The sequence below is a fragment of the Billgrantia tianxiuensis genome (assembly GCF_009834345.1).
Lineage (GTDB): Bacteria > Pseudomonadota > Gammaproteobacteria > Pseudomonadales > Halomonadaceae > Halomonas > Halomonas tianxiuensis.
In genome coordinates this window covers 4,725,963-4,782,407 of record NZ_CP035042.1, presented here as the reverse complement: position 1 = coordinate 4,782,407, position 56,445 = coordinate 4,725,963, and the positions used below count along the sequence as shown (strand labels likewise).

General features: G+C 64.7%; 45 protein-coding genes, 1 other RNA gene and 7 pseudogenes (2 of these 53 running past the window's edge). 30 read left to right on the top strand and 23 right to left on the bottom strand.

The window, feature by feature from the left end; all coding sequences use genetic code 11:
* The 5 genes and pseudogenes from EKK97_RS22410 to argH form a co-directional block, all read right to left on the bottom strand.
* A pseudogene (locus EKK97_RS22410) lies at positions 1 to 133 on the bottom strand (DUF484 family protein); its annotated part reaches 563 nt to the left of the window's first position; the annotation flags it as partial.
* 51 nt (positions 134 to 184) lie between these two features.
* A pseudogene (gene dapF / locus EKK97_RS22405) lies at positions 185 to 1,000 on the bottom strand (diaminopimelate epimerase); the annotation flags it as partial.
* A complete protein-coding gene (lysA, locus tag EKK97_RS22400) occupies positions 1,000 to 2,292 on the bottom strand; it encodes a diaminopimelate decarboxylase (protein WP_159555348.1) in 1,293 nt (430 codons plus the stop codon). The pseudogene dapF and the gene lysA, both read right to left, overlap by 1 nt.
* Positions 2,293 to 2,361: 69 nt before the next feature.
* Positions 2,362 to 2,490, bottom strand: a pseudogene (lptM, locus tag EKK97_RS22395) (LPS translocon maturation chaperone LptM); the annotation flags it as partial.
* An 8-nt stretch (positions 2,491 to 2,498) separates the two neighbouring features.
* Positions 2,499 to 3,911, bottom strand: coding sequence for an argininosuccinate lyase (gene argH / locus EKK97_RS22390; RefSeq protein WP_159555346.1), 1,413 nt, complete (start codon positions 3,909 to 3,911; stop codon positions 2,499 to 2,501).
* A gap of 254 nt (positions 3,912 to 4,165) precedes the next feature.
* Here argH and hemC point away from each other — a divergent pair, with 254 nt between their 5' ends.
* The 4 genes and pseudogenes from hemC to EKK97_RS22370 all read left to right on the top strand — a co-directional run bounded on the left by hemC (position 4,166) and on the right by EKK97_RS22370 (position 8,693).
* Positions 4,166 to 5,104 (top strand): hydroxymethylbilane synthase, encoded by a 939-nt coding sequence (gene hemC, locus EKK97_RS22385; RefSeq protein WP_159555345.1) that lies wholly within the window; start codon positions 4,166 to 4,168, stop codon positions 5,102 to 5,104.
* On the top strand, positions 5,105 to 5,902 hold the full coding sequence (locus EKK97_RS22380; protein ID WP_159555343.1) for a uroporphyrinogen-III synthase: 798 nt from the start codon (positions 5,105 to 5,107) through the stop codon (positions 5,900 to 5,902).
* 6 nt (positions 5,903 to 5,908) lie between these two features.
* Positions 5,909 to 7,438, top strand: coding sequence for a uroporphyrinogen-III C-methyltransferase (locus EKK97_RS22375; RefSeq protein WP_159555341.1), 1,530 nt, complete (start codon positions 5,909 to 5,911; stop codon positions 7,436 to 7,438).
* A pseudogene (locus EKK97_RS22370) lies at positions 7,435 to 8,693 on the top strand (heme biosynthesis HemY N-terminal domain-containing protein). Before EKK97_RS22375 ends, EKK97_RS22370 begins: the two are co-directional and overlap by 4 nt.
* 81 nt (positions 8,694 to 8,774) lie before the next feature.
* Here the strand turns inward: EKK97_RS22370 and EKK97_RS22365 are convergent.
* From EKK97_RS22365 to ybiO, 3 genes are all read right to left on the bottom strand, one after another.
* Positions 8,775 to 10,910: a pyrroloquinoline quinone-dependent dehydrogenase gene (locus EKK97_RS22365; protein ID WP_159555339.1), complete on the bottom strand. Its 2,136-nt coding sequence runs from the start codon at positions 10,908 to 10,910 to the stop codon at positions 8,775 to 8,777.
* Positions 10,907 to 11,308, bottom strand: coding sequence for a hypothetical protein (locus EKK97_RS22360; RefSeq protein ID WP_159555337.1), 402 nt, complete (start codon positions 11,306 to 11,308; stop codon positions 10,907 to 10,909). The genes EKK97_RS22365 and EKK97_RS22360 overlap by 4 nt, the downstream gene beginning before the upstream one ends.
* A gap of 210 nt (positions 11,309 to 11,518) precedes the next feature.
* A complete protein-coding gene (gene ybiO, locus EKK97_RS22355; protein WP_159555335.1) occupies positions 11,519 to 13,783 on the bottom strand; it encodes a mechanosensitive channel protein in 2,265 nt (754 codons plus the stop codon).
* A 342-nt stretch (positions 13,784 to 14,125) separates the two neighbouring features.
* Here ybiO and EKK97_RS22350 point away from each other — a divergent pair, with 342 nt between their 5' ends.
* Positions 14,126 to 14,506, top strand: coding sequence for a fluoride efflux transporter FluC (locus tag EKK97_RS22350; RefSeq protein ID WP_159555910.1), 381 nt, complete (start codon positions 14,126 to 14,128; stop codon positions 14,504 to 14,506).
* Positions 14,503 to 14,895: a fluoride efflux transporter CrcB gene (crcB, locus tag EKK97_RS22345; RefSeq protein ID WP_159555333.1), complete on the top strand. Its 393-nt coding sequence runs from the start codon at positions 14,503 to 14,505 to the stop codon at positions 14,893 to 14,895. The genes EKK97_RS22350 and crcB overlap by 4 nt, the downstream gene beginning before the upstream one ends.
* A 69-nt stretch (positions 14,896 to 14,964) precedes the next feature.
* On the opposite strand, the pseudogene pgi reads toward crcB, so the two are convergent.
* From pgi to pyk, 3 genes and pseudogenes are all read right to left on the bottom strand, one after another.
* A pseudogene (gene pgi, locus EKK97_RS22340) lies at positions 14,965 to 16,611 on the bottom strand (glucose-6-phosphate isomerase); the annotation flags it as partial.
* A gap of 74 nt (positions 16,612 to 16,685) precedes the next feature.
* Positions 16,686 to 17,165 (bottom strand): methylglyoxal synthase, encoded by a 480-nt coding sequence (locus tag EKK97_RS22335; RefSeq protein ID WP_159555331.1) that lies wholly within the window; start codon positions 17,163 to 17,165, stop codon positions 16,686 to 16,688.
* Positions 17,162 to 18,628, bottom strand: a complete 1,467-nt coding sequence (gene pyk / locus EKK97_RS22330; protein ID WP_159555329.1) for a pyruvate kinase — start codon at positions 18,626 to 18,628, stop codon at positions 17,162 to 17,164. The genes EKK97_RS22335 and pyk overlap by 4 nt, the downstream gene beginning before the upstream one ends.
* A 352-nt stretch (positions 18,629 to 18,980) precedes the next feature.
* Here pyk and gap point away from each other — a divergent pair, with 352 nt between their 5' ends.
* Positions 18,981 to 20,003: a type I glyceraldehyde-3-phosphate dehydrogenase gene (gap, locus tag EKK97_RS22325; RefSeq protein WP_159555327.1), complete on the top strand. Its 1,023-nt coding sequence runs from the start codon at positions 18,981 to 18,983 to the stop codon at positions 20,001 to 20,003.
* A 153-nt stretch (positions 20,004 to 20,156) separates the two neighbouring features.
* On the opposite strand, the pseudogene iolB reads toward gap, so the two are convergent.
* The 3 genes and pseudogenes from iolB to EKK97_RS22310 form a co-directional block, all read right to left on the bottom strand.
* Positions 20,157 to 20,959: pseudogene (iolB, locus tag EKK97_RS22320) on the bottom strand (5-deoxy-glucuronate isomerase).
* A 17-nt stretch (positions 20,960 to 20,976) separates the two neighbouring features.
* Entirely contained in the window at positions 20,977 to 21,972 is a 996-nt protein-coding gene (iolG, locus tag EKK97_RS22315) for an inositol 2-dehydrogenase (RefSeq protein WP_159555325.1), read from the bottom strand.
* Between the two features lie 42 nt (positions 21,973 to 22,014).
* Entirely contained in the window at positions 22,015 to 22,878 is an 864-nt protein-coding gene (locus EKK97_RS22310; RefSeq protein WP_159555323.1) for a MurR/RpiR family transcriptional regulator, read from the bottom strand.
* Between the two features lie 193 nt (positions 22,879 to 23,071).
* Here EKK97_RS22310 and EKK97_RS22305 point away from each other — a divergent pair, with 193 nt between their 5' ends.
* The 8 genes and pseudogenes from EKK97_RS22305 to EKK97_RS22270 all read left to right on the top strand — a co-directional run bounded on the left by EKK97_RS22305 (position 23,072) and on the right by EKK97_RS22270 (position 32,484).
* Positions 23,072 to 24,010: a sugar ABC transporter substrate-binding protein gene (locus tag EKK97_RS22305; protein WP_159555321.1), complete on the top strand. Its 939-nt coding sequence runs from the start codon at positions 23,072 to 23,074 to the stop codon at positions 24,008 to 24,010.
* Positions 24,011 to 24,061: 51 nt separating this feature from the next.
* Entirely contained in the window at positions 24,062 to 25,192 is a 1,131-nt protein-coding gene (locus tag EKK97_RS22300) for an ABC transporter permease (RefSeq protein WP_159555319.1), read from the top strand.
* A 1-nt stretch (position 25,193) separates the two neighbouring features.
* A pseudogene (locus EKK97_RS26220) lies at positions 25,194 to 26,067 on the top strand (ATP-binding cassette domain-containing protein).
* A gap of 133 nt (positions 26,068 to 26,200) precedes the next feature.
* A complete protein-coding gene (locus EKK97_RS22290; protein ID WP_159555317.1) occupies positions 26,201 to 28,153 on the top strand; it encodes a bifunctional 5-dehydro-2-deoxygluconokinase/5-dehydro-2-deoxyphosphogluconate aldolase in 1,953 nt (650 codons plus the stop codon).
* Positions 28,150 to 29,997, top strand: a complete 1,848-nt coding sequence (gene iolD, locus EKK97_RS22285; protein ID WP_159555315.1) for a 3D-(3,5/4)-trihydroxycyclohexane-1,2-dione acylhydrolase (decyclizing) — start codon at positions 28,150 to 28,152, stop codon at positions 29,995 to 29,997. Before EKK97_RS22290 ends, iolD begins: the two co-directional genes overlap by 4 nt.
* Positions 29,998 to 30,055: 58 nt before the next feature.
* Positions 30,056 to 30,958, top strand: a complete 903-nt coding sequence (gene iolE / locus EKK97_RS22280) for a myo-inosose-2 dehydratase (RefSeq protein WP_159555313.1) — start codon at positions 30,056 to 30,058, stop codon at positions 30,956 to 30,958.
* 72 nt (positions 30,959 to 31,030) lie between these two features.
* Positions 31,031 to 32,155, top strand: coding sequence for a Gfo/Idh/MocA family protein (locus EKK97_RS22275; RefSeq protein WP_159555311.1), 1,125 nt, complete (start codon positions 31,031 to 31,033; stop codon positions 32,153 to 32,155).
* A gap of 77 nt (positions 32,156 to 32,232) precedes the next feature.
* Positions 32,233 to 32,484, top strand: coding sequence for a hypothetical protein (locus tag EKK97_RS22270; protein ID WP_159555309.1), 252 nt, complete (start codon positions 32,233 to 32,235; stop codon positions 32,482 to 32,484).
* Positions 32,485 to 32,581: 97 nt separating this feature from the next.
* On the opposite strand, the gene EKK97_RS22265 is transcribed toward EKK97_RS22270, so the two are convergent.
* From EKK97_RS22265 to EKK97_RS22255, 3 genes are all read right to left on the bottom strand, one after another.
* A complete protein-coding gene (locus EKK97_RS22265; protein WP_159555307.1) occupies positions 32,582 to 33,886 on the bottom strand; it encodes an aspartate kinase in 1,305 nt (434 codons plus the stop codon).
* A gap of 143 nt (positions 33,887 to 34,029) precedes the next feature.
* Complete coding sequence (gene nspC, locus EKK97_RS22260) at positions 34,030 to 35,202, bottom strand: carboxynorspermidine decarboxylase (protein WP_234287201.1); 1,173 nt, start codon at positions 35,200 to 35,202, stop codon at positions 34,030 to 34,032.
* Between the two features lie 6 nt (positions 35,203 to 35,208).
* The gene (locus EKK97_RS22255; protein WP_159555305.1) at positions 35,209 to 36,408 is read right to left on the bottom strand and encodes a saccharopine dehydrogenase family protein; all 1,200 of its coding nucleotides are present in this window, start codon (positions 36,406 to 36,408) and stop codon (positions 35,209 to 35,211) included.
* 357 nt (positions 36,409 to 36,765) lie between these two features.
* On the opposite strand from EKK97_RS22255, the gene EKK97_RS22250 reads away from it, so the two are divergent.
* The 4 genes from EKK97_RS22250 to EKK97_RS22235 all read left to right on the top strand — a co-directional run bounded on the left by EKK97_RS22250 (position 36,766) and on the right by EKK97_RS22235 (position 39,774).
* Complete coding sequence (locus EKK97_RS22250) at positions 36,766 to 37,509, top strand: Crp/Fnr family transcriptional regulator (RefSeq protein WP_234287200.1); 744 nt, start codon at positions 36,766 to 36,768, stop codon at positions 37,507 to 37,509.
* A 340-nt stretch (positions 37,510 to 37,849) separates the two neighbouring features.
* Entirely contained in the window at positions 37,850 to 38,656 is an 807-nt protein-coding gene (locus tag EKK97_RS22245) for a TIGR04255 family protein (RefSeq protein WP_159555303.1), read from the top strand.
* On the top strand, positions 38,653 to 39,327 hold the full coding sequence (locus EKK97_RS22240; protein WP_159555301.1) for a hypothetical protein: 675 nt from the start codon (positions 38,653 to 38,655) through the stop codon (positions 39,325 to 39,327). Before EKK97_RS22245 ends, EKK97_RS22240 begins: the two co-directional genes overlap by 4 nt.
* 15 nt (positions 39,328 to 39,342) lie before the next feature.
* Entirely contained in the window at positions 39,343 to 39,774 is a 432-nt protein-coding gene (locus tag EKK97_RS22235) for a hypothetical protein (RefSeq protein ID WP_159555299.1), read from the top strand.
* A 166-nt stretch (positions 39,775 to 39,940) separates the two neighbouring features.
* On the opposite strand, the gene EKK97_RS25180 is transcribed toward EKK97_RS22235, so the two are convergent.
* From EKK97_RS25180 to smpB, 3 genes are all read right to left on the bottom strand, one after another.
* Entirely contained in the window at positions 39,941 to 40,252 is a 312-nt protein-coding gene (locus EKK97_RS25180) for a hypothetical protein (protein ID WP_234287199.1), read from the bottom strand.
* A 452-nt stretch (positions 40,253 to 40,704) separates the two neighbouring features.
* Positions 40,705 to 41,084, bottom strand: a transfer-messenger RNA (tmRNA) gene (ssrA, locus tag EKK97_RS22225).
* A gap of 123 nt (positions 41,085 to 41,207) precedes the next feature.
* Positions 41,208 to 41,699 (bottom strand): SsrA-binding protein SmpB, encoded by a 492-nt coding sequence (smpB, locus tag EKK97_RS22220; protein WP_159555297.1) that lies wholly within the window; start codon positions 41,697 to 41,699, stop codon positions 41,208 to 41,210.
* Between the two features lie 129 nt (positions 41,700 to 41,828).
* Between smpB and EKK97_RS22215 the strand changes: the two genes are divergently transcribed.
* Both EKK97_RS22215 and EKK97_RS22210 read left to right on the top strand, forming a co-directional pair.
* Positions 41,829 to 42,263 (top strand): type II toxin-antitoxin system RatA family toxin, encoded by a 435-nt coding sequence (locus EKK97_RS22215; protein ID WP_159555295.1) that lies wholly within the window; start codon positions 41,829 to 41,831, stop codon positions 42,261 to 42,263.
* Entirely contained in the window at positions 42,253 to 42,561 is a 309-nt protein-coding gene (locus EKK97_RS22210) for an RnfH family protein (protein WP_159555906.1), read from the top strand. The genes EKK97_RS22215 and EKK97_RS22210 overlap by 11 nt, the downstream gene beginning before the upstream one ends.
* Before the next feature lie 13 nt (positions 42,562 to 42,574).
* Here EKK97_RS22210 and EKK97_RS22205 read toward each other — a convergent pair whose 3' ends face one another.
* Positions 42,575 to 43,060, bottom strand: a complete 486-nt coding sequence (locus EKK97_RS22205) for an outer membrane protein assembly factor BamE (protein ID WP_159555293.1) — start codon at positions 43,058 to 43,060, stop codon at positions 42,575 to 42,577.
* A gap of 72 nt (positions 43,061 to 43,132) precedes the next feature.
* Between EKK97_RS22205 and fur the strand changes: the two genes are divergently transcribed.
* Positions 43,133 to 43,579, top strand: coding sequence for a ferric iron uptake transcriptional regulator (gene fur, locus EKK97_RS22200; RefSeq protein WP_159555291.1), 447 nt, complete (start codon positions 43,133 to 43,135; stop codon positions 43,577 to 43,579).
* Positions 43,580 to 43,658: 79 nt separating this feature from the next.
* On the opposite strand, the gene recN is transcribed toward fur, so the two are convergent.
* Positions 43,659 to 45,335: a DNA repair protein RecN gene (gene recN / locus EKK97_RS22195; protein ID WP_159555289.1), complete on the bottom strand. Its 1,677-nt coding sequence runs from the start codon at positions 45,333 to 45,335 to the stop codon at positions 43,659 to 43,661.
* Positions 45,336 to 45,548: 213 nt separating this feature from the next.
* Between recN and grpE the strand changes: the two genes are divergently transcribed.
* The 5 genes from grpE to EKK97_RS22170 all read left to right on the top strand — a co-directional run bounded on the left by grpE (position 45,549) and on the right by EKK97_RS22170 (position 50,860).
* Positions 45,549 to 46,178 carry a nucleotide exchange factor GrpE gene (gene grpE, locus EKK97_RS22190; protein WP_159555287.1) on the top strand — a complete coding sequence of 210 codons (630 nt, stop codon included), beginning with the start codon at positions 45,549 to 45,551 and terminating at the stop codon, positions 46,176 to 46,178.
* A 120-nt stretch (positions 46,179 to 46,298) separates the two neighbouring features.
* Positions 46,299 to 48,230: a molecular chaperone DnaK gene (gene dnaK, locus EKK97_RS22185; protein ID WP_159555285.1), complete on the top strand. Its 1,932-nt coding sequence runs from the start codon at positions 46,299 to 46,301 to the stop codon at positions 48,228 to 48,230.
* A gap of 104 nt (positions 48,231 to 48,334) precedes the next feature.
* Positions 48,335 to 49,486, top strand: a complete 1,152-nt coding sequence (gene dnaJ / locus EKK97_RS22180; RefSeq protein WP_159555283.1) for a molecular chaperone DnaJ — start codon at positions 48,335 to 48,337, stop codon at positions 49,484 to 49,486.
* A 181-nt stretch (positions 49,487 to 49,667) separates the two neighbouring features.
* Positions 49,668 to 49,949, top strand: a complete 282-nt coding sequence (locus EKK97_RS22175; RefSeq protein WP_159555281.1) for a DUF2218 domain-containing protein — start codon at positions 49,668 to 49,670, stop codon at positions 49,947 to 49,949.
* 35 nt (positions 49,950 to 49,984) lie between these two features.
* Entirely contained in the window at positions 49,985 to 50,860 is an 876-nt protein-coding gene (locus EKK97_RS22170; protein ID WP_159555279.1) for a DMT family transporter, read from the top strand.
* Here EKK97_RS22170 and EKK97_RS22165 read toward each other — a convergent pair.
* Entirely contained in the window at positions 50,857 to 52,830 is a 1,974-nt protein-coding gene (locus tag EKK97_RS22165; protein ID WP_159555277.1) for an MBL fold metallo-hydrolase, read from the bottom strand. The two genes, EKK97_RS22170 and EKK97_RS22165, sit on opposite strands and share 4 nt — an antisense overlap.
* Before the next feature lie 133 nt (positions 52,831 to 52,963).
* On the opposite strand from EKK97_RS22165, the gene dapB reads away from it, so the two are divergent.
* The 3 genes from dapB to carB all read left to right on the top strand — a co-directional run.
* On the top strand, positions 52,964 to 53,770 hold the full coding sequence (gene dapB / locus EKK97_RS22160) for a 4-hydroxy-tetrahydrodipicolinate reductase (protein WP_159555275.1): 807 nt from the start codon (positions 52,964 to 52,966) through the stop codon (positions 53,768 to 53,770).
* A 256-nt stretch (positions 53,771 to 54,026) separates the two neighbouring features.
* A complete protein-coding gene (carA, locus tag EKK97_RS22155; RefSeq protein ID WP_201297155.1) occupies positions 54,027 to 55,172 on the top strand; it encodes a glutamine-hydrolyzing carbamoyl-phosphate synthase small subunit in 1,146 nt (381 codons plus the stop codon).
* 55 nt (positions 55,173 to 55,227) lie between these two features.
* Positions 55,228 to 56,445: the start of a carbamoyl-phosphate synthase large subunit gene (gene carB / locus EKK97_RS22150; protein WP_159555271.1), read on the top strand. The gene runs 2,013 nt beyond the window's last position; only the first 1,218 of its 3,231 coding nucleotides appear in the window; its start codon is at positions 55,228 to 55,230; the stop codon falls past the right edge of the window.

Below are 56,445 nucleotides of genomic sequence, written 5' to 3'. Positions count from 1 at the left end.
CCTCGGGATGAGGCACCTTGAGCTGCTGCAGCAGCCCTTCACGACCGACGAAGAAGTCCGGATGGCGGGCCAGCCACTCGGCGACCCGATCCGGATCGAGGGTCTTGCGCGGTTCGGGGACGGCTCGGGTCATGCATGACTCCTTCGGTTCGGGTGGGCCCGACAGCTCAGGCCAGGGCAATACGCCTTCAAAAACGCGTTCGGCGGGTCCGGTCATCAGCAGCGGGTCATCGCCGCCGGACCATTCGATGCGCAGGTCGCCGCCGCGCAGATGAACGGTGACAGGGCTCTCCAGCAAGCCCTGGCGCATGCCGCTGGCCACCGCGGCACAGGCGCCGGTGCCGCAGGCAAGGGTTTCACCGCTGCCGCGTTCGAACACCCGCAGGCGGATCTCGTGGGGCGAGACAATCTGCATGAAGCCGACGTTGACCCGCCGCGGAAAGCGCGGATGGCGCTCGATCACCGGGCCGAGTCGCTCGACCGGCGCCGTATCGACATCGTCGACGCGCAACACGGCGTGAGGATTGCCCATCGAGACAGCGCCGATCTCGTAGGTTTCGCCGTCGACCTCGAGAGCATGCAGCGGACGATCCTCCGCGGCATCGAAGGGCAGCGCCGCCGGTGCGAAGCGCGGGATGCCCATGTCCACCGTGACCTGATCGTCGTCATTCACCTTGAGCGTCAGCGGGCCGCCCGCCGTCTCCACGCGGATCTCGCGCTTGTGGGTCAGGCGCTGGTCGCGTACGAAGCGGGCGAAGCAGCGCGCGCCGTTGCCGCAGTTTTCTACCTCGCTGCCGTCGGCGTTGAATATCCGGTAGCGGAAATCCATGTCGGGGTCGCGCGGCGGTTCGACCACCAGCAGCTGGTCGAAACCCACGCCGAAGCGGCGGTCGGCAAGCTGGCGGACCTGTTCGTCGCGCAGGCGTGCCCGCTGGGTGATCAGGTCGATCACCATGAAGTCGTTGCCGAGGCCATGCATCTTGGTGAAGTGCAGCAGCATCAGCGCCTCTCTCCGTTCGTTCCCGCGCTCGTGTCGGGCAGCAGCGATTCGCCGGCCCACAGCGCCTCGATGGTCTCGCGGCGGCGCACCACATGGAAGGTCTCGCCATCCACCATGACCTCGGCGGGGCGCGGCCGGCTGTTGTAGTTGGAGGCCATGACAAAACCGTAGGCGCCGGCGGAGCGTACCGCCAGCAGGTCGCCGGGGCCGATCGCCAGCTCGCGCTCCTTGCCCAGGAAGTCGCCGGTCTCGCAGACCGGGCCGACCACGTCGTAGGTGGCGCGCTCGCGTACGTGGCGGGTATCCACCGGGATGATCGCCTGCCAGGCCTGATACAGAGAAGGCCGGATCAGGTCGTTCATGCCGGCGTCGACGATAGCGAAATTCTTGGTCTCGCCGGGCTTGAGGAATTCGACCCGGGTCAGCAGCACGCCGGCATTGGCGGCGATCGAGCGTCCCGGCTCGAACAGCAGGGTCAGGCCGGCACCGTGCTCCCAGCGGGCGAGCCGCTCGAGCAGCGAGGCGGCATAGTCGAAGGGCTGTGGCGGACGCTCGCCGCGGTAGGGCACGCCAAGCCCGCCACCCAGGTCGAGATGCTCCACGCTGATGCCGCGCTCGCGCAGGCGCTCGAGCAGCACCAGCAGACGATCCAGCGCATCGAGGAAGGGGGCGAGTTCGGTGAGCTGTGAGCCGATATGGCAGTCGATTCCGACGACCTTTACGCCCGGCAGGCGGGCCGCCAGCTCATACACCTCGAATGCCTCGTCCACCGGGATGCCGAACTTGTTGTCCTTGAGCCCGGTAGAAATGTAGGGATGGGTGCCGGCATCGACGTCGGGATTGACTCGCAGCGACACCGGCGCCACCTGGCCCAGCCGCTCGGCCACGGCATTGAGTCGCTCTAGTTCGGGGCGCGACTCGACGTTGAAGCATTTGATGCCGACCTGAAGCGCCCGGGCCATTTCGCTCTCCTGCTTGGCCACGCCGGAGAACACTACCTTGGCCGGGTCGCCGCCGGCGGCCAGCACGCGCTCGAGTTCTCCCACCGAGACGATGTCGAAGCCGGCGCCCAGGCGTGCCAGCAGGCCCAGCACGGCCAGGTTGGAGTTGGCCTTCACCGCGTAGCAGATCAGGTGCGGGTGGCTGCCCAGCGCCTCGGTATAGGCGCGAAAATGGCGCGTCAGGGTGGCCTTGGAGTAGACGTAGCAGGGCGTACCGACCGCATCGGCCACCTGGGTCAACGGGACTTCCTCGCCGTAGAGAACGCCGTCGCGATATTCGAAGTGATCCATGGTTCAGTCTGTATCCTCGTCGGCGTCGTTGTCGGCCTGTTCCTGTTGCGCTGTCGTGCCGCTGCCGTAGCGCTCCTCGGCGGCCTGGTCACCGGGTAGGTAGAGCGGCCCCTTCTGGCCGCAGCCGGCCAGCAGCATGAGCAGCAGCGCTGCCAGCGCCAGCGGGCGTATCGTACGTGTCGCTTGCGTGCTCGCCATGCGCATGGTCAGCGGCCCAGGTGCGCCAGGGCCTCGCGGGCGCGGCTTGCCGCGGCACGCACCTGGTCGGGGGCGGTGCCGCCGATATGGTTGCGCGCCGCCACCGAGCCTTCCAGCGTCAGCACCTCGAAGACGTCGGCCTCGATCACCTCGGAGAACTGGCGCAGCTCGTCGAGACTCATCTCGGAGAGGTCCTTCTGCTCGCGAATGCCGAAAGCCACCGATTGACCGACGATCTCGTGGGCATCGCGGAATGCCACGCCGCGACGCACCAGGTAGTCGGCGAGGTCGGTGGCGGTGGAGAAACCGCGGCGGGCGGCTTCATACATGTTTGGCTTGCGCGCCTCGATGGCCGGCACCATGTCGGCGAACGCCTTGAGACAGTCGCGCACCGTGTCGAGGGTGTCGAACAGCGGCTCCTTGTCCTCCTGGTTATCCTTGTTGTAGGCCAGCGGCTGCGACTTCATCAGCGTCAGCAGGCCCATCAGGTGGCCGTAGACGCGCCCGGTCTTGCCGCGCACCAGCTCGGGCACGTCGGGGTTCTTCTTCTGCGGCATGATCGAGCTGCCGGTACAGAAGCGGTCGGGCAGGTCGATGAAATCGAACTGGGCGCTGGTCCACAGCACCAGCTCCTCGCTCATGCGCGACAGGTGCATCAGCAGGATGCTGGCGAAGCTGGCGAACTCGATGGCGAAGTCGCGATCGCTCACCGCGTCCAGTGAATTCTCGGCCGGGCGCTCGAAGCCCAGCAACTCGGCGGTGACGTGGCGGTCGATGGGATAGGTGGTGCCGGCCAGCGCGGCGGCGCCCAGCGGCATCACGTTGACCCGCTTGCGACAGTCGAGCAGCCGCTCGTGATCGCGGGCGAGCATCTCCTGCCACGCCAGCAGGTGGTGGCCGAAAGTGACCGGCTGGGCGGTCTGTAGGTGGGTGAAGCCGGGCATGATGGTGTCGGCCTCGCGCTCGGCGAGCGCGATCAGCCCCTCGCGCAGGCGCTTGAGCTCCGCCTCGACCACGTCGATCTCGTCGCGCAGGAACAAGCGGATGTCGGTGGCTACCTGGTCGTTGCGCGAGCGGCCGGTGTGCAGCTTCTTGCCGGTGATGCCGATCTTGTCGGTCAGGCGCGCCTCGACGTTCATGTGCACGTCCTCGAGCTTCACCGACCACTGGAACTCGCCGCGCTCGATCTCGCCGCGAATCTCGGTCAGTCCCGCGACGATGGCATCGCGCTCGTCGTCGCTGAGCACGCCCACCCGGGCCAGCATGGTGGCGTGAGCGATGGAGCCCTGGATGTCCTGCAGGGCCAGGCGCCGGTCGAAATCGACCGAAGCGGTGAAACGTTCGACGAAGGCATCGGTGGGTTCGCTGAAGCGACCGCCCCAGGACTGGTTGGTGCCGGGGTTTGTGGGACTAGAGCTCATCGGCGTGGGCATCCTGCGTGTTGCGTGCTGTGGCGTTCTCGGGAAACCGCGCGAGGCGGCAAAGTCAGGTATTGCAGTGTACCAGAGTCGGCGTGGCTGGCGAGGGCGGCAGGGCGAGGCGAAGCCGCCAATTTTTCCTGCCTGGCGCGGTGCTTTATGATGAACGTCAATGACCGTCTACCGGCCGTGACCGATAATGTCGCGGCAACTACAGCTGAGCAGGGGCCGCTCGGGCCGCTGCAGGGGAGAACCACGTGCGATCCAACACTACGCTGCGCATTGCCACCCGCAAGAGTCTACTGGCCATGTGGCAGGCTGAACACGTTCGCGATCTGCTGATGGCCGAGCATCCGGGACTCGAGGTGGAATTGGTCGCACTCACCACCCGCGGCGACAAGATCCTCGATACGCCACTGGCGAAGATCGGCGGCAAGGGGCTGTTCGTCAAGGAGCTGGAGGAGGCGATCCTCGACGGTCGTGCCGATATCGCCGTGCACTCGATGAAGGACGTCCCCATGCACTTTCCGGAGGGTCTGGGCCTGTCGGTGATCTTTGCCGGGGCCGAGCCCACCGACGCCTTCGTCTCCAACCACTACGGCTCGCTCGACGAGCTGCCTGAAGGGGCGCGTATCGGTACTTCCAGCCTGCGCCGTGGTCTGCAGATGCGCGAGCAGCGCCCCGATCTGGAAATTCTCACCCTGCGCGGCAACGTCCAGACCCGCCTGGCCAAGCTCGATGCCGGCGAATTTGACGCCATCATCCTGGCCACTTCGGGCCTCAAGCGCCTGGGCCTTGGCGAGCGTATCGCTCAGGAACTCTCTCCCGAAGTGTGTCTGCCGGCCTGCGGCCAGGGGGCGCTGGGTATCGAGTGTCGCATCAACGATCCCGAGCTGATCTCGCTGTTGGCGCCGCTGGACGACCCCGCCACCGCCACCCGGGTGCGTGCCGAGCGGGCCATGAACACCCGCCTGGAAGGAGGCTGTCAGGTGCCCATCGGCGGCTATGCCACCTTTGAGAACGACGGCCAGACGCTGTGGTTGCGTGCGCTGGTGGGCAACCCCGAGGGCACAAGGGTGCTGCGTGCCGAGGGGCGCGGCTCGATCCACGAGCCGGAAGCGCTGGGCGTGCGGGTGGCGGAGGAGCTGCTTGAGCAGGGCGCCGGCGAAATCCTGGCGCAGGTCTACGGCGCCTGAATGACTGGCGGACCTCCCGTGCTGATCTGCCGGCCGGGCGAGCGAGCTGCCGCCCTGGCGTCGGCCATCGAGGCCGCCGGCTTTCCGGTGGCCAACCTCGATGCCATGGAGTTGGAAGCGCTGCCGGAGAGTCCGGCGATGCGCCAGGCGTGGCTCGACTTCGACCTTTTCCACAAGGTGGTGGTGATCAGTCCCTTCGCCGCCGAATGCCTCCATCAGGCTCTGGATCGCTACTGGCCGCAGCTGCCGCTGGGCACGGCCTGGTATGCGGTGGGATCGGCCACCGCCGAGACCCTGCACGAGCGGCTCGGAGTGCGTGTACGCCTGCCGCCGGCCGCGGCTGGCGAGGACACCAGCGAGGCGTTGCTCCAGCTCGCTTCGTTGCGCTCGCTCGACGCTCAGCGCGTGCTACTGGTGGCCGGTGAGGGCGGACGCACGCTACTGGCCGATACCTTGGCGTCGCGCGGTGCGCGAGTCACACGGCTGGCGCTCTATCGGCGACGCCTTCAGCCGCCTCCCCCCACCCTGCAAGAATGTCTTGCCCGGGGTGAGTTTCGCGCGCTGGTGGTGAGTAGCGGAGAAATCCTCGAACATCTGGCAAGATGGTGCACCAGGGCCACCTTGAACCAACCGCTAATCGTGTCCAGTCGTCGGTTGGCTACACTGGCCGACAACTTGGGCTTTCGCACTCCCGTGGTGGCGCCGGGGGCTACGCCGGCGGCTCTCGCCGATGCAGTGGCCATGGCTTGTGGCCAGGAGGATGCCGATGTCGATCAAGACGATCTCGAAAAGGGCTAGCGACAGATGAGCAAGCAGAGCAACGAGCAGGACGAACAGAAGGCGCCTTCCGCAAAGGGCCAGGACGACAAGGGCCGCGAGGCCGCAGCCAAGGACAAGTCCGGCAGCGACGGCGGCAAGCGTCGCTCCCAGGGGAGCGGCAGTTCGTCGCCGGCGCCTGCCGCGGGCAAGGCCGACGAGAAGCCAACGGCAGCGTCCGCCGATGCTTCCGCAAGCTCGAGCAAGCCTGCCCCTGCGACATCCACGGCCACGCCGGGAGAGGCCAAGGCCAGCGACGGCCCCGGCGCTGCCGCGAAGCCGAAAGACGCCGAATCCGCCGCCGCAAAGCCAAAGACTACTGACGCCGCCACCAAGAGCGCCGGCAGCGACAAGCCCGCCGCCACGGGCAAGACCCCGGGCGCGAGCAAGCCCGACGACAGCACGGGCAAGGCGACGGCCCAGGGAGGCGGTGGCGGCTCGACCCTGCCGGCCTCGGGCGATGGCGGCAAGAGTGGCGGCGGTCGCGCCGCTGGCGTCCTGGCCCTGATTCTGGTGCTGTTCCTCGGCATCGGCGCGGGGCTTTTCGCCTGGAACGCCTGGGAGCGCCTCGATGCCCAGCAGCAGCGTCTGGCACAGCTCGAGGAGCGTGCCGGCAGCGCCGCTTCCGCCGATGACCTCGATAGCCTGCGCGAGCAGCTCGAGCGTGGCGAACAAGAGCGCGATGCCGAGCTGTCCGCAGCGATCGAATCCATGCAGGGCGAGTTCGCCAGCTATCGCAGCGAAGTCGACGAGGCGCTCGATCGCGTGCTCGACGAGCTTTCCCGCGAGCAGGACACCGACGAGCGGGAATGGCTGCACGCCGAGGCTGCCTACCTGCTGCGCCTGGCCAACCAGCGCCTGCAGCTCGAGCGCGACGTGGAAGGCGCCGCGGCACTGCTGCGTACCGCTGATGCCCGCCTGAACGAAGCCGACAATCCGGCACTGCTCTCCGTGCGCCGTGCCATTGCCTCCGAGCTGTCGATTCTCGACGGCGTGCCCCAGGTCGACCGTACCGGCATCTATCTGGCGCTCGACGCCCAGCAGCAGCGCCTGGCGCAGCTGCCGCTCTCGCGTGAGCTCGAAGAGATCCCGGCGCGTGCCGGCATCAACGAGGCGCCTAGCGGTGGCTGGCAGGAGCAGCTCTCGCGCTTCGGCGAGGAACTCAAGGAGCTGATCGTCATTCGCCACCACGACGAGGCGCTGGAGGGGCTGGTTACCCCGGAACAGGAGTCCTACCTGCGCCAGAGCGCACGTCTAGTGCTGGAGCAGGCCCAGCTGGCACTGCTGAAGGAAGAGCAGGAGCTGTATGAGGCCAGCATCGACAAGGCGCTGGCTCTGATCGAAGGCTATTACGATACCGAGCGTGGCGAGGTCCAGGCCGTCGTCGAGCGGCTCCAGGCGCTCAAGGGTGAGAACATCCAGCCCGAGCTGCCGGACATCAGCGGTTCCCAGCAGGCGCTGGCCGAATTCATCGAGCGTCGTTTCGGTTCGCGCAGCGGCCGGGGAGATGAGGCATGAGAAAGCTGCTGCTGATCGTTCTCCTCGGCCTGGCGCTGGGGGCGCTGTTCGGCCAGTTGATGGTGTCGGTGCCCGGCTATTGGCTGGTGCGGGTGGGTGACACCTCCTACCAGACCTCCTTCTGGTTCGGCCTGGTGCTGCTGCTGGCGGTGTTCCTCGTCCTGCACTTCGCCCTGCGCCTGTTGATGCGCCTGAGCCATCCCGTCAGCCGGCTCAAGGTGTGGAACCGGCGCACCCGCCACCGCAACGCCATGAAGCGCACCGTGCGCGGCCTGGTGGCCTTGGCCGAGGGGCGCTGGAAGCGTGCCGAGAAATCGCTGGTCAAGGCCGCCGACGATTCCAGCACGCCGCTGGTCAACTACCTCTCCGCTGCGTTGGCGGCCCACTATCAGGGACGCTACGAGCAGGCCGATACGCTGCTCAAGCGCGCCCATCTCTCCACCGAGGGGCAGATAGCGCGGTGGGCCTGATGCAGGTCCAACTGATGCTGGATCGTCAGCAGTACGAGGAGGCGCTGGCGATACTGACCCGTCTCGATCGTCAGATGCCCAACCATCCCCAGGTGCTCAAGCAACTCAAGCAGGCCTACCTCAGCGTCAACGACTGGGACGGCCTGCGCCGGCTGATGCCGCGCCTGGCGTCGCGCCAGCTGATCTCGCCGCAGGAGCGCAACCAGTTGGAGCTGCGCGCCTACAAGGAGCTGCTGGTCCACGAGGCGCGCGACCCGGGCAACGTGGAGCGTATCCGTAACCTGTGGGCTGACATGCCGGATGCGCTGCGCGGCAACGTCGAGCTGGTGGTGCTCTATGCCGAGGCGCTGGTGCGCGGCAATGAGGAGGGCATCGCCGAGCGCCTGTTGCGCCACTCGCTCAAGGAGCACTGGGACAGCCGCCTGGTGCTGCGCTACGGCTTGCTCAACGTCGATCCGGCGCGCCAGCTGGTGCATGCCGAGAAGTGGCTGCAGGAACGGCCCAACGATCCTGACCTGCTGCTCACCCTGGGTCGCCTGGCGCTACGCAATGCCTACTGGGGCAAGGCCCAGGAGTACTTCGAGGCGAGCCAGCGGCAGCGTCCCAGCGGTGTGGTGTGCGCCGAATTGGCACGGCTCTACGCCAACCTTGGCGAGCACAACAAGAGCCAGCTCTACTATCGCCAGAGCGTCGAGCTGCTCGACAAGTCGTTGCCCTCTCTGCCGCAGCCGGCCGAGCCGGCTGCCCAGCCTGAGAAGGACGAGACGAAGAAGAAGGCCGGCTAACGCTGCTGACGTGATGCAGAAGAGCACAAGGGCGCCGTGAGGCGCCCTTGTGTCGGGTGGCGCTGGCGTGCGTCCGTGTCTTCAGTCGGGCAGGGCGAAGGCGACCACCTGGTCGCTGACCTTGGGCAGCAGGATCGAGTTGCCACCCACCGCGAAGGTGACGTACTGCCTGCCCTGGTAGGTATAGACCGCCGGCATCGAGACGGCCGGGGCATCCACCAGATGTTTCCACAGCACCTCGCCGCTCTTCAGGTCGAGAGCGCGCACGCGTGAATCCATCGAAGCACCGATGAAGATCAGCCCCGAGCGGGTGATCACCGGTGCGCCGATGGTCACCGACCCCCACGACTCGGGCATGTAGAAGCCGTGTTTCTGCACCTGGCCGAACGGCTCGTTCCACAGCCGCTCACCGGTGTTGAGGTCGTAGGCAGCGATGGTGCCGTAGGGGGGCTTCCAGCACGGCATGCCGGCCCAATTGAGAAACGTCTCGAGATGGAAGCCGTAGGCCGTATCGCCCTGAGCGTAGTAGCCCCCCGTCTCGCCCGACTGCTCCAACTGCTCGAACTCGTCGCGCGGGATGAGGCGGTAGATCTGTACCACGCTGTTGGAATTGATCACGAACACGCCGCTCTCGGGGTCGACGGCGCCGCCGCCCCATTGTGAGCCGCCGGTCGTCGGCGGGTAGGCGAGGGTTCCCTCGAGGCTGGGCGGCGTGAAGCGGCCCTCGTAGCGCAGCCCTTCGGCCTTGCGGCTGCACTCGCCCAGACCCACCATGTCGGCAAGCCTTGAGATCCCCGGCCACTCGTCGGGAATGACCGGCTCGGGGACGTCGACGAACGGCTGGGTCGGCGCGGCTTCTTCACCCTCGACATCCGAGGCGGGAACTTCGCGTTCCTCGATGGGATAGATCGGCTCGCCGGTCTCGCGATTGAGCACGAACAGGAAGCCCTGCTTGGAGGGCTGGACCAGGGCGGGCACTCGCTCACCGTCCTTCTCGATGTCGACCAGGGTGGGAGGCGCCACGGTGTCATAATCCCAGATGTCGTGATGCACGAGTTGCCGGCTCCACACCACCTCGCCGGTTTCGGCGTTCAGCGCCGTGACCGAGGTCGCCAAAGGCAACTCCTCGGTGCGATCGCCGCCGTAGTAGTTGGGGCTCGGCGAGCTGATCGGAATGTAGAGGAGCCCGGTCTCGGGGTCGAGCGACATCGACGCCCAGACGTTGGCCGTACCGGTCCGGTCGACGACCTCCTCGGGTAGGGCATGAAACGTCCAGCGCCGCTCGCCGGTGCGCGCATCGAGGGCGAAGACGGTGCCGGGCGGCGCGACGGCGTCGGTCCAGTCCTTGCCGGCCCAGCCGAGAAACAGCGTATCGTTATAGACCGTGGGCGGCTGCAACAGCGATAGCGGCCACTTGTCGTTGACGGTGTTCCACTGGTCGACGTCGACCATGCCGTCGTTGCCGAAGTCGGCACAGCGCTCTCCGGTATCGGCATCGACTCCGTAGAGCTTGGCATCCATGGTGCCGATATAGACCATCTTCTGGCAGGCCTCGCCCTCCCGCGGCTCGTCGGCCTGCCAGTAGGCGACGCCGCGATTCTTCATGTTGGGCTGGGTCAGGGCCTCGAGACGCGCCTCGGGGTCGAAGGTCCACTTCTCCTCGCCGCTGCCCGGGTCCAGGGCGATGATGCGATAGAAGGGCGTGCCCAGGTAGAGCGTGTCGTTGACGAACAGCGGCGTGGCCGACCAGACCGACATTGGCACATCGTCGCTGCCATCGGAGACATCGCCGGTATGGTACTCCCAGGCTTGTTCGAGTTCGCCCACGTTCTCGGGCGTGATCTGGTCGGCTGGGGAGTACTTCTGGGCGCGCAGGTCGCCGTTGAACGTCGCCCAGGTATCCGGCGATTCCATCCAGGCATCCGCTCCCGGTCGCGGCAGCGAGGTTTCGCCGTCGCCGCTGGGTGCCTCACCGGCAGGCCCAGTATCGACGCTCCCGCCGGGGCCGGTCGGCGCCACTGAGGAATCTTCGGTGTCGTCCGCTTGCGCTTCGTCGGCGCTGGCATCCTGTTCGGACTCGTCGTCTTGAGTCTCGGTGATACCCTGCGGCTGGCCACCTTCCTCGTCGGTGGAGGTGTCCTCCTGCGCCTGTGCGTAGCCGATGCAGCCCGACAGCAGCAGCGAGGCGAAAATGGCGATGACGTCCTGGCGTGTCATGAAGCGGCCTCCTGACGTTGCGTCATGTGGCGGTCGCGCTTGCCCGTGGCGGGATCGGCAATCACATGGATGAGCCAGGCCACCAGCCCGACCCCCATGCAGGCGAGCAGCCACTCGGCCTGCAGCAGGTAGGCCGCCATGGCCGTGCCCAGCAGGTCGAGCAACAACAGGAAAGTGAGCAGCCCGCCCAGCCAGCGCGGCATGCCGCGTGCCAGGGCCAGCAGCAGCGAGCCGAGGAGCATCAGTGTGGTGGAGGCCAGTACCAGGTAGGTGCCTGGAGTATAGGCAATGCCATTACCTTCGTTGAACGTGGCGGCTGCCGCGAGGATCAGTGAAATGAGCGAGGTCGCGAGCAGCAACCAGGCGCCGTAGGCGGTGCCTTGAGGTTTGCTTGTCATGGTAGTCCCATCCCTTGAACGCCTTCGAAGCATGGTTGGCCTCGCTGACGGAGCGTGGGTAGCGCTTCGCCAGAGTCCAGGAACAGTATAGGCACACCCTACGATTCTTCCTGCCGCCGCTCCGCTCGAATTAGGGCCGAGACGACAACGCCTCCCACCGTGGGGTGGGAGGCGTGTCAGGGTGCGAGAGCGTTTATGGGCGCGTGGGGATCAATCCTTCTCTTCGTAGTCGCCCTTGAACTCGGGGTTCGGCTTCGAGCGTGGATCGTCTTCGCCTTCGCGGCTGCTCTCCCCGGAGCGTGGCTGGCCGCCGGGGCGGCCATCGATATCGAAGTTCTGCCGCATCAGGCGCACGTTGGCCGGAGGCGCCTCGCCTTCCTTGCCCACGCCGAAGTAGAGCGTGGTATGCGGGAAGGGGATCTCGATGCCCTTGGTGTCGAAGTGCAGCTTGACCAGGCGGTTGTAGGCGCGACCGATACCCCACTGGGTGCCGGGCGTGGTCTTGATGCGCACGCGAATGTTCACCGAGCTGTCGCCCAGACCGGTCACGCCGGCCACTTCCAGCGGAGCGAGGATGTTCATCTTGTGGGTTTCGTCGGCGGCCAGCTCGTCGAAGGCTTCGCGCAGGGCGACGATCGCCTCGTCGATGCTCTCGCGGTAGGCGATACCGTACTCACCAACGTGGTAACCGAACTCGCGCATGAAATTGGAAACCGTATCGACACTGGAAAAGGGCACGATGTGATAGGTGCCGTTGAGGTCGCGAATGCCCACTGAGCGAATGCTGAGCCGCTCGGCGGTGCCGGTGATGCCGCCCACCGAGACCACATCGCCGGTGTTCATGGCATTCTCCACCTGGATGAAGATGCCGGTAATGATGTCCTGCACCAGCTTCTGGGCACCGAAGCCAATGGCCAGGCCGAGTACACCGGCACCGGCGATCAGCGGGCCGATGTTGATGCCGATCTCGGACAGCACGATCATCGCGGTCATGGTGATCAGGGCAATGGCCAGGGCGTTGCGAAACAGCGTCAGCAGCGTCTTGGCGCGGGCGTCGGGCTCTCCGGTGCCGGTTTCCGGGTTGAGCTTGTGCTCGATCAGGCTGGCCAAGGCCAGCCACACGCCGATGGCCAGCAGCAGGATCATGGCCACGCTGACCAGGGTGCCGATCAGGCTGCGCCCCGCCTCGGAGGCATACCAGGCGCCCAGGTTGAAAGCGCCCCAGGCATTGAGCACCAGCAGTACCACGGCGACCAGGATCACGGTACGCACCACTCGCAGTGCATTGGGCACGTAGCTGTTGAGCCGTGGTTCGAGCTGCGGCAGCTTGCGCCGTAGATCGTCGGAGAGGCGAATGCGCCGGCCGATGGTCTGGGTCAGCAGGCTGGAGAGCAGCATGCCGACCACCACCACGACCACGGTCTTGAGCGTGGCGAAGAGCACGAAGGGCAGGGCGTCTGCCGGGCGCGTCAGGGTCAGGACCAGCACCATCAGGAAGTAGGCCAGGGCGAACAGGTGCCAGGTGCGGGCGAACAGCTGCAGCGAGATCCGAGTGGCGGTGAAATCGGCGCGAGCCGCCATCTGGTTCAGTTCGTCGCGTATACGGGTGCGGTTCTTGAACACCACCGCCACAGCGTAGAAGAAGGCGGCGAACATGATCAGGGCGCCGACCGCCTGGCCCATTGCCGGGGACAGGTAGGCGCTGATCAAGGGCGCCACGACCAGCAGGCCATAGCCCACCAGGCCGACCAGGCGTGCCAGCCAGCGATTCCAGTAGGAAGCCTCTGCGGCCGAGATGGGCAGCAGCCGGAGGCCTTCATAGCGCGAAGAGAACAGCATGCGCATGGCTGCCTTGATCAGTTCGATGATCAGGAAGGCGTTGAGGAACAGCGAGGCACGGGTCGAAAGCTCGCCGGTCTCGCCGATGGCGAAGGTGGCGATCAGGTTGCCGCCCACGTAGGCCAGCGCCACTACCAGTGCGTCGGCCAGCGCTGCGAAGACCACGCATAGCACTAGGCGAATGGTTGGATTGAGGCCGCTGCCCTCCTGCCGCGACCACTGGCTCAGGCGAGAGAAGAGGGGGCGTGACAAGCGTCGGAACACCAGGAACAGGGCAAAGGTAGCGAGAATGACCAGTCCCAGGTTGATCGCCGCCGTGGCGAAATAGCCCCAATCGAAGGCGGTGGCATCGGTATCGGCCGAAAAGAGAGCCACTACCACCTCGAACAGGTGGCGTATTTCGCCACCGATATCGCTGACGACGCGGCTGGTCAGTTCGGCCAGCTGGCGGGGCAGCGTTATCTCGCCCGGCGCCGGGTCGGTCTCGGCCAACGCCGGATCGGCGGCGGCCTGGCGCCGCAGATGGTCGATCAACTGTTGGCGGGTCTGCTCGTTCTCGAGCAGGTCGGCAAGGGCTTCCGGGGCAGGAACGGCGGCGCTGTCAGCAGGCTGGGCCAGGGCTGGTGAGGCCAGCATGACAAATAACAGCCAGCCGAACAGCCAAGGAAGAAACCGGTGTGGTATCACGCGTGACCTCCATCTCGAGCGTGTCGGCGGGAACGGTGTGTCTTTCGTTCGCTAATGATAAGGCGTTAAGCCCTGGGGGACGAATCGAGGCGATTTAGTTGTGCAGATATTGTACATAAAGATTAATTTGTGTCATATTTTATCTGCGCCCTTCCCCAGGGCGCGATTCCCTGAACGAAGCTCTACATCCCCTTGGCCATCCGCCCCCGGATGGCTTCTTTTTTTGTTTGCACTTGCCGACTCGGCTAGCATCGGCAGGCGAGCGGCTAGGGCTGGGGGATACGCGTGAACATGGGGATGCTGCTGATCGTGGCAATGGGGGGCGCACTGGGCGGTATGGCGAGGTTGGCGGTGTCCGACCTGCTGGCCCGGTGGGCGGGCACGGGGTTTCCCTGGGGCACGCTTGTGGTCAATCTCAGCGGTGCGCTGCTGGCCGGCGCGGTGGCCGGCTGGTACGGCATGGCGCACGAGGCCGGGGTGCCGGTCGGCTGGTCGCTGCTGGTGGTGGGGCTGTTGGGGGGTTATACCACCGTCTCCTCGTTGAGCCTGCAGAGCCTGACCCTGTGGCAGAGCGGGCGTTGGCGAGCGGCGCTGGCTAACGTGACGGCGACGCTGTTCGCCGGACTGGCCTTGGCGGCGCTGGGCTGGTGGCTGGCAAGGGGGCTGGCATGATCGGTTGGCAGCGCTATGTGGCGGTTGGCGTCGGCAGTGCGCTGGGCAGCGTGCTGCGCTGGCTGGTGTCGCTGGGTTCGCTGGCGGCCCTGGGCCCCGCCTTTCCCTGGGGCACGCTAGCCGTGAACCTGCTCGGTTCGTGGCTGATCGCGGCCTTTGCTGCCCATGCCGCCCATCGTAACTGGGGGCGGATAGCGCGCTGGCAGCCGTTCCTGGTGGCCGGCTTCTGTGGCGGTTTCACCACCTTCTCGCTGTTCGGTCTGGAAACGCTGCACCTGCTCGAGCTCGGCCGCCCTGGCCTGGCACTGCTCTACGTCGTGCTCAGCGTGCCGCTGTGGCTGGCAGCGGCCTGGTGGGGTGATCGCTTCGTGCGGGCCCGCCACGGCTAACGGGCCCACGCCTGCTCCCGGCTGCGCTACCTCCCTTTTTCTCTGGCTGTCAGCGCCGGGCCTTGGCCGTCTTCCTTTCCGCTTTGTTTTCCGCTTTGCCGGCCTTGGTGGGCTCTTCTGCCTCGGGGTGGGGCGGAAGTGCTCGCGTACCAGCGCCAGCAGGCCCTGGGTGGAGGCATCGAACTCCTGGCTGCGCTCGTCGATGCGCTCGCTGATCTCGCCGGCGATGCGCTTGCCCAACTGGACTCCCCACTGATCGAAGGAGTTGATGTTCCAGATCACTCCCTGCACGAACACCTTGTGCTCGTAGAGCGCGATCAGCGCACCGAGGTTGCGCGGTGTCAGCTCGTCGAGTAGCAGCACGCTAGAGGGGCGGTTGCCGGGGCAGCTGTAGGGGTCGAGCTGGCTGCCCTCCTGGCTGCCCATCATGAAGGCGTTGGCCTGGGCCAGCATGTTGGTGAGCAGGGCGAAGTGGTGCTCCTCGACGCCGGGCTCGGGCTTGAGCGAGGCAATGAAGTCGATTGGCACGTAGCGGGTGCCCTGATGCAGCAACTGGAAGAAAGCGTGCTGGCCGTTGGAGCCGGTCTGACCCCAGACGATGGGCCCGGTCTTGTAGTTCACCGGGTGGCCGAAGATATCCACCGATTTGCCGTTGGACTCCATGTCGAGCTGCTGCAGGAAGGCCGGTAACTGATGCAGCGCCTGATCGTAGGGCACGATGGCGTGGGTCTCGGCGCCGTGGAAGTTGATGTACCAGATGCCGATCAGCGCCATCAGCACCGGCATGTTGCGTGCGTTGGGCGCTTCGATGAAGTGCTGGTCCATGGCATAGGCGCCCTCGAGCATCTCCATGAAGCCGTCGAAGCCGATCGAGAGCGCGATGGGCAGGCCGATGGAGGACCACATCGAATAGCGCCCGCCGACCCAGGCCCAGAACTCGAACACGTTCTCCTCGCGGATGCCGAACTCCATGGCCGCCTTGCGGTTGGTCGAGGCGGCAACGAAGTGAGCGCCCACATCGGCGCCCTCACCGGCATTATCAAGGAACCAGCGTCGCGCGGTCTTGGCGTTGAGCAGCGTCTCCTGGGTGGAGAACGTCTTGGTCGAGACGATGAACAGGGTGGTGGCCGGGTCGAGGCGCGACAGCACCTTCTGGATATGGGCTCCGTCGACGTTGGAGACGAAGTGGAAGTTGAAGTCGGCCTGGCGATACTTGAGCAGCGCACGGCAGGCCATGTTGGGGCCGAGGTCCGAGCCGCCGATGCCGATGTTGACCACATCGCGAATGCGCTCGCCGCTGTAGCCGCGCCATTCGCCGCTGCGCACCGCCTCCGAGAACTGCTTGATCTGCTCGCGGGTGCGCTGGATCTCGGGCATCACGTCCTTGCCGTCGACCATCAGCGGCCCCTCGCCGAGGTTGCGCAGGGCGGTATGCAGTACCGGGCGGTCCTCGGTGACGTTGATGATGTCGCCAGAGAACATCTGGGCGCGGCGCTGGACCAGTGCCGAATGATCCGCCAGCTCGAGCAGCTTGGCCAGCACAGCCTCGGAGACGTGGTGCTTGGAGTAGTCGAGGAACAGCCCGCCGACGCGCAGACTCATTTTGTCGAAGCGCTGTGGGTCGGCGGCGAAGTAGTCGCTGATACGGTCGTTGGCGGTGGCTTGGTGCAGCCGCTGGAGGGCCTGCCAGGTGACGCTGCGGGTAAGTTGGAACATGGTGTCCTCGCACGGTTTGCGGGCTTGGGCCCGCCTGTCACGCGTTGTTCTGGTTACGCTGCCGGGCCTGCGCTTCACTCCGGATTGCGTGAGGCAACCCAGGCGTCGGCGTCGGGTATGGCCATTTCATAGGGCTTGTCGAGCCAGGGCGAGCTGATCAGGAAGTCGGCACTGGCGGCATTGCACGCCACCGGCACGTTCCACAGCGCGGCCAGGCGCAGCAATGCCTTGACGTCGGGATCGTGGGGCTGAGGGGCGAACGGGTCCCAGAAGAAGATCAGCAGGTCGAGACGCTGCTCGGTGATGCGCGCACCGATCTGCTGGTCGCCTCCCAGCGGACCGCTCATCAGTCCCTCTACCTCGAGCCCGAGGCTGGCCGAGAGGCGCCCGGCAGTGGTGCCGGTGCCTACCAGCTGGTGCGTGGCCAGGGTGTCGCGCCAGCGCTCGGCCCACTCCATCAACTCTGCCTTCTTGCCGTCGTGGGCGATCAGGGCGATGCGCTTGCGTGCCGGCAGGGTGCGGCGCACGCTGCGCCGGGGACGGCTATCGGTCATGGCTGGCCTACCTCGAGTATCTTCAGGGTATTGGTTCCACCGTGGGCGTTCATGTGGTCGCCCCGGGTCAGGATGACATGATCCCCCGGTTCGGCAATCCCCTGTTCCACCAACAGCGCCAGCGCCCGGTCGTTGAGCTCGCTGGCGGCCATCGCCGTGGTGTCGAACGGCAGCGAGACCACCCCGCGGTAGAGCGCCATGCGCCGCTGGGCGATGGGGCTGTGGGCCAGCCCGACGATGGGCAGCCCCGAGCGGATGCGCGAGGCGATCAGCGGGGTGTAGCCGGTGGAGGTCATGCAGGCGATGGCGGCCACCCCGGTGAGGTGGTTGGCGGCATACATGGCCGACAGCGCAATGGTCTCGTCGATGCGCGAGAAGCCCTCGTGGATGCGGTGGCCCGACTCCTGGGCGATGCGCTCGCGCTCGGCGCCGAGGCACACCCGGCGCATCGCTTCCAGCGTCTCCACCGGGTAGTCGCCGGCGGCGGTCTCGGCCGAGAGCATCACCGCGTCGGTGCCGTCGAGCACGGCGTTGGCGACGTCGAACACCTCGGCGCGGGTGGGCAGCGGCGAGGTAATCATCGACTCCATCATCTGGGTCGCGGTGATCACCGCGCGGTTGAGCGTGCGGGCGCGCTTGATGATGCGCTTTTGCATGCCGATCAGCTTCTCGTCGCCGATTTCCACACCGAGATCGCCGCGCGCCACCATCACCGCCTCGGAGGCCTCGATGATGCCGTTCAGGGTGGCGTCGTCGGCCACCGCCTCGGCGCGCTCGAGCTTGGCGACCAGGCCGATCTCCTTGCCCGCCTCGCCCAGCAGGCGGCGCGCCTCGTGCATGTCCTCGGCCGAGCGCGGGAAGGAGACGGCCAGATAATCCACGCCGATCTCGATGGCGGTTGCGAGGTCGGCCTTGTCCTTGTCGGTGAGCGCCGGGGCCGAGAGTCCGCCGCCCTGCTTGTTGATGCCCTTGTTGTTGGAGAGCTTGCCGCCGGTGACCACGGTGGTGTGGACCTGTTCGCCCGCGACGCGCTCCACCACGAGCACCAGGCGGCCGTCGTCGAGCAGCAGGCGATCGCCGGGGGCGACATCGTCGATCAGCTGCTTGTAGTCGCAGCCGACGCGGGTGGCGTCGCCGGCGTCGCTGGCGAGTGCCATGTCGAGCACGAAGGGCTGGCCCTCCTCGAGCACCACGGCGCCGTCCTGGAAACGGGCAATGCGGATCTTGGGCCCCTGCAGGTCGCCCAGGGCGGCGACGCTGCGTCCCAGGCGGTCGGCGATCTGGCGCACGGCGATCAGTCGGCGGCGGTGGTCGGCGGCGCTGCCGTGGGAGAAGTTGAGGCGCACCACGTCGACGCCGGTGCGGATCATCGCCTCCAGCACGCCCTCGCGATCGCTGGCCGGCCCCAGGGTGGCGACGATCTTGGTGCGGCGGATGGGGGTGTGTGGCGGTGGCTTCGGCATGTCTGAGCGCCTCCTGAAGGAAGGGGATGTCGTTAGACTACAACAATATCGGTTTTGCGGTAAGTTTACTACATACCTCTTAGGTGGAAGATGCTCGCTCCATCTCTCGTCAGGCTTGATTATTTTGCGAAGCAGCAAAGCGCCGTCGGGACAGGGGTAGATCTAGCTGGATCGATTCATCAAGTCGCTTATGTTGTAAAGTTACTAAAAAACGCTTGAGTCTGTCGCTTTCCTGCGCCACATTGTGGGTATTGCCATGAGCCGTGGGCCTGCGCGTATTCCATCCAGTGAGCACGACCTCCGCCAATCGGCTCGACTCCATACCGACAGAACACTTACGGAGGAACGAACCATGACGCTCAAGATTGCCATCAACGGATTCGGCCGCATCGGCCGCAACGTGCTGCGTGCCCTGTACGAGAATGGCTACCGCAAGCAGGTCCAGGTCGTCGCCATCAACGACCTGGGCGACCCGGCGCTCAACGCCCACTTGCTGCGCCACGACACCGTGCATGGCCACTTTCCCTTCAAGGTGGAGCACGACGAGGAGAGCCTGAGCGTGGATGGCGACCGCATCGCCATCTTCTCCCAGCGCGACCCGGCCGCACTGCCGTGGAAGACGCTGGGCGTCGATCTGGTCATGGAGTGCACCGGGCTGTTCACCAAACGCGATGCCGCCGCCAAGCACCTCGAGGCCGGTGCCAAGCGTGTATTGATCTCCGCGCCTAGCCCGGATGCCGATGCCACCGTGGTCTATGGTGTCAACGAGCATGTGCTGGGGCCCGAGCACAAGGTGGTCTCCAACGCCTCCTGCACCACCAACTGCCTGGCGCCGGTGGCCAAGGCGCTCAACGACACGGTGGGCATCGAGAATGGCTTGATGACCACGGTGCACGCCTACACCAACGACCAGAATCTGTCCGACGTCTATCACAGCGACCCCTATCGGGCACGTAGCGCCACGCACTCCATGATTCCGACCAAGACCGGTGCCGCCGCCGCGGTGGGGCTGGTGCTGCCGGAGCTGAAGGGCAAGTTCGACGGCCTGGCGGTACGCGTGCCGGTAATCAACGTCTCGCTGGTGGACCTGGTCTTCACCGCTGGGCGCGATACCACCAAGGAGGAGATCAACGCCATCGTCGCCAAGGCGGCGGAAGCCTCCCCGGTGCTCTCCGTCAATGCCCAGCCGCTGGTGTCGATCGACTTCAATCACGATCCCAACTCCTCGACCTTCGACGCCAATCACACCCGTGTGAACGGCCGCCTGGTCAAGGTGATGGCCTGGTACGACAACGAATGGGGCTTTTCCAACCGCATGCTCGACACCGCGCTTGCCATGCAGGCCGCGAGTGACGCCAAGCGTGAAGTGGCGTGAGGTGAGCGAAACCTCTGTCGGTAGTAGGGAAACCGGAGCGCCTCGGCGCTCCGGTTTTCTGTTGTCCAAATCAAAATGCGGCGACAAAAATCCCCGCTGAAGCGGGGTGAAGAGACGCCATGGCCAAGCATCGCTGATGGAACGGCTACCGGCTCATTGCTTGGCGATCCATTCATGGGCCGGGTCGTTCTGGAATCTCCATTCGCGCTTGGGGCCCGCCATCACGTTCAGGTAATAGAGCTCGTAGCCGTGAGGGGCACCCACGGGATGGTAGCCACACGGCACCATGACGCAGCAGCCATCCTCCACCGCCATGGTTTCGTCCAGGCTTCGGTCGTCGGTATAAACGCGCTGAAAGGCAAAGCCCTGAGGGGGATCGATACGATGGTAGTAGGTCTCCTCCAGGTATGACTCGTCCGGCAGATTATCCTCGTCGTGCTTGTGCGGCGGGTAGCTGGACCAGTTACCGGCGGGAGTGTAGACCTCTACCACCAGCAGACTGTCCGCCGGCTCGGTTTCCGGGAGGATGTCCTGGATGTGGCGCGTGTTGGTGCCGCTGCCGCGCGTGCTGCGCTTGATCCGTTCGGGGGCGATCAGGCGTGGCTCATGGTTGCCATGGCCGGGCGCGCTGCAAACCGCCAGTTCGAGGTCGGTGACGGCCTCGACGCTGTAGCTCACCCCATCAGGCAGATAAATGGCATGGGGCGGCATCTTCTCGAAGATCGACATGCGTTCGCCGATGTTCTCCAGCGGTGCTCGCCGCTGCTGACGGTGGCGCGGCCGGAGAGCAGTACCAGGCAGTGCTCGCGGTCTTCGGTGCTGGCCTCGATTCGCTGCCCCGGGGCGAGCCGGTGCACACGAAAGCCGACGTACTCCCAGCCGGCGGACTCGGGCGTGACCTCCAGCACGGTGCCCTGTGCATCGGGCGGCTGTGGGCGTACCAGTAGCATTGCCATGATCCCTCCTCTCGGTATCAGCGAATAGTATCCAGCGCGATACGACGCCCCTCGCGCAGTGAGCGTTCCGCGGCCTCGGCCAGGCGCAGCGCCTCGAGGCCATCCCGGGCGCCGGCCAGCGGGGCGCGCCGCTCCCGCCAGGCATACACGAAGTCATCAATTTCTCGGCGGTAGGCTTCGGCATAGCGCTCCAGGAAGAACCACTTGGGCTTCTCTTCCACCTGGCCGGCTTCGCCGGTAAAGCGCAGCCGTGTCTCGCTCTCGTTCTGGGCCTGTAGCATGCCGGCACTGCCGAAAGCCTCGATGCGCTGGTCGTAGCCGTAGCAGGCGCGGCGCGAGTTGACGATATGGCAGAGGCGGCCACTGCTGGTGGTCAGGGTGACCATGGCGGTGTCGATGTCGCCGGCCTCGCCGATGGCGGGGTCGATCAGGCAGCTGCCCTCGGCGTGGACGTAGGCGATCGGTTCGTCGAGCAGCCAGCGAGCCATGTCGAAGTCATGGATCATCATGTCGCGGAACAGCCCGCCCGAAGCGCCGATGTACTCCGCGGGGGGCGGCGCGGGATCGCGGCTGGTGATGGTCAGCGTCTCGAGATTGCCGATCCGACCCTCTCTCACCGCCCGCTTCAGGGCGGCGAATTGCGGATCGTGCCGACGGTTGAAGCCCAGGGCGCAGGTAACCGGATGCGCCTGCAGCACCTGGAGCGCTTCGCGGGTGCGCGCCAGGTCGAGGGCGATGGGCTTTTCGCAGAGTATCGCCTTGCCGGCACGCGCCGCGCGCTCCAGGTAGTCGGCATGGGTAGGTGTGCTGGAGGCGATCAGCACGGCATCGATATCCGGGGTCTCGAATACCGCGTCTGCGCTCAGCACACGGCAGCCGTAGGTCGAGGCCAACGCCTCGGCGGCCTCGCGGTGGTAATCGGCCACGGCGGCGAGCGTCACATCGGGGTGCCGGTCGATGGCCTGGGCATGGACCTTGCCAATGCGTCCGGCGCCGATCAGGGCAAGCTTCATGACGGGTTCCTCTCTCTCGTTCGGCTATGGCCGCGATGCCGTTCAGGCGCGTTCGATGTCGCTGTCGCCCGCGGCGTGGTCTCGCGCCTTTTCCTGACGCACCCCCAAGGCGATTGCCAGGGTCTGGGTCAGGCACAGGGAGGCCGCCAGCCCGCGGAAACTCTTCACCTCGGCCTCGTGGACAATCAGGGCGACATCGGCAATCCGCGCCAGCGGGCTCAGGCTCGAGTCGGTGATCACTACCAGAGGAATGCCGCGCTGTCGCGCCTCGTTGGCCGCCTGTCGGCTCTCTTCGGCGTAGGGCGAAAAGCTCACCACCAGCAGGGCATCGCGCGCGCCGATGGCCTTGACCTGCTCACCCTGCATGCCGCCGAGGCCGTTGATCAAAAAGGCCCGCTTCTCGATGTGGTGAAACGCATAGGCGGCATAGCTTGCCACCACGAAGCTGCGGCGAGTGCCAAGCACATGCACGATCTCGGCCCGCTCGAGCAGATCGAGGGCGCGCTCCAGGTTCTGCGGGTCGATACGCGCCGGCAACTGGTCGAGCACGTCACGGTTGGCCTCGGCGAATTCCCACAGCAGTTGAGTGCTGTCGGGTGTCTCTCCCGTGGCGCTGCGAACGGCGCGAATGCGCTCGGTGTAGTTGGGCAGCTCGTCCACCAGGCGTGAGCGGAACAGCTGCTGCATCTCCGAGAAGCCTTTGAAGCCGAACGAATTGGCGAAACGGATCAGGGTGGAGGGCGTGACGCCCGCCTGCTCGGCCAGCCTGGCGACGGTGGCGAAGGCCACCTCCTGAGGGTGGTCGAGCAAGAAGCGAGCCGTCTGCTGCAGACGTCGACTCAGGGAGGCGTACTCCTCCGTGACGCGTGCCTCCAGCTCGTTGAAATCCTGCGGTGTCTGATTCATGTGGTGGCCTGCCTCGCCCGGTCGCATTACGGCTCTGTGTCGAGTCGCCTGATCGCAGTCTAGTATCTTGGAATGAATATTCCATTTATACCAAAGTATAGAATAAATGATTTGTTAAATTTCAATAATGGAACCTATATTTCATACGCCGCATCGCTACCGATAGGCAAACGACAACAAGAGGAAACCACCCATGGCACGTCTCATTCACAGGCTGCTCGCCTCGACAATGGCAGCGGCTCTCATGGCGGGGTCGGCCCAGGCTCAGGACAGCTCCCGCTTCATCATGGTGACCCACGGCGTTCCCTCCGACCCGTTCTGGTCCGTGGTCAAGAACGGCGCCGAAGATGCCGCCGAGCAGGTCGGCGCGAGGCTGGAGTACCGGGCGCCCTCTACCTTCGACATGGCCCAGATGCAGCAGCTCATAGAAGCCGCCGTCGCGTCGGCCCCGGACGGCCTGATCGTCTCCTTTACCGACGAGGACGCCCTGGGCGGTGTCGTCCAGAAAGCTGCCGACAACAACATTCCGGTGATTACCATCAATTCCGGTGGGGACGTGGCGAGCCAGTACGGCACCCGACTGCATATCGGGCAGAGCGAATATGAGGCGGGCAAGCAGGCCGCCGAGCGCATGCGGGAGATGGGCGCGGAGAAGGGGCTCTGCGTCAACCACGAGCAGGGCAATCAGGGGCTCGACCGCCGCTGTGACGGATTCAGCGAAGGCTTCGGCGGCAATGCCGAACAGTTGGCCACCTCTCACGACCCGGTCGAGATCCGTAACGCCATCGTGGCCTATCTCAACCAGCACGACGATATCGACGCCATCCTGACCCTGGGGACGCTGACCGCCGAGCCGCTGGTCCGTGCCATGCGCGAACACGGGGCCACGGACATGTTCACCCTGGGCACGTTCGATCTCTCTCCCAGCACGCTCGAGGCGCTGGAGCAGGGCGAGCTGGACTTTGCCATCGACCAGCAGCAGTACCTGCAGGGCTATCTACCGGTGATCTTTCTCGATCAGTTCGTCAAGAACGGCATGCTGCCGGCCGGGGACGTGCCGACGGGCCCGGGCTTCGTGACCCAGGAGAATGCCAGCCAGGTAATCGAACTGAGCAAGCAGGGAATTCGCTGACCGCAACGTAACCGCAATGGCCCGGCAGCGGCCGGGCCGTGGGAGTCGATCATGAAGTCCAACGCATCCCCCCGACCCGCCGACGCGGCGCTGGCACCGCAGGATGAGCGCCTGCGGAGGATCCCGTTCTGGAAGAAGGCGTTGAGCCGCCCCGAGCTTGGCGCGCTGGCCGGTACCATCCTGGTCCTGGGGTTCTTCCTCGTCGTCGCCAGGGAGACCGGCATGTTCACGCCATCCGGTGTCCTCAACTTCCTCGAGGTAGCGGCTCAGTTGGGCATCATCGCCACCGCGGCCGCACTACTGATGATCGGCGGTGAGTTCGACCTCTCCATCGGCTCGATGATCGGGCTGGCCGGCATCCTGATCGCCATCCCCGTGGTGCAATACGGCTGGCCGCTGTGGGCGGCGATTCTACTGGCCTTCTCCTGTGCGGCGCTGGTGGGCGCCACCAACGGCTACCTGGTCAACCGGACCGGGTTGCCGTCCTTCATCGTCACGCTGGGCTTCCTGTTCATCCTGCGCGGTCTGGCCATCGGCATCAGCCGTCTGCTGACAGGGCGCACCCAGATCGGCGGTATTCACCAGCACGTCCCCGGCGACTGGATGGCTGCCCTGTTCTCGGGCGAGGTCGCGACCGGGCTGTTCGGCTGGATGGCGGCGCAGGGCTGGATCGCCACCAATTTCGCCGGCAACCCGGTGGTCACCGGCATTCCGATCTCCATCGTCTGGTGGCTGGGCCTGACCGCCGTGGCGACCTGGGTCCTGCTCTGCACCCCCTACGGCAACTGGATCTTCGCCAGCGGTGGCGATGCCAATGCCGCGCGCAACTCCGGCGTCCCGGTGCATCGGGTCAAGGTCTCGCTGTTCGTGTTCACCGCCTTCTCGGCCACCGTCTTCGCCTGCCTGCAGGTCATGGATACCGGCTCGGCCGACACCATTCGCGGACTGCTCAAGGAGCTCGAGGCGATCATCGCCGTGGTGATCGGTGGTGCCCTGCTCACCGGCGGCTACGGCTCGGCGATCGGCGCGGCCCTGGGGGCGCTCATATTCGGCCTGGTGCAGATGGGGATCTTCTACACGGGGGTGAACACCGACTGGTTCCAGGTCTTCCTCGGCGCGATGCTGCTGGTGGCTGTGCTGTTCAACAATTTCATGCGCAAGAAGGCGATGGAGGCCAAGTGAAATGAGCGAACACACGCCGACAATCGAAATGCGCAACGTCAGCAAGCACTTCGGCAGCGTCATCGCCTTGAGCGACATCTCGATGGAAGTGCACGCCGGGGAGGTCATGTGCCTGCTCGGTGACAATGGCGCAGGCAAGTCGACGCTGATCAAGACGCTATCGGGCGTCTATCGGCCCACCGAGGGGAACTGCTCCTCGAGGGCAAGCCGGTCCGCTTCAAGTCGCCCGCCTACGCCCTGGATGCCGGCATCGCCACCGTCTATCAGGACCTGGCGATGATCCCGTTGATGTCGATCACGCGCAACTTCTTCATGGGCCGCGAACCCACGGTGGGGTGGGGGCCCTTCAAGCGCATCGACTGGAAGCATGCCGACCGAGTCGCCAAGCAGGAGATGGCCAAGATCGGCATCGACGTGCGCGACCCCGGCCAGCCGGTAGGCACGCTCTCGGGCGGCGAGCGGCAATGCGTGGCCATCGCTCGGGCGGTCTACTTCGGCGCCAAGGTCTTGATTCTCGACGAGCCGACCTCGGCGCTGGGGTCAAGCAGGCGTCGGTCGTGCTGCGCTACATCGCCAAGGCCCGGGCCGATGGCCTGGCGGTCATCTTCATTACCCACAACGTGCACCATGCCTACCCCGTGGCGGATGCCTTCACCCTGCTCAAGCGAGGTACCAGCCTGGGCACCTTCCGCAAGGAGGCGATAAGTCGCGAAGAGGTGCTCGACATGATGGCGGGGGGCGCCGAGATGGAGAGCCTCGATGCGGAGCTCGCCGAGTTCCAGCGCAGCGATCAGGAGAGCAAGGCGAAGCGAGACGGCAGGCCGGCGTCCCCCCTGGGCGGTGCCCAGCAGGCCCACGTCGCCGGCAATCATTGAAGGATTTCAGGAGGTTGGTATCGGGCGAGGACGAATACGCCCTGCTCCGTTTCGCGGGTGCCTTCACTCTTTGATTCCCTCGCCTCGGGCTCGCCCCGAGGCGAGCGTACGACATGCGACGTGGAGAGACGACATGCATGATTTCCAACACGACGACAGGCCGCTGGACCTGATCTGCCTCGGTCGCGTCGCCGTCGACCTCTATGCGCAGCAGCTCGGCAGCCGCCTGGAGGACGTCACCAGTTTCGCCAAGTACCTGGGCGGCAGCTCCGGCAACGTAGCCTACGGCACCGCCCGACTGGGGCTGAGGTCGGCCATGCTCTCGCGGGTGGGCAATGAGCAGATGGGCAGCTTCGTGCGCGAGGAGCTCGAGCGCGTCGGAGTCGACACCACGGCGTTGCAGACCGACCCGGAGCGCCATACCGGCCTGGTGCTGCTGGCGCTGAAGGATTGCGAGACGTTTCCCCTGCTTTTCTATCGTCGCGATTGCGCCGACATGGCTATCGACAGTGAAGAGATCGATCCGGCCTTCATCGGCCGCGCCCGGGCCTTGGCCATCACCGGCACCCATTTCTCCACCGAGGCGACTCGACGCGCTTGCCGCAAAGCACTGGACGCGGCCGGCGAACACGGCGTCAAGCGGGTACTGGACATCGACTATCGACCGGTGCTGTGGGGCCTGACGAGCCCTGGCGACGGCGAGACGCGCTTCGTCGCTGATGCCAAGGTCACCGCCGATCTGCAGCGTTGGCTACACGATTTCGACCTCATCGTGGGCACCGAGGAGGAGTTCCACATCGCCGGGGGCAGCACCGATACCCTGGCAGCGCTGCATGCGGTGCGCGAGGTCAGCGACGCCACCCTGGTGTGCAAGCTGGGTGCCCAGGGTTGCGTGATCTTCGAGGGCAGGATCCCCGATCGCATCGAGCAGGGCATCGTGGTCGAGGGTGTCCCGGTGGAGGTGCTCAACGTGCTGGGGGCCGGCGACGCCTTCATGAGCGGCCTGTTGCGGGGTTGGTTGAACGGCGAGGACTGGGCGACCAGTGCCACCTACGCCAATGCCTGCGGCGCTCTGGTGGTGTCGCGCCATGGCTGCGCGCCGGCCATGCCCACCGAAAAGGAGCTGTTCGACTATCTGGCCCGCCGCGACGCGGTGGCGCGCCCCGACAAGGACGAGCGCCTCAACCACCTGCATCGCGTCACCACCCGCTCGCCCAACGAGTGGCCGGAAGTGTGCGGCCTGGCCTTCGATCATCGGCGCCAGCTCACCGAGATGGCCCGCGACGTGCGGGCCGATTTGCGGCGCATTCCGGCGCTCAAGCGGCTGCTGGTACGTGCCGCCGAGAGCGGGGCTCGACAGGCCGGGATATCTCAGCCGGCCATTCTGGTCGACGACGTCTACGGTCAGGATGCACTCAACGATGCCACCGGCCGAGGCTGGTGGCTGGGACGCCCGGTGGAGTTGCCCGGCTCGCGCCCGCTGCGCTTCCAGCATGGCGACGACCTGGGCAGCCGGCTGCGCCACTGGCCGCGCGAGCACATCATCAAGTGCCTGGTGTTCTATCATCCGGACGACCCGCTGGCGCTGCGCCTGGACCAGGAAGCGCGCCTGCGCCAGCTCTACCGGGCCGCCTGCGAGAGCGGCCTGGAACTGCTGCTGGAAGTGATTCCGCCGGCCGACATGCCGGTGGACGACAGGACACTGCCGCGTAGCCTGCAGCGCTTCTATCACCTGGGCATACGTCCCGACTGGTGGAAGCTGCCGACGCTCTCGGACGCTGCCTGGCAGGCGGTCGGCCGGGTCATCGATGCACAGGACCCGCACTGCCGGGGCGTGGTGCTGCTGGGGCTGGATGCGCCCATGGATGAAATGAAGCGTGGCTTCGTGGCCGCGGCTCGCCAGCCTCAGTGCAAGGGCTTTACCGTGGGCCGGACGCTGTTTGCCGCCGCCAGCCGCGAATGGCTGGCGGGAGACATCGACGACGCTCAACTGATCGAGCGGGTGGCAGCCAACTATGCCGAACTGATCCAGGAGTGGCAGCGCCTGCGCCATGCCACTCCCCAGCGGGAGGAAGCACTGACATGAGCACCGTACGTCTGACCATGGCCCAGGCCCTGGTCCGCTACCTGGCGGTCCAGCGCATCGAGAGCGAGGGCCAGGAGACGCCTCTGTTCGCGGGTGTCTTCGCCATCTTCGGCCATGGCAACGTGGCCGGTCTCGGCGAAGCGCTCTATCACGTCCGGGATGCGCTGCCGACACTGCGCGCCCACAACGAGCAGACCATGGCCCATGCCGCCATCGCCTTCGCCAAGGCGCACGGGCGGCGACGCATGATGGCCGCGACCAGCTCCATCGGACCGGGGGCGACCAACATGGTCACTGCCGCCGCGCTGGCCCACGCCAACCGACTGCCGGTGCTGTTGCTGCCCGGCGATACCTTCGCCACTCGCGAGCCCGACCCGGTGCTGCAACAGGTCGAGCACTTCGGCGACCCGACCATAACGGTCAACGACTGCTTTCGCCCGGTATCGCGCTACTTCGACCGCATCACCCGCCCCGAGCAACTGCTGACCAGCCTGCCCCAGGCGATCGCCACGCTGCTCGACCCCGAGCACTGCGGCCCGGCGACCCTGGCACTGCCCCAGGACGTGCAGACCTTCGCCTACGACTATCCCGAGGCCTTCTTCGCCCCGAGGGTTCATCGCATCCGTCGTCCCCAGTCGGACCCCTGGGAGCTCAAGGCGGCCATCGCTGCTCTGGCCGGCGCCGAGCGCCCGCTGATCATCGCCGGTGGCGGGGTGCACTATGCCGACGCCTGTGCGCGGCTCGCCGATTTCGCCCAGGCTCATGGCGTACCGGTGGCCGAGACCCAGGCCGGCAAGGGGGCCCTGCCCGAAGTTCACCCTTGCGCGATGGGCGCCATCGGCGTCACCGGCAGCGAGGCTGCCAATCGCCTGGCCGAGCAGGCCGATGTCATCCTGGCCGTGGGCACGCGGCTCCAGGACTTCACGACGGGATCGCGCGCGCTGTTCGAGCGCGACGACCTGACCCTGGTGGCCCTGAACGTGGGTCGCTTCGATAGTCTTAAGCACCGCGCTTTGCCGTTGACCGGCGATGCCCGCGATGGCCTGGGGACACTCGATGCAAGGCTTGCCGAGTGGCGCGCCAGCGACGCTTGGCGCGAGCGGGCAGACAGCCTCAAGCGGGCATGGGCAGAAGTAGTGGCGCGGGTCACCGCCGACGATGGCCGCGACCTGCCTACCGATGCCCAGGTGATCGGTGCCGTCAATCGCCAGGCCGGCGAGGATGGCACGGTGGTGTGCGCCGCCGGCGGGCTGCCCGGTGAGCTGCACAAGCTGTGGCAGTGCGCTGGCCCCGGCAGCTATCACGTGGAGTACGGCTACTCCTGCATGGGGTATGAGATCGCCGGTGGCCTGGGGGTCAAGATGGCCCGGCCCGAGCGTGAGGTGTTCGTCATGGTGGGTGACGGCAGCTACCTGATGCACAACTCGGAACTCGCCACCTCGGTGATGCTGGGTCACAAGCTGATCGTGGTGGTGCTCGACAATCGCGGCTTCGGCTGCATCAACCGCCTGCAGCAGGTGACTGGCGGCGCCGGTTTCAACAACCTGCTGGCGGACTGTCGCTCGGTGCCGGAGGGGGCGCCCAGGACCGACTTCGCCGCCCATGCCCGCGCGCTGGGTTGCCAGGCCGAGAGCGTGCGCGGCATTGCCGGGCTGGAGCAGGCGCTGGTGCGTGCTCGCCAGGCCAGCGGCACCTACGTCATCGCTCTCGACACCGATCCGCTGCCCAGCACCGATGAGGGCGGCGCCTGGTGGGACGTGGCGGTACCCGAGGTCTCCGAGCGCGAGCAAGTCCGCCAGGCGTATGCGGGGTACAGCAAGGCCAAGCAGCGTCAGCAGCGCTGAATCCATTCGATAAAGGACATGGCGAGCGGCCCCGGCCGCTTCGCCAAGGAGCATGCCGATGAGCCGTGTACGCTTGGGGATCAATCCCCTCACCTGGACTAACGACGACCTGCCGAGCCTCGGCGCCGACACGCCGCTGGAGGTATGCCTCGAGGAGGGGCGCGAGGCCGGCTTCTCCGGTTTCGAACTCGGCAACAAGTTTCCCCGCACGCCCGAGGCGCTCTCCGAGGTGCTGGATCGATTCGATCTGGCGCTGGTCTCCGGCTGGTACTCTGCCCGGTTGCTCGAGCGCAGCCCTGAGGAGGAGATCGCGGCCGTCCAGGATCATCTCGACCTGCTCAAGCAGTGCGGCGCCAAGGTGATGGTGTTCTGCGAAGTGAGTCGCTGCATCCACGGCGACCGGGGCGTTCCCCTCTCGCAGCGGCCGCATCTGGACGATGCCGACTGGCGGCGTCTCACCGAAGGGTTGAACGTGGTGGGCGACTACCTCGGCGAACAGGGCATCCACCTGGCGTACCACCATCACCTGGGCACCGTGGTGGAGAGCCAGCAGGACGTCGAGCGCATGCTCGACAATACCCGCGACGGCGTGGGCCTGCTGCTCGACCTGGGCCACCTGCGCGGCGCCGACGGTGACCCTCTCGCTATCGCCCGGCGCTACGCATCGCGGATCAGACACGTGCACTGCAAGGACGTGCGCTATCCAGTCCTCGAGGAGCTGCGCAATCGCGACAAGAGCTTCCTCGACGCCGTCCTCGATGGTCTCTTCACCGTGCCGGGCGATGGCGACGTCGACTTCCTGCCCACCCTGACCCACCTGCGCGAGACCGGCTACCGAGGCTGGCTGGTGGTGGAGGCTGAACAGGACCCCGAGATTGCGCATCCTCTCACCTATGCCCACATGGGGTATCGCAATCTGCGCGCCCTGGCCGAGCAGGCCGGGTTCCGGATCATCGATTGATCTTCCCATGCTACCCGCGACGTGGTTCATGGCCCCGTTTCGTTCCGCGGACTTGTCAGGAGAGCGGTCAGGATGCAGACGCTGAAGTTCGGTCTTATTGGTACCGGCTACATGGGCAAGGCCCATGCGATCGCCCTTAGGGCCGCTCCCACCGTCTTCCCGTTGCCCGCCCACCCGGTCTGCGAACTGTTGGCCGAGGTCGATGGCGAGCTGGCCGCGCGCAAGGCTCGTGAGTTGGGCTTCGCCCGAGCCACCGGCGACTGGAAGGCGTTGGTAAGCGACCCCGAGGTCGATGTGGTAGACATCTGCTCGCCCAACTACCTGCACAAGGAGATGGCGCTTGCCGCCATTGAGGCGGGTAAGCACGTCTATGCCGAGAAGCCCTTGGCGCTTTCCTCCGCCGATGCTCAGGAGATGGTGGAGGCCGCGGAAAGGGCCGGGGTCAAGACCCTGGTGGGCTTCAACTATATCCGTAACTCGGCCACCCAACTGGCCCGGGAGATTATCGCCAGTGGCGAGATTGGTGAGCTGATCCACTTCCGCGGCCGCCATAACGAAGACTATATGAGCGATCCCGCCAAACCGCTGGACTGGCATGCCCAGCGGGTTACCGCCGGCGCCGGGGCCCTGGGGGACGTGGGATCGCATATTCTCAACATGGCGGAATACCTGACCGGCCAGCGAATCAGCGAAGTATTCGGCCAACTGCAGACGGTGATACCCAGGCGACCTTTGCCTGATGGCAGGGGTGGTATGGGGGAGGTCGAAAACGATGACCAGGCTCAGGCGTTGCTGCGCTTCGATGGTGGCCTGATCGGTAATATCGAGACTTCCCGGGTGGCTACCGGACGCAAGATGGGGCTGGCCTACACCATTATCGGCACCAACGGCTCGATAATCTTCGACCAGGAGCGCATGAGCGAGCTGCAGCTCTACAAGCACGCTGGGCCTGAGGGACGCCGCGGTTTCCGCACGCTGCTGATGGGCCCCGAGCACCCCGACTATGCCGCGTTCAGCCCGGCCGCCGGCCATGGGCTGGGCTACAACGACCAGAAGATCATTGAGATCCGCGATCTGGTGGAAGGCATCGTAGCTGGCAAGCCTCTCTATCCCGATTTCCGCGAGGCCTGGCGGGTCAACCGCATGATCAATGCGATTGAGCGCTCTCATGCCGAGGGCAGGTGGGTGTCCGTCTAGCCCCTGCCCGGCCTTTGCCCCCCATCGCTTACCTTGACTACGCTGAAAAGGTACATCCATGGAATGGGAGGTATGTCATGAAACACTATGGATTGGGATGTCGAAGTGTTCTTGTGGCCTGTGCGATGGCGCTGATGCTGGCCTTGGCTGGCTGCGGTACCACTACCGGTGAGCGTGCTGCCAGCGGTGCCGGCGTTGGGGCCGCCGTGGGCGGTGCCGCAGGTGCTGCCACGGGAGGCAGCGTGGTACGCGGTGCGGCGATCGGCGCCGGGGCGGGTGCCGTGACCGGGGCGGCTACCGACGAGGACGATATCGACCTCGACGATTGATTTGCCACCAGCACGACAGAGCCGAACGAACCGCGCCTGCCCATGGCAGGCGCGGTTCTTTCCGTTTAGCGTCGTTTCCGTCTAACGCTCCATCTGTCTAACGGGATTCGGGGATATGCCAGGTCTCGGGGCAGTCGCTGCTGCGGAACAGGCGCTGGGCGGTGGTGGCGTTGCGCCGCTCGGCCAGCGCTTCGCGACCCTCGCTGAGGGTGTCCATCATTCCTGGCTGTGGATGGCGCACGGTCAGCAGCGTCAGCCCATCCTCGCGGTTGATTTCGTAATCGGCCTCGAGCGAGTCGATCAGCTGCTCGAGCCGCTCGGGCTTGTTGTCGAGACAGAGGGCGAAGCGCATGGCGCTGCTGTCGACCAGATTGGCATGCAGGCCGGCTTCCACCAGCCGGCCGAGAATGTCGTGCTGGCGCGGCTCGTCCATGAAGGCGAAATCGCGCGGCAGCACCTCTATCCAGACCTGCTCTTCACGCAGGATGCAGGAGGGCGCCTCGGCATCGAAACGGCGCTCGGCGTCGATCACGCTGGGTGTGGCATCGGGCGTCTCGAAGGAGCGCACCGTCAGCGGAATCGACTTCTCCTGCAGCGGCCCCAAGGTCTTGGGGTGGATTACCTTGGCTCCATGCCAGGCCAGTTCGGTGGCCTCGGCGTAGGAGAGGCGCTCGAGCTGTATGGCGTTGTCGAAGCGCCTGGGGTCGGCGTTGAACAGGCCGGTGACGTCCTTCCAGATCACCACCTCGCGGGCATCGAGGCAGTGGGCGAAGATCGCCGCGCTGAAGTCCGAGCCTTCACGACCCAGGGTGGTGGCATCACCATGCTCGGTGCCGCCGATGAAGCCTTGGGTCAGCGCTACGCATTCGCTGCCCCTCAGGCGCTCGCGAATGGCGTCGGCGGTGGCGGCCCAGTCGAGGTTGGCGGCCTGATGACAGGCGTCGGTGCGCACCAGTTCGCGGGCATCGTGCCAGTCGGTGGCGATACCGCAGTGGTTGAGCCAGGCCGCGACGATGGTGGTGGAGATCAGCTCGCCGTAGCACACGGTCTGGTCGTAGTGCCTGGCATAGGGGCTGGCTCGGTGCTTGCGGTGCAGTGCGTCGAGCTCGTCGAACAGGGCGTCGACGCGCTCGGCCGGTGAGTCACGAGAATCGCCGAACAGCGCCTCCATCGCCTCGTGGTGGTCGGCCTGCAAGGCCTCGAAGCATTCACGGTAGGCGTCTTCCTTGCCTTCACTGCGGGCGGCGGCAAGCAGCGCTTCCAGCTTGTTGGTGGTCTTGCCCATGGCCGAGACCACCACGATCAAGGGTCGATCCGTGTGCTCCTCGAGCAGCGGGGTCAGGTGGCGTATGGCATCGGCATCCTTGATCGAGGCGCCGCCGAACTTGAATACGGTCGTCATGTCGGGCTCTCCCTGTCTGGTGACGTCGTGCCCTACACCATGGGTCATAACGCCGGCTGGGGAAAGGGGAGGCCGGCACGCCGTGCAAATGGCGGTGCAGATACGAAAAAAGCCCCCGCGGGGGCTTTTTCTTGCTGATGCGCTTAGCTTAGGCGGTCTCTGTAAGCCTCATAGCCGAACGTCTTCACCGTGCGCACCTCGCGGCTGACCTCGTCCACCCGGCAGATCGACGGCAGGCGAATGCCGTTGAAGGTGGTGGTCTTGACCATGGTGTAGTGGGCCATGTCGGTGAACACCAGGCGATCGCCGATGGCCAGCGGTGCGTCGAACGAGTAGCTGCCGATCACGTCGCCGGCGAGACACGTCGTGCCGCCCAGGCGATAGGTATGGGCCTTCTCGCCCGGCTCGCCGGCACCGATGATCTGCGGCCGGTAGGGCATCTCGAGTACGTCAGGCATGTGCGCGGTGGCCGAGGTGTCGAGGATGGCATTGGGACCGTCGTTGTCGACGATATCCAGCACCGTGCAGACCAGGTAGCCGGTGTTCAGCGCAATCGCTTCGCCGGGCTCTAGATACACGGTGAGGTGGGGGTGGCGCTGGCGGAAGCCGCGAATCACCCGTACCAGCCGCTCGACATCGTAGTCGGGGCGGGTGATGTGATGTCCGCCGCCGAAATTGACCCACTGCTTGTCGGCGAGATAGCCCCCGAACTTGGCCTCGAAAGCCTCCAGCGTGCGCTCCAGGGCGTCGCTGTTCTGCTCGCACAGGGTATGGAAGTGCAGGCCCTCTAGCCCCTCGAGGTCGGCACCCATGAAGTCCGCTGCCCGCGTGCCCAGCCGTGAGCCGGGCGCGCAGGGGTCGTAGATGGCCACCTTGCCTTCGGAGTACTCCGGGTTCACCCGCAGCCCGCAGGAGACCTTGCGCGGAGCCGCCGCGACGCTATCGCGGAAGCGCTGCCATTGCCCCGGGGAGTTGAAGCTGATGTGGTCGGCATACTGCAGTACCACCTCCATCTCCTCGGCGGTGAAGGCCGGCGAGTAGACGTGCACCTCGCCGCCGAAGGTCTCCGCACCCAGGCGCGCTTCGTCCTGCCCACTGGCGGTGGTGCCCACCAGGTACTGGCTCACCAGCGGGAAGGTGTCCCACATGGCGAAGCCCTTCAGCGCGAGCAGGATCCGTGCACCGCTCTCCTCCTGGACCTGCTTGAGCAGCTCCAGGTTACGGCGCAACAGTGCATCGTCGACCACATAGGCCGGCGAAGGGCAGGCGTCGATGTCGAACGGGTAGGCCGGCTTGCCCATGTCGCTTGGTGCCATGGCGGATTAGGCCAGCGGGTCGTGATCGGGGTCGAGCTCGACCACCTGCCACGGCAGGCCCATGTCACCGATGCGTTCCATGAAGGGGTCGGGGTCGAGCTGCTCGACGTTGAACACGCCCGCGCCCTTCCAGATCCCTTCCAGCATCAGCATGGCGCCGGTCACCGCCGGCACGCCGGTGGTGTAGGAGATCGCTTGGGACTGCACCTCGCGGTAGCAGGCCTCGTGGTCGCAGATGTTGTAGATGTACACCTTGCGCCGCTTGCCGTCCTTGATGCCGTCGGCAATGATGCCGATGTTGGTCTTGCCCTTGGTTCGCGGACCCAGCGAGGCCGGGTCGGGCAGCACCGCCTTGAGGAACTCCAGCGGGGCGATCCTGGCACCGCCCACTTCGATCGGCTCGATGCTGGTCATGCCGACGTTCTCGAGCACCTTGAGGTGGGTGATGTACTTCTCGGAGAAGGTCATCCAGAAACGGATGCGCTCCAGCCCCTTGATGTTCTGGCTGAGCGACTCGAGCTCCTCGTGGTAGAGCAGGTAGATGTCCTTCTCGCCGATGCCGTCGAAGTCGAACTTGCGCTTCACCGCCAGCGGGTCGGTCTCCTTCCACTCGCCCTTCTCCCAGTAGCGACCCTTCGCGGTGATCTCGCGAATGTTGATCTCCGGGTTGAAGTTGGTGGCGAAGGGGTAGCCGTGGTCGCCGCCGTTGGCATCGAGGATGTCGATGCGGTGGATCTCGTCGAACAGGTTCTTCTGGGCGTAGGCGCAGTAGATGTTGGTCATGCCCGGGTCGAAGCCGCAGCCCAGGGTGGCCATGTTGCCCGCCTCGGCGTAGCGATCGTGGAACGCCCACTGCTCCTTGTACTCGAACTTGGCCTCGTCCGGATGCTCGTAGTTGGCGGTGTCGAGGTAGGGCACGCCGGTCTTGAGGCATGCCTCCATGATGGTCAGGTCCTGATAGGGCAGGGCCACGTGGATCAGCACGTCCGGTTTGAACGACTCGATCAGCGCAACCAGGGCCTCGACGCTATCGGCGTCCACCTGGGCCGTCTGGATCGGACGATCCAACTGAGCTGCGATGGCCTTGCACTTGTCTTCGTTGCGACTGGCCAGGCAGATCTCGCTGAACACTTCGGGATGCTGTGCACACTTGTGGGTGACGACGCCTCCGACGCCACCGGCGCCGATAATCAGGACTTTGCTCATGGGCCTCTCGAATCCAGATCGGGGATGTGTATGAAAGCGTAGGGTCTTATCGGAGTTTCGGCCATCTCGTATGCCCGTGCCCGATGCCACCCCGGTCTCGCTCGTCGCTTGCGCGCAGATAATGGCCCCCTGTGAAGCTGAGGGCAAGTGATTTTCTCGTGACCCATTAGACCAAAGCAGGGGGTAGGGGCGGGGCTGGCCGAAAAGTGAGCGCGCATGCGGGTTCGCTGGGTGTCGCCACTCCCTTTCCGACACTCGTTTGACCATTATCGAGCGTCGATAACCTGCGTTATGAATCTCTATATAAGCTTGTGTTTTAGTATGACGCCACTTAACCACAAGCCGGAGAGGCAGAGTGTGACCCTACTCGACAGTGTAGTGATGCAGGGGCTTGGTCGTCACGCCGTGTTGACGGCGGAGGACAAGGCCCTGTTGCTGGGCCTCGAGCTCAATCCAAGGCGCGTGTCGGCCGGGGAAGTGCTATGGCAGGAGAGTGCGGACGTGGACCTGTTCTGCGTGATCAAGGAGGGCTGGGCCTACTCCTACCGCAATCTTGGCAACGGATCGATGCAGATACTGAAGGTCTACCTGCCCGGCGACATCATCGGCATGCGTGACTTCGGCTTCACGCGCCGGTTGGCCGGTGTGGCGATGATCAATGACGGCGTGATCAGTCCGTTCACACATCAGCAGCTCTTCGAACTCTTTGGACGCTCGCCGGCCTTGGCTGCCGGTATCATGGCGACGGCGGTGCGGCAGCAGGCGATTCTCACCGAGCGGCTGGTTTACCTGGGGCGGTATGCCGCCCATGAGCGGCTGGCGCACTTTCTCTACGAGCTTTATTTGCGCCTCAAGCGGATCGGGGCGGTAGAAGAAAACGGCTTTCATATGCCGCTCTCCCAAGAGCAGATCGGCGATGCCCTGGGGCTGAGTGCTGTGCACGTGAGCCGCACCTTCTCCATGCTGCGCGACGAGGGCCTGGTGATCCGTGATCGCCAGCACACGGTTCTGCCCGACCCGGACGCCCTGGCTCGGCTGGTAGAGTTCAACGGTACCTATATCGACGAAGCCTTGCCCCCCGTCTTCCAGAGCTTCGCTTGACGGCGTCGCTTCATGCCCAGTCGGACCTGAGCCCAGGTGGTAGCAGAAACGAAAAAAGCACCCAGAGGGTGCTTTTTTCGTTTGCTTGATTGGTGGAGGCGGCGGGGATCGGGCTCGCGGTATTTTATAAAATCAACGACTTATAATGACTGTCTGACGAGAAACTGACTACCAGGCAGTACGGCGCGAGACACCTCCCTCTCCTCAGCGGGCTCTAAGCTACGCTTAGGCTCAATTCCCTTTCCTTGGATTGCCCTATAGGTTAGTATGTGTAAATGTGGGGGTAATGATAAGTTGCTGCCCCGAACCAAGATGATTATGCTATGAAGCAGAGAAAGATATGAAAGAACGTTTCGAGAATCCGCCGCTGCGTGAAATTATCGCGGAGTTGACGTGGGATCAGCATGAAGAATATGCGGGGCAGGATCCTTCTGAACCCGTGTATCATCAAGCTTATGAAGAAACGTTTAATGAGTTCCTCGACAAAGTTGGGGAGCGAGGCTATACAAGGTCTGAAAGACTCATACCTGCAAATTTCCCATGTCCGCCAGCGCAAGTGGTTTTGCGGGCAAGGCATTCGAATTACCGAAAGGGTAAGGATGTCGCGTCTAGAACCTTATATCAAATGGGGATGGGCGTATTTACTGTTAATGCCGTGCCACCTTATGAATCATGGGAAGAATTTTCTCCTCTAGTTGAAGATGGACTGGAAGATTTTTTGCATATGTCCCTTCCAGGAGGCCAGCCGGAAGGATTTAGGCTGAAATTAAGGTATATAAATGCTTTCGGCAAGGATTTGGTTAGTGATAAAAGTCACAAAGATTTTTTGCAAGACGCTTTAGGAGTTTCAGTCAATCTTCCAGAGACGGTTATAGATCAAGTAGATGGTCAATTTGAGCTTCCTCTTTTGGATGTTGTCCTGCCTCTGGGCTTTGGCAATATGAAGTTGCGTTTCGCCAAGGGATTGGCAAATGATGAACAAGTTTATATTTTTGACCTTACCATAAGTTACTCGCAGGAATATAAGTCAGATTTAAGTGAAATAATGCAAGCCTTTTCAATGGGGCGTAATAGCATACATCATGTTTTTATAAATATTACAAAGAATTTACATAAAAAAATGGGGCTTAGAGGAGATATGTCATGAATGGTGCGCTTGCGGTACGTACTGAATCGGACTCTTTGCTATTTCACTCGCGTGGCATTTCTTATGACTTAGATGTTTATGAAGATGGTGGGGCAAGCACAGAGAATTTATACCTAGCCTTAGCGAATGAGCGCTTTTTGCTGAGCTGTCGGTCAGTTGACGCGCTTAGTGGGATGACTCTCATCCCCAGATTGCCAATTCATAGAACTTTAGGCTTAAGTTTTGACGAGATTTATGACACAGTTAGCGTCATAAGCGACTCAATAACTAAAAATTTTCATCATGAGTCGAAAAGCCTTCCGAACAGTGAAGCGTTATCAATTTTTGAAGTAAATCTTAGTAAGCACTGTTCTGAAAGATTGGCAATGTTATTCAATTGTCCTGAAGGCTGGGATGGTGACAATGCAAAAACTTTATCTTATAACTCTTTGCTTTTAAGCCTGCAGCTTCTTGGTAGGCTATCACTTAAAAAGCAAGGGGATAAGGCAAGTGTGTTTATGGACCACGATGGATATATTTCTATCGCGTGGCCAACCGATGAAGATGAGAATATGATTGAAATATTCTTTCGGCCAAATGAAATCAACGTTTATACTGACGTAGACGATGAGGATGTTTTTTTTGCAAATGTAAGTGATGGTTTAATACAGCATATTGCGCGTTACATGTGATGGGTCGTTTTTGGTATGGACTTGCAGAAGATTTTGAGCCGCAAATGCTTAGAAGACGATGAAAATCTGTTGTTAGCGTTATATCCGCCTTCATACGATTCTGAAAAAGGCATAGTAACAAAGAGTGCGTTTAAAAATAACGGTACTTCTGTGAGTAGAAAGTCAATCTTAAGCGTGGATGATATTTTGCAAATACTAGACTTTCAGTTAAGTAAACCTGGGAGGCGTATAGAAGGATACGGGTGCATAATGGTGGCTGCAGTTAAGGAAGCTGCTAAAGCAAGTGAGGAGTTATATATAGAAGTGACGGAAGACCCCGTTGCAGATAACGAAGCACATGCTGAGATTATTGCCTTTGATAGTAAGGATAAACAAGGATTAAAGAAAAAAATACCAAATCCAGTCGCAAAAGAGATCTGCCGCTCTTTAAAAATTACGAAAAGATAAGCGGCTTTTAAATTCACAGAATCATGCATAGAGTTTTTGCTCGCTAACATTCCTGCCTGACTGTTCGTTGTAGGTATCCAGCCCGCATAGATCCGCGCCGTGGTTACCACGCTGGCATGCCCCATCTGATTTGATACCCACGCCAGTGGCTCGCCGGCGGAAACCATCATCGAGGCGTAGGTGGGGCGCGTCTGGTAGGGGCGGCGGTACCCACGCCGGCGCGCTTGAGAGCGTAGGTCCACATCGTCTTGCGGATCGCCTGGTCGCCGGTCCAGGGCTCGCCTGTTCGAGGATTGATGAAGCCCCTGCCACTCGGGTGCAGGAAGCTGATGGGCTTCTGTGCCTTCAGTGCCTCGAGGGCGCGGGGCGGCAGGTCGATGGTACGAGTGCCGGCGATGATCTTGGTGGTTTCGGCGAGGCCTGGGTGATGGCTCGCGTAACCTTGAACCGCTTGCCCTTCCAGTCGATATCGTCCCACTCAAGGGCGACAAGCTCGGACGTGCGCAGCCCGGTCCAGAACGCGAATTGTATAACCGGGCGACCGTCTGGTGGTAGCGCCTCGAGGATCGCGGCTTGTTCCTCAGCGGCGAACGGGTCGATGGCCTCCTCTTCCTTCGGCAGCTCTTGGCGCCGGTAGTGCCAGCCGGCCGATTAAACTGTATTAACTCGTCGTGCATGGCGTCATTCAGTGCGGTGCGCAGGGGCCCGATGAGGTTGGAGATCCGCTTGTTCGTGCAGGTGAGCGTGGCTGCCTAGTCGCGCATGTGCCGCGGCGCAGTTTGGCTAGTAGCAGGTGGCCGATTAATTGGCCTTAAGGCGGAGCGCATCTCCCGCTATGAGTTGGGGGCGCGTTTGAGCTGTGCCGAAAGTCGACCAAGTCATGCCCAAAGAAACGAAAAAAGCACCCAGAGGGTGCTTTTTTCGCTTGATTGGTGGAGGCGGCGGGGATCGAACCCGCGTCCGCCGGCACTCGCTCTTCGGCTCTACATGCTTAGGTCCGTCTTTTCATTTAACGCCACTGGCTCCGACGGGCAGGATCCAGCGACGCGATTCCTCGAAGGTTTAGCGATTGACGAGAGGACGTCGCCAACCGCGATCCCATCATTTTTAGCTCGTATCCCCTCCGCGATGAATGGGCACATCGCTTTGGGGCCGGACTAACCGCTAGCAGGTTTTAAGCTGCCAGGGCGCCCTGAGCGTAGGTGTCGTCGTTTGCGACTATTTAGTCGTGATGTTGGATTTACGAGATACATCACGCTCTCGGCATGCACCTAGGAGGTTGTCACCGGCGTCGAAGCCATGTCGCCCCCGTAGCAGGCCCATCATATCAGCATGGGCACTTCTATGACACCTGCCGGGTGGGTTGGTTCCACGCATTCCCCGATTCTTGCCGATTTCGGGGAACCAGCCACGGTGTCATCTACTATGACCGTTCAGGCCTTGACGTGTTCCCGCATGATGCGGCCTTTCTGGCGCTGCCAGTCGCGATCCTTCTCGGTGGCGCGCTTGTCGTGCAGCTTCTTGCCCGTCACCAGGGCCAGCTCGCACTTCACCCGGTTGCCTTTCCAGTAGAGCTTGAGCGGTACGCAGGTGTGCCCCTTCTCCTGGGAGCGCGAGAAGATCTTGGCGATCTCCTTCTTGTGCAGCAACAGCTTGCGCGTACGCGAGGGATCGGCGATCTCGTGGGTGCTTGCGGTGTTGAGCGGCGTGATGTGGCTGCCCAGCAGCCACGCCTCGCCGTCCTTCACCAGGATGTAGGTGTCGGTGAGCTGGGCCTTGCCGGCGCGCAGGCTCTTCACCTCCCAGCCGGCCAGCACCAGGCCGGCCTCGAAGGTCTCGTCGATGTGATACTCGAAGCGAGCCTTTTTGTTCTGGGCGATGACGTTACTGCCGGGACCCTTGCCCTTGCCTTTCTTGTTGGCCATGGAACCTCATGTCATGTTCTTGCCTGGGGCAACGCTTCCTTCGATATGGGGGGAAGCGTGATACCATTCAAGGCGTGAAATAACCGCTCATGATACGCCCTGGGCACTGTGAAGTCAGCGGAGAGCTCAATGCCAATGGTCAATCGGTCCGCCCTGGTGCGGCACACCCCACAGGACATGTTCGAACTGGTCAACGACTTCGAGCGCTACCCGGAGTTCTTGCCGGGCTGTCGGCGGGCGCGGCTGCTCGAGCGCGACGAGTCGCATCTGATCGGCGAGATGACCCTGGGGCGGGCGGGAATCGAGCAGAGCTTCACCACTCGTAACGACCTGATCGAGCCCGAGCGCATCGAAATGTCGCTGGTCAGCGGTCCTTTCAAGCGCCTGCGCGGTCGCTGGCTGTTCCTGCCAATGGGTGAGGGCGCCTGCAAGGTATGTCTGGAGATGGAATTCGAGTTCGCCAACCGGCTGCTGGGCATGGCCTTCGGCAAGCTGTTCCAGCAGGTGGCGGGGCAACTTGTCGACGCTTTCACTCGGCGGGCCGATGAAATCTATGGCCGCTGAGGCGAGGCTCGAGGTGGAGGTCGCCTTTGCGCTGCCGGACAGGCAGCGTATCGTGACGCTCGAAGTGCCGATGGGCACCACCGCCCGCCAGGCCGTGGCTCTGGCGGAACTGGACAGGCTCTTTCCCGAGGTTTCACCCGAGACCTTTGCCGCCGCCGACCTGGGGATCTTCGGCAAGCCGCTGCGCGACCCCGAGACGCATCGCCTGCGTGCCGGCGACCGGGTCGAAGTCTACCGACCGCTCGAACTCGATCCCAAGGAAGCGCGTGCCCGGCGCGCCGAACGCACCGGGCGCTAGCGAAGCAACGGCGTTACATACCCAACGGTTCGCTGGAGGCCGGCTCACCGCCTTGCGGCAGGGTGCCTCCCGCGTCTGGCGCGCGCTCCGGCGCGGCTTGCGGCTGGCTCTCGGGCAGCATGCCGGCGGGGTCGGCACTTTCGGCTGCGGGGCCGATATCGTCCTGCGCCCGCAGCTCGATGTCCTCGGAGAAGTCCCCTTCCTGCTGCACGTTGACCAGGCGGTCGCCGGCGAAGGTGAGCGTCAGCCGACGCTGCTGCACGCCGCCGTAGGCTTCGTCGAGGCGGAACACGTAGTCCCACTGGTTGGCATCGAAGGGCGCTTCCAGCAGCGGCCTGCCCAGCAGGTCGACGACCTGGGCGCGGCTAAGGCCGGGCTGGAGCTGCTGGACCATGCCCTCGGTGATGTAGTTGCCCTGGGGAAGGTCGCGCTTGTAGACGCAGCCGCTGACGACAGTCAGGGCGATGACGAGAGGGAGGGTTTTGATCAGCTTTTGCATTTGTGTCCGTTCTTCACTATCGTGGATTCGGTCGATCATACCCGACCCTACCTGATACTGCGAAGAGCGAACATGGCCGACCAGAACCATGAACTGCGCAAGGCAGGCCTCAAGGTCACCTTGCCCCGAGTGAAGATCCTGCAGATCCTCGAGAATGCCACGGGCCAGCACCACCTGAGCGCCGAGGATGTCTACAAGACCCTGCTGGAAGCTGGGGAAGACGTCGGTCTGGCTACCGTCTATCGCGTGCTGACCCAATTCGAGTCGGCGGGCTTGGTGATTCGTCACAACTTCGATGGCGGCCATGCCGTGTTCGAGATCTCCCAGGAGGAGCACCACGACCATATGGTGTGCCTCGACAGTGGCGAGATCATCGAGTTCTTCGACGAGACCATCGAGCGCCGCCAGCAGGAGATTGCCGAGGAGCATGGCTTCGAGCTCGTCGACCATGCCCTGGTACTCTATGTGCGTCCACGCGGCTCCAATGCCACGCGCCAAGAAGGTTCACCGCGCAAGTGACACGCGTGTGAGTGCCGAATCAGCGCCATGGCGGCCCGATCCTCGATCGGGGCCGCTTGCGTTAGGGGGCTGGCGCGGGTTAGTGGGCGGCACCCTGCTGGCTGGCATCCAGCATTTCCCGGGCATGGGCCAGGGTGCGGTCGGAGAGGTTGACCCCGCCGAGCATGCGCGCCAGCTCGCCGACTCGACCGGCCTCGTCGAGCAGGGCCATGCGCGTCAGGGTGGTGTCGCGCTTGGCCTGCTTCTCGATATGCAGGTGATGGTGGGCCTGGGCCGCCACTTGGGGCAGATGGGTCACGGTCATCACTTGGCCGTTCTCGCCCAGCCGGCGCAGCAGCTGACCGACGATCTCGGCGGTGGCGCCGGAAATGCCCACGTCCACTTCGTCGAATACCAGGCTGGGAATGGTCGAGTGCTGGGCCGCGACTACCTGGATCGCCAGGCTGATGCGTGACAGCTCGCCGCCGGAGGCGACCTTGGCCAGTGGTCGCGGTGGCTGGCCGGGGTTGGCGCTGATCAGGAAGCGTACCTCCTCCATGCCCTCGGCCTGGGGACTCTGGCGGGTTTCCACGGCCACCTCGAAGCGCGCCTTGCCCATGGCCAGGAAGGCGAGTTGTTCCTGCACCGCCTTGCCGAAGCGTCCTGCCGCCTGTCGGCGGGTCTCGCCCACCTGGCGTGCCAGCTCGCGCCAACTGTCGCGCAGCGTTTCCACTTCGCTGCGCAGCGCTTCCAGATCGTGCTTTCCTCCCTCGAGGCCCTCCAGCTCGGCCTGAAGCTTGCGATGCAGCGCGGGCAGCTCCTCGGGCATCACGTGGTGATTGCGCGCGATACGGTGCACCTCGCCCAGGCGCGACTCCACCCAGGCCAGCCGCTCCGGATCGAGTTCGGTGGCGTCGGCGAAGCGATGCAGCTCGCGTACGGCCTCCTCGACCTGAATGCGCGCCTCGCCCAGCATGGCGATGATCTCGGCCAGCGCACCGCGATCGCTGCCCGGCAGCGGGTCGAGTCGATGAGTCGCCTGATGTAGCAGCGTCAGCACGCCGTTTTCATCGTTGTCGCAGCATTCGGCGGCGATCTGCGCCTCGCGCAGCGTCTCCTCGGCATGGGCGAGCTGCTCCTGCTCGTGCTCCAGGGTGGCAAGCTCGTCTTCGCCCAGGGCCAGGGCGTCCAGCTCCTCGACCTGGTAGCGCAGCAGTTGGCGACGCGCCTGCACCTCATCCCCACTCTCGGTCAGCTGCCTCAGGCGACGCCGGGCCGCCTGCCAGCGGCGGAAGGTCTCGCCGAGCTGATTGACGGCGCTGCGGTTGCCGGCGAAGTCGTCGAGCAGGCGCAGGTGGGTCTCTTCGCGCAGCAGCAACTGGTGGGCGTGCTGGCCATGGATCTCGACCAGATGCTCGCCGAGTGCCTTGAGGTCGGCCACAGTGGCCGGCTGACCGTTGATCCATGCCTTGGAACGTCCGTTCGCGGTCACCACGCGGCGCAGCAGACAGTCGTCGGCGGGCAGCTCGCGCTCCTCGAGCCAGCGCCGGGCGGCCGGCAGGGCGGCGATGTCGAAGCGCGCGCTGAGGTCGGCGCGCTCGCAGCCATGGCGCACGCTGCCGGCATCGGCGCGCTCGCCCAGGCACAGCCCCAGGGCGCCGAGCAGGATCGACTTGCCGGCACCGGTTTCTCCGGTGATGGCGGTCATGCCGCCGGCAAGCTCCAGGTCGAGAGTGTCGACGATGGCGAAATCGCGAATGGCAAGCTGCGTCAGCATGGGGCCTCCGATAGCCGCGGCAAGGCTGGATATCCATACACGTTATTGCGTTTTTATACAGTAGTCGAGTCCGGCGCTCAATACATGTCATGCAGTATCGCGGATCACTTGAGATTGTCGTGAGCACCCCCATATAGGCCGCAGACCGTAAGGCTTTCACCGAATCGAAACCGTTCCGACCCCGCAGGGTCGGCGTTGCTTCAGGAGATGCGCATGGCTAAAGAACCCCAGACCCCGCTTGACGATGAGCTGGCTCGGCGTGAAGAGGAGGCCCAGCCGGAGCCGATGGAAGGCGAGCTGGACGACGCGGTCGGCGTCGGGGAGGACGAGGCCGTGGCATCCGAGGAGCCGACGACGGTGAGCGACAATCCCGAGGCCGACATGCTGGCCGCTCAGGTGGAAGAGCTGGAGCAGAGTCTGGCCGAGGCCAAGGACCAGGCGCTGCGTGCCGCCGCCGAGGCCCAGAACGTGCGCCGCCGTGCCGAACAGGAGGCCGAGAAGGCGCGCAAGTTCGCCCTGGAGCGCTTCGTCAAGGAGTTGCTGCCGGTGGTCGACAGCCTGGAGAAGGCGCTCGAGGCCATGGGCGAAGACGCCAGCGAAGCCCATCGCGAGGGGGTGGCCATGACGCTGAAGATGCAGCAGGACGTGCTGGCCAAGTTCGGTGTCGAGACGGTCGACCCTGCCGGCGAGCCGTTCGACCCGCAGTATCACGAGGCCATGGCCATGGTGCCCAATCCCGAGCTCGAGCCCAACAGCGTGATGGAAGTGATCCAGCGGGGCTATCTGCTCAACGGGCGCCTGGTTCGCCCGGCGATGGTGGTGGTCAGTCAGGCCGCCAGTTGAGGCCGGCCGGATAAAACGGGGGCGGGGCTTGAAAAGCTTCCTGGCGCCCCCAGATAGACGTCAACCGCGGCAGCTGCCGCAGAGATGATTCAAGGCAAACGAATTTTTCGAGGATTTCCTATGGGACGCATCATCGGTATTGACCTGGGGACCACTAACTCCTGCGTGGCCGTGCTCGACGGCGACAGCGCCAAGGTGATCGAGAACGCTGAGGGCGCCCGTACTACCCCTTCCATCATCGCCTATACCGACGACGGCGAGATCCTGGTGGGGCAGGCGGCCAAGCGTCAGGCGGTGACCAACCCGCAGAATACCCTGTACGCCATCAAGCGCCTGATCGGTCGTCGCTTCAAGGACGACGTAGTGCAGAAGGACATCAAGATGGTGCCTTACGGCATCGTCGAGGCCGACAACGGCGACGCCTGGGTCGAGGTGAAGGGTAAGAAGCTGGCACCGCCGCAGGTCAGCGCCGAAGTGCTGAAGAAAATGAAGAAGACCGCCGAGGACTACCTGGGTGAGACCGTCACCGAGGCGGTCATCACCGTGCCGGCTTACTTCAACGACAGCCAGCGCCAGGCCACCAAGGACGCCGGCCGTATTGCCGGCCTCGAGGTCAAGCGCATCATCAACGAGCCCACCGCGGCAGCGCTGGCCTACGGCATGGACAAGTCGCGCGGTGACAAGACCATCGCCGTGTACGACCTGGGCGGCGGTACCTTCGACATCTCCATCATCGAGGTGGCCGACGTCGACGGCGAGACCCAGTTCGAGGTGCTGGCCACCAACGGCGACACCTTCCTCGGCGGTGAAGACTTCGACATGGCGCTGATCAACTACCTGGTCGATCAGTTCAAGGCCGACAGCGGCATCGACCTTTCCGGCGACAACCTGGCCATGCAGCGCCTCAAGGAAGCCGCCGAGAAGGCCAAGATCGAACTGTCCAGCGCCCAGCAGACCGACGTCAACCTGCCCTACATCACTGCCGACAACACCGGTCCGAAGCACCTCAACGTCAAGGTGACCCGGGCCAAGCTGGAGTCGCTGGTGGAAGACCTGGTGCAGCGCTCCATGGGGCCGTGCAAGACCGCGCTGGCCGACGCTGGCCTGTCCGCCTCCGAGATCGACGACGTGATTCTGGTCGGCGGCCAGACCCGCATGCCGCTGGTACAGAAGAAGGTTGCCGATTTCTTCGGCAAGGAAGCACGCAAGGACGTCAACCCGGATGAGGCCGTGGCTGTGGGTGCGGCGATCCAAGGCGGCGTGCTGGGCGGCGACGTCAAGGACGTACTGCTGCTCGACGTCACCCCGCTGACCCTGGGTATCGAGACCCTGGGCGGTGTGATGACGCCGCTGATCGAGAAGAACACCACCATCCCGACCAAGAAGACCCAGACCTTCTCGACCGCGGATGACAACCAGACCGCCGTGACCATCCACGTGCTGCAGGGCGAGCGCAAGCAGGCCGGCCAGAACAAGTCGCTGGGCCGCTTCGATCTGGCCGACATTCCGCCGGCGCCGCGTGGTGTGCCGCAGATCGAGGTGGCGTTCGACCTCGACGCCAACGGCATCCTTAACGTCTCGGCCAAGGACAAGGCCACCGGCAAGGAGCAGTCGATCGTCATCAAAGCCTCCAGCGGCCTCACCGATGAAGAGATCGAACAGATGGTGCGCGACGCCGAGGCTCATGCCGACGAGGACAAGAAGTTCGAGGAGCTGGTGGCCCTGCGCAACCAGGCCGACGGTATGGTCCACGCCGCTCGCAAGACCGTGCAGGAAGCCGGCGAGCACGCCACCGACGAGGAGAAGCAGGCCATCGAGAGTGCCGCCTCCGAACTCGAGGAGGCGCTCAAGGGCGACGACAAGGATGACATCCAGGCCAAGCTGGACAAGCTGACCGAAGCCTCCGGCAACCTGGCGCAGAAGATGTATGCCGCCCAGGCCGAGGCTGCCCAGCAGGCCGGTGGCGAAGGTCAGGAAGCTGGCGCCAAGCCGGAAGAGGACGTGGTCGACGCGGAATACGAAGAAGTCAACGACGACCAGAAGAAGCAGTAATCGCCAAGGCGATACCACGGACGACGGTAGCGCGGGGGACGACTCCCGCGTTGCCGTTTCCGCGGATCGGGCAGATCTGCCTAGACCAGGAGGCGCATGGACCCATGTCCAAACGCGATTATTACGAGGTGCTCGGCGTCGAGCGCGGGGCCGACACCAAAGACATAAAGAAGGCCTACCGACGGCTGGCGCAGAAGTACCATCCGGACCGTAACCCGGGTGACGACACTTCGGCGGAGAAGTTTCGCGAGGTCTCCGAGGCCTACGAGATTCTCTCCGACAGCGAGAAGCGCACAGCCTACGACCAGTTCGGCCATGCGGGAGTCGACGGCCAGGCCGGCGGCTTCGGCGGTGGTGGCTTTGGCGGCGCGGGCGCCGGTGGTTTCAGCGACATCTTCGGTGACGTGTTCGGCGACATCTTCGGCGGTGGCGGCGGTCGGCGCAGCCCCCATGCGCCGCAGCGCGGCAGCGACCTGCGCTACAACCTCGAGCTGGACCTCGAGAGCGCGGTCGCCGGCACCACGGTCGATATTCGCGTGCCGCGCCACGTGGAGTGCGACCGTTGCGACGGCTCCGGCGCCGAGCCGGGTTCCACCAAGGAGACCTGCCCCACCTGTAATGGCCTCGGCCAGGTACGCATGCAGCAGGGCTTCTTCGCCGTGCAGCAGACCTGCCCGACCTGTCACGGCAGTGGTGTGCACATCAAGGTGCCGTGCCACAAGTGCCATGGTGAAGGTCGTATGCGCGAAACGCGCACTCTGTCGGTGAAGATTCCCGCCGGGGTGGATACCGGCGATCGTATTCGCTTGAACGGCGAGGGCGAGTCGGGCATCAACGGCGGCCCTCCCGGCGATCTCTACGTGCAGGTGGCGATCAAGCCGCACCACATCTTCCAGCGCGATGGCAAGCACCTGCAGTGCGAGGTGCCGATCAACTTCGTCGACGCCGCGCTCGGTGGCGAACTCGAGGTGCCGACGCTGGACGGCCGGGTCAAGCTCAAGATCCCGCCCGAGACCCAGACCGGCAAGCTGTTCCGCCTGCGCGGCAAGGGCGTCAAGCCGGTGCGCGGCGGCCCGCCGGGCGACCTGCTGTGCAAGGTGGTGGTGGAGACCCCGGTCAACCTTAACGAGGAGCAGAAGGCCTTGCTGCGCGAACTGCAGGAGAGCCTCGACGGCAGCAACAGTCGCAGCCACTCGCCGAAGAAGACCAGCTTCTTCGACGGCGTGAAGAAGTTCTTCGAGGACATGAAGCCGTAATTCAGGCGGTGGCCCGTTAGCCCCCGGCGCCCTTGGCACCGGGGGCTTTTGCTTTGTGGCGGCGAACCACTGGTTCGCCGGCTCGAACCTCTCGTTCCGCTGAGTGCTGCGTGCCGGGGGTGGCGTTGACCCGTCCCGGCGTCTTAGTCTGTTAGCTCCAATACGAATGGAGATCGTTGCTATGCCGATGTCGCGTGCCGAGATCGTCACCGAGTCCGGGGCGAGGCTGATGAACCGGCTGTGCAAGCACTGGGCGCACAAGCTGGAAGTGGAGCAGGGCGAGGAAGAGAGCCGCGTGGCGTTCGAGGACGGTTCCTGCGTGATGCGCGTCGAGCCGGGCAAGCTGCTGGTGGCCATCGAGGCGCTGGACGAAACGGTGCTCGACCGCCTCGAGGGCGTGGTGGACTCCCACCTGCAGCGCATGGCGGGCGACGAGGAACTGGCCATCGTCTGGGAAAATTGAGCGCGCCGACATCGCTCCGACGCGCCCACCTCGGCATGCTGCTGTGGGCGCTGCTGGTGGGGCTGTCGTTTCCCGCCGTGGGGCTGATGAGCGAGTTGCCGCCGCTGTCGCTCACCGCGCTGCGCTTCGCCATTGCCTGCGCCGGGCTGTGGTGGTTGGTGCGGCGTTCGTCCGATTTTCTGCCCGCCTGGCGACTGCTGCCGCTCTACACGCTGATGGGGCTGTGCCTGGCCGGTTTCTTCGGTGCCATGTTCTGGGCCGCCCATCACGCCACCGCGCTCTCCATGGCCACCCTCTACGTCACCGTGCCGCTACTGGCTTACCTGCTGGGGCTCGGTTTTCGCGTCGAGCGGCCGGGCTGGCAGCTGCCGGCCATCCTCGCCCTGGGCGCGACGGGGGCCCTGGGGCTCGCCTTTGCCGAAGCGCGCAGTCATGGCGAAGCCATGCAGCTGGGTATCGGCGAGGCGGTGTTCTTCCTCGGCTGCCTGTCGTCGGCGCTCTATCCGGTGCTGAGCAAGTGGGGGCTGGCGCGGGAGTGGCTGCCCGAATCGGCGGCGGTGCGCACCTTCTGGAGCCTGGGCCTGGGCGGGCTCGCCATCGGCCTGCTGGGTCTTGCCATCGAGCCCGCTAACCAGCTCCTTTCCATGCGCTGGCAGGATCTGGCCCTGGTGGTCTATCTCGGGCTCTTCTCCAGTGCGCTCACCTTCTGGCTGATGCAGCATGCCACGGCGGTACTCACGCCTGGCGCCGTGACCGCCTACGGCTACATGGTGCCCTTCGTTTCCATGCTGCTGCTGTTTGTCACTGCGCCTGAGCAGATCGGCTGGCACTGGCTACCGGGCAGTGCGCTGGTGCTCGCCGCCATCGGCCTATTGCTGCGTCAGAACGGCGAGAACGCCCACGCTCGTTAATCCAGCTCATCGGCATGTGGCTCGCTGCCCGGCGTAGTGGCCAGTCGCGGAAAGTGCCGGCGAATTTCCTCGTAGAGTTCCCGCACATCCTCCACGTGGCGGCGCGAGAAGTGAAACGGCACCAACTGACCGACCCTGGCCGCGGTGGCAATCTCGCCGCAGGCGCGGGCGGTCAGGTGGCCGGTACGCCGGGCTTGTTCGGCTTGGTCCTGGCGGAACGAGGCTTCGCAGAACAGCACCTCGGTGCCTTGGGCAAGCGTGAGCAGGCGTTCGCGGTTCTCGGGGGTATCACTGAAGTCGGTGGCGTAGACCAGGCGCTGGCCCGGCTGCGAGAACAGCAGCAGCTCCGCCAGCTCAGCGACCGGGCGCCGGCTGCCATCGGGCAGGGCGATATCGCCCTCGTCATCGCGCTCCAGCATGCGCTGCTTGAGCTCGCCGAGCCAGGGTCCCGGTGCCCAATCGTGTGCCTCGAGCCTCTCCTTGCGCACCTTGAGCTGGGTTTCCGGCTCATAGGCGAAGGCCAGCACCGGGGTGCCGTGGTCCAGGGTGGTTGCTCTTACGCGAAAGCCGGGTTCGGCATGGACCACACCGGCTTCCACCTCGCGCGGGGAGAGCGCCTTCATCGGCTGGCCTGCCACCAGGCGGTAATGTGCCAGGCGCTCGCCGTGCAGCTCGAAGACTTCGAAGCGGGGTGCCTTCTCCTCCACCCGATCCCACAGGATGCCGCGCAGAAAGCCATCCAGATGGGCGGCGAGCCCGGGTGGGCCGTAGATCCGGCAGGCCGAGTAGTCGCCGATGCGCGAGCGCAGCAGCCATAGGAAGCCGCCGATGTGGTCGACGTGGGCGTGGCTGATGAAGACGTCGCTGATCTGGTGGGCCAGCCGTGCCGGCAGCCGGCCGGGATCGCCCAGGTCGAACAGCAGGCTGCGCTTGCGGTGACGCAGGCGCAAATGCAGCAGCGGGTCGCCGAACACGCCGTTGGCCAGAGTGGCGCGCACGCTACCCAGGCGCAGCGTTGGGCGCGGGCCGGCGAGCCGCTCTTCCAGCGCCAGGGTAAGCGCCGGCTCTTCTTCTCTGTATATAGAGGATGTCCTGGGCGGTGGGGCATGTGCTGCGGTGCCGAGGCCGCCCTCGCAACGACGAACGGCGTCGCGTATCACCAGTCTGCGGGGCGTGGCAGTCAGCACGGGCGCCAACAGTCGCAGCATGTCGTCCTCCAGAGCCAGCACCTCGCCCAGTGCCAGGCTGCTGCCGACGTCGTCGAGCAGTCCGATCTGGCGTCCCTGCCAGGCGTGAGCGGCATCGCGCGGTGGCGGCGTGCCGAGGATGGCCAGCGCTGCCAGGGACAACTCCTGTTCCTTCGCCTCAGCCAGGTAGGCATCCCACGCCGCGGTGCGCCACTCTTTACGCTGTTGCTTGCCGGGGTGCCGGGCCGCGGGGTCGGCCGGCAGGTGCAACGTGGCGAGACCCAATGTGGCCCGCTCGTGTGGATACGGGTCGGGCTGGTGGGCCGGCGCCAGGCGCACCACGGCATCTACACCAGCGGCGCCGGCCAGCGCCGGCAGCAGCTCGGCGCCACCGATGCCGCGTTCCACGCCGGGTGTGTCGACCAGTAGTGCGCCGGGCCCGGCTCGTTCGGCCAAGCGGCGAACCGCCTCGACCAGGGGCAGGCGGAAGCGGGCGCTGTCCAGGGTGGCGAGCGCCTCGAAGGTCTCCAGATGCCAGTCGCCCAGTCGCTCGTCCCAGCGCCCCAGGCACACGGCGCCGGGTGGACCGAAGCCGGGCAGGCCGGGGTCGGCGGTCAGGCAGCGGCACACCTGGCCGCGCCCGGCCAGGGCGGCGGCCGCACTTCGCGCCAGGGTGCTCTTGCCGCTGCCGGGCGGGCCGGTCAGCAGCACGCGCGGATGACGTTCGAGCAGCTCGAGCAGGGCGGCTTCATTGGCGGAGGTGGGTGGCATCGGAGTCGGCATGGCGTTCCTTGCTTGGGGAGCGTCATATCCAGTGTGGGTGATAGTCGCTACCCTGCCCAAGCGCTCGGTCAGGCGGGCCGTGGGTCTGGTATACTGCCTCGATCCCCACTCGTCAGATTTCGCAGGAGTCCGCATGACCCGTATCGCCATCGTCGGTGTCGCCGGCCGCATGGGCCGCACCCTGGTCAACGCCGTGCAGGAGGATGCTGGCGCCACCCTGGCCGGCGGTATCGTCGAGCCGGGCAGTTCGCTAGCCGGGGCCGATATCGGCGAGCTGGCGGGTCTCGGCAAGCTGGGCGTCGCCGCGGTGGATTCCCTCGACGCCATCGTCGACGACTTCGACGTGCTGATCGATTTCACCGCGCCCCAGGTCACGCTAGCCAACCTGGCCTTCTGCGCGGCGCACGGCAAGCGCATGGTGATCGGCACCACCGGGCTTGCCGACGACGAGCTGGCCGAGCTCGACGGCTATCGTGACAGGCTGCCCTTCGTCTTTGCCCCCAACATGAGCGTGGGGGTGAACCTGACCCTCAAGCTGCTCGAGACGGCGGCCCGGGCGCTGGGCGACGAGGGCTACGACATCGAGGTGATCGAGGCCCACCACCGGCACAAGGTCGACTCGCCCTCCGGCACCGCGCTGAAGATGGGCGAGGTGGTGGCCGAGGCGCTGGGGCGCACGCTCAAGGAGCACGGCGTGTTCGAGCGTGTCGGCCAGTGTGGGCCGCGGGATCCCAAGGAGATCGGTTTTGCCACGGTGCGTGCCGGCGATATCGTCGGCGAACACACGGTGATGTTCGCTACCGAGGGCGAGCGCATCGAGATCACCCACAAGGCCTCTAGCCGCATGACTTTCGCCAAGGGCGCGGTGCGGGCGGCACGTTGGGTCGCCGACAAGAACAACGGGCGGTACGGTATGCAGGACGTGCTGGGCTTGGACTAAAGGGGTGGTCGAGAAGGGCAGAATCCTGTAACATCTCCAAAATTTTGGCCGGGCGCCTGAAATACAGCAGTCCAACTGCGCGCTTGTTGCGTGGCCAGCCCCGAGCAAACAGAGACAACAAGCGGGATGAAACCGGTTCCATCGGCTTCGTCCCGCTTTTTTACGAGCCAAATCTGTCGCCGCGACGATAGCCGCCGAGCCTGCGCCCCTCAGGCTCGCATCAGCATGGGAGGACCTTGTCTTGAACAGCCCCGCATTGAGCAGACCCGCGATACTGGCCCTGGAAGACGGCAGTGTGTTTCACGGCACCGCCATCGGCGCCGATGGGCAAACCAGCGGCGAGGTAGTGTTCAATACGGCCATGACCGGCTATCAGGAGATCCTCACCGATCTCTCCTATACCCGACAGATCGTGACCCTGACCTACCCGCACATCGGCAACACCGGCATCAACGCCGAGGATGTCGAGTCGGGCTCGATCGCCGCCGCCGGGCTGGTGATCCGCGACCTGCCGCTGATTGCCAGCAACTTCCGCTCCGAACAGTCGCTCTCCGACTACCTCAAGAGCCAGAACGTGCTCGGCATTGCCGATATCGACACCCGCCGCCTGACTCGCATCCTGCGCGACAAGGGTGCCCAGAACGGCGCGATCCTGGCCGGCAGTGAAGCCGAGGGCGACGACGCCGTTGAGCGGGCGCTGGCCGTGGCGCGGGAGTTCCCCGGGCTCAAGGGCATGGACCTGGCCAAGGAGGTCTCGTGCCGCGAGGCCTACGAGTGGAACGAGGCGGAGTGGGTGCTGGGCCAGGGCAACGTCGATGCCAGTGGCAGCGAGCGTCCCTTCCACGTGGTGGTCTACGACTATGGCGTGAAGTACAACATCCTGCGCATGCTGGCCTCGCGCGGTTGCCGGCTCACCGTGGTGCCGGCCCAGACCCCGGCCGCCGACGTGCTGGCGCGTAACCCGGACGGCATCCTGCTGGCCAACGGTCCCGGCGATCCCGAGCCCTGCGACTACGCCATTGCGGCGATCCGCGAGATCCTCGAGACCAACGTGCCGGTGTTCGGCATCTGCCTCGGCCACCAGCTGCTGGCCCTGGCCGCCGGCGCCAAGACCGTAAAGATGAATCACGGTCACCATGGCGCCAACCATCCGGTGCAGGACCTCGACTCCGGCCACGTGATGATCACCAGCCAGAACCACGGCTTCGCCGTCGACGAAGCGAGCCTGCCGGGCAACGTGCGCGCCATTCACCGTTCGCTGTTCGACGGCACGCTGCAGGGCATCGAGCTGACCGACCGTCCGGCCTTCAGCTTCCAGGGGCACCCGGAAGCGAGCCCCGGACCGCGCGACGTGTCGCCGCTGTTCGACCGCTTCGTGACGATGATGCGCGAGCGCCGCTGAGCGGCTCCCATCGTCTTATCGCCTGATTTCAACGAATCCAGCCGCGGGAACCGACATGCCCAAGCGTACCGACATAAACAGCATCCTGATCATTGGCGCCGGCCCCATCGTCATCGGCCAGGCGTGCGAATTCGACTACTCCGGCGCCCAGGCCTGCAAGGCGCTGCGCGAGGAGGGCTTCCGGGTCATCCTGGTCAACTCCAATCCGGCCACCATCATGACCGACCCGGCCATGGCCGACGCCACCTACATCGAGCCGATTACCTGGCAGGCGGTGGAGAAGATCATCGAGGCCGAGCGTCCCGATGCCATCCTGCCCACCATGGGTGGCCAGACCGCGCTCAACTGCGCGCTCGACCTGGACAAGCATGGCGTGCTCGAGAAGTACGGCGTGGAGATGATCGGTGCCAACGCCGACGCCATCAACAAGGCCGAGGACCGCGACCTGTTCGACCAGGCCATGAAGCGCATCGGCCTGGAGTGCCCCAAGGCCGAAGTCGCCCACACCATGGAGGAGGCCTGGCGCATCCAGGAGTCGCTGGGCTTCCCGGTGATCATTCGCCCCTCCTACACCATGGGCGGTTCCGGCGGCGGCGTGGCCTACAACAAGGAGGAGTTCGAGGAGATCTGCACCCGCGGCTTCGAACTCTCCAACAACCACGAGCTGCTGATCGACGAGTCGCTGCTGGGCTGGAAGGAGTACGAGATGGAGGTCGTTCGTGACAAGAACGACAACTGCATCATCGTCTGCTCGATCGAGAACTTCGACCCCATGGGCGTGCACACCGGCGACTCCATTACCGTGGCCCCGGCGCAGACGCTGACCGACAAGGAATACCAGATCATGCGCGACGCATCGCTTGCGGTGCTGCGCGAGATCGGCGTCGAGACCGGCGGCTCCAACGTGCAGTTCGGCGTCGACCCCAAGACCGGGCGCATGGTGGTCATCGAGATGAACCCGCGGGTGTCGCGCTCCTCGGCGCTGGCCTCCAAGGCCACCGGCTTCCCGATCGCCAAGATCGCCGCCAAGCTGGCGGTGGGTTACACCCTGGACGAGCTCTCCAACGACATCACCGGCGGGCGTACCCCGGCGTCGTTCGAGCCGTCGATCGACTACGTGGTTACCAAGATCCCGCGTTTCACCTTCGAGAAGTTCCCCCAGGCCAACGACCGCCTCACCACCCAGATGAAGTCGGTGGGCGAGGTGATGGCCATCGGGCGTACTTTCCAGGAGTCGCTGCAGAAGGCGCTGCGCGGCCTGGAGACCGGCAAC

What these genes read in the sequence shown, in the direction of transcription:
- lysA (WP_159555348.1), bottom strand. Translation starts at nt 2,292, where the DNA reads ATGGATCACTTCGAATATCGCGACGGCGTTCTCTACGGCGAGGAAGTC.
- argH (WP_159555346.1), bottom strand. Translation starts at nt 3,911, where the DNA reads ATGAGCTCTAGTCCCACAAACCCCGGCACCAACCAGTCCTGGGGCGGT.
- EKK97_RS22380 (WP_159555343.1), top strand. Translation starts at nt 5,105, where the DNA reads ATGACTGGCGGACCTCCCGTGCTGATCTGCCGGCCGGGCGAGCGAGCT.
- EKK97_RS22375 (WP_159555341.1), top strand. Translation starts at nt 5,909, where the DNA reads ATGAGCAAGCAGAGCAACGAGCAGGACGAACAGAAGGCGCCTTCCGCA.
- EKK97_RS22365 (WP_159555339.1), bottom strand. Translation starts at nt 10,910, where the DNA reads ATGACACGCCAGGACGTCATCGCCATTTTCGCCTCGCTGCTGCTGTCG.
- EKK97_RS22360 (WP_159555337.1), bottom strand. Translation starts at nt 11,308, where the DNA reads ATGACAAGCAAACCTCAAGGCACCGCCTACGGCGCCTGGTTGCTGCTC.
- ybiO (WP_159555335.1), bottom strand. Translation starts at nt 13,783, where the DNA reads ATGCTGGCCTCACCAGCCCTGGCCCAGCCTGCTGACAGCGCCGCCGTT.
- EKK97_RS22350 (WP_159555910.1), top strand. Translation starts at nt 14,126, where the DNA reads ATGGGGATGCTGCTGATCGTGGCAATGGGGGGCGCACTGGGCGGTATG.
- crcB (WP_159555333.1), top strand. Translation starts at nt 14,503, where the DNA reads ATGATCGGTTGGCAGCGCTATGTGGCGGTTGGCGTCGGCAGTGCGCTG.
- EKK97_RS22335 (WP_159555331.1), bottom strand. Translation starts at nt 17,165, where the DNA reads ATGACCGATAGCCGTCCCCGGCGCAGCGTGCGCCGCACCCTGCCGGCA.
- pyk (WP_159555329.1), bottom strand. Translation starts at nt 18,628, where the DNA reads ATGCCGAAGCCACCGCCACACACCCCCATCCGCCGCACCAAGATCGTC.
- gap (WP_159555327.1), top strand. Translation starts at nt 18,981, where the DNA reads ATGACGCTCAAGATTGCCATCAACGGATTCGGCCGCATCGGCCGCAAC.
- iolG (WP_159555325.1), bottom strand. Translation starts at nt 21,972, where the DNA reads ATGAAGCTTGCCCTGATCGGCGCCGGACGCATTGGCAAGGTCCATGCC.
- EKK97_RS22310 (WP_159555323.1), bottom strand. Translation starts at nt 22,878, where the DNA reads ATGAATCAGACACCGCAGGATTTCAACGAGCTGGAGGCACGCGTCACG.
- EKK97_RS22305 (WP_159555321.1), top strand. Translation starts at nt 23,072, where the DNA reads ATGGCACGTCTCATTCACAGGCTGCTCGCCTCGACAATGGCAGCGGCT.
- EKK97_RS22300 (WP_159555319.1), top strand. Translation starts at nt 24,062, where the DNA reads ATGAAGTCCAACGCATCCCCCCGACCCGCCGACGCGGCGCTGGCACCG.
- EKK97_RS22290 (WP_159555317.1), top strand. Translation starts at nt 26,201, where the DNA reads ATGCATGATTTCCAACACGACGACAGGCCGCTGGACCTGATCTGCCTC.
- iolD (WP_159555315.1), top strand. Translation starts at nt 28,150, where the DNA reads ATGAGCACCGTACGTCTGACCATGGCCCAGGCCCTGGTCCGCTACCTG.
- iolE (WP_159555313.1), top strand. Translation starts at nt 30,056, where the DNA reads ATGAGCCGTGTACGCTTGGGGATCAATCCCCTCACCTGGACTAACGAC.
- EKK97_RS22275 (WP_159555311.1), top strand. Translation starts at nt 31,031, where the DNA reads ATGCAGACGCTGAAGTTCGGTCTTATTGGTACCGGCTACATGGGCAAG.
- EKK97_RS22270 (WP_159555309.1), top strand. Translation starts at nt 32,233, where the DNA reads ATGAAACACTATGGATTGGGATGTCGAAGTGTTCTTGTGGCCTGTGCG.
- EKK97_RS22265 (WP_159555307.1), bottom strand. Translation starts at nt 33,886, where the DNA reads ATGACGACCGTATTCAAGTTCGGCGGCGCCTCGATCAAGGATGCCGAT.
- nspC (WP_234287201.1), bottom strand. Translation starts at nt 35,202, where the DNA reads ATGGCACCAAGCGACATGGGCAAGCCGGCCTACCCGTTCGACATCGAC.
- EKK97_RS22255 (WP_159555305.1), bottom strand. Translation starts at nt 36,408, where the DNA reads ATGAGCAAAGTCCTGATTATCGGCGCCGGTGGCGTCGGAGGCGTCGTC.
- EKK97_RS22245 (WP_159555303.1), top strand. Translation starts at nt 37,850, where the DNA reads ATGAAAGAACGTTTCGAGAATCCGCCGCTGCGTGAAATTATCGCGGAG.
- EKK97_RS22240 (WP_159555301.1), top strand. Translation starts at nt 38,653, where the DNA reads ATGAATGGTGCGCTTGCGGTACGTACTGAATCGGACTCTTTGCTATTT.
- EKK97_RS22235 (WP_159555299.1), top strand. Translation starts at nt 39,343, where the DNA reads ATGGACTTGCAGAAGATTTTGAGCCGCAAATGCTTAGAAGACGATGAA.
- smpB (WP_159555297.1), bottom strand. Translation starts at nt 41,699, where the DNA reads ATGGCCAACAAGAAAGGCAAGGGCAAGGGTCCCGGCAGTAACGTCATC.
- EKK97_RS22215 (WP_159555295.1), top strand. Translation starts at nt 41,829, where the DNA reads ATGCCAATGGTCAATCGGTCCGCCCTGGTGCGGCACACCCCACAGGAC.
- EKK97_RS22210 (WP_159555906.1), top strand. Translation starts at nt 42,253, where the DNA reads ATGGCCGCTGAGGCGAGGCTCGAGGTGGAGGTCGCCTTTGCGCTGCCG.
- EKK97_RS22205 (WP_159555293.1), bottom strand. Translation starts at nt 43,060, where the DNA reads ATGCAAAAGCTGATCAAAACCCTCCCTCTCGTCATCGCCCTGACTGTC.
- fur (WP_159555291.1), top strand. Translation starts at nt 43,133, where the DNA reads ATGGCCGACCAGAACCATGAACTGCGCAAGGCAGGCCTCAAGGTCACC.
- recN (WP_159555289.1), bottom strand. Translation starts at nt 45,335, where the DNA reads ATGCTGACGCAGCTTGCCATTCGCGATTTCGCCATCGTCGACACTCTC.
- grpE (WP_159555287.1), top strand. Translation starts at nt 45,549, where the DNA reads ATGGCTAAAGAACCCCAGACCCCGCTTGACGATGAGCTGGCTCGGCGT.
- dnaK (WP_159555285.1), top strand. Translation starts at nt 46,299, where the DNA reads ATGGGACGCATCATCGGTATTGACCTGGGGACCACTAACTCCTGCGTG.
- dnaJ (WP_159555283.1), top strand. Translation starts at nt 48,335, where the DNA reads ATGTCCAAACGCGATTATTACGAGGTGCTCGGCGTCGAGCGCGGGGCC.
- EKK97_RS22175 (WP_159555281.1), top strand. Translation starts at nt 49,668, where the DNA reads ATGCCGATGTCGCGTGCCGAGATCGTCACCGAGTCCGGGGCGAGGCTG.
- EKK97_RS22170 (WP_159555279.1), top strand. Translation starts at nt 49,985, where the DNA reads ATGCTGCTGTGGGCGCTGCTGGTGGGGCTGTCGTTTCCCGCCGTGGGG.
- EKK97_RS22165 (WP_159555277.1), bottom strand. Translation starts at nt 52,830, where the DNA reads ATGCCGACTCCGATGCCACCCACCTCCGCCAATGAAGCCGCCCTGCTC.
- dapB (WP_159555275.1), top strand. Translation starts at nt 52,964, where the DNA reads ATGACCCGTATCGCCATCGTCGGTGTCGCCGGCCGCATGGGCCGCACC.